This window comes from Streptomyces sp. TP-A0356 (assembly GCF_001417775.1).
Taxonomy (GTDB): Bacteria; Actinomycetota; Actinomycetes; order Streptomycetales; family Streptomycetaceae; genus Streptomyces.
Genome location: NZ_BBZJ01000021.1, coordinates 338,799 through 395,279, shown reverse-complemented (window position 1 = coordinate 395,279; position 56,481 = coordinate 338,799). Strand labels below are relative to the sequence as shown.

53 protein-coding genes (1 of these 53 cut by a window edge) are annotated in these 56,481 nt (G+C 71.1%); 22 read left to right on the top strand and 31 right to left on the bottom strand.

Translation table 11 applies throughout. The features are described from left to right. Positions 1–370 carry the 3' portion of a uridine kinase gene (locus tag ASC56_RS22700; protein ID WP_234377020.1) on the top strand. It extends 266 nt beyond the left edge of the window, so the window shows 370 of its 636 coding nt (coding positions 267–636); its start codon lies off the left edge, out of view; the stop codon is at positions 368–370. Positions 371–641: 271 nt separating this feature from the next. Here the strand turns inward: ASC56_RS22700 and ASC56_RS22695 are convergent, their stop codons facing one another. Next, positions 642–1,418: a SigE family RNA polymerase sigma factor gene (locus tag ASC56_RS22695; RefSeq protein WP_055493329.1), complete on the bottom strand. Its 777-nt coding sequence runs from the start codon at positions 1,416–1,418 to the stop codon at positions 642–644. Positions 1,419–1,682: 264 nt separating this feature from the next. On the opposite strand from ASC56_RS22695, the gene afsQ1 reads away from it, so the two are divergent. The 5 genes from afsQ1 to ASC56_RS22670 all read left to right on the top strand — a co-directional run bounded on the left by afsQ1 (position 1,683) and on the right by ASC56_RS22670 (position 5,633). Next, on the top strand, positions 1,683–2,360 hold the full coding sequence (gene afsQ1 / locus ASC56_RS22690) for a two-component system response regulator AfsQ1 (RefSeq protein WP_199836043.1): 678 nt from the start codon (positions 1,683–1,685) through the stop codon (positions 2,358–2,360). Next, complete coding sequence (locus ASC56_RS22685) at positions 2,357–3,922, top strand: HAMP domain-containing sensor histidine kinase (RefSeq protein ID WP_055493327.1); 1,566 nt, start codon at positions 2,357–2,359, stop codon at positions 3,920–3,922. The genes afsQ1 and ASC56_RS22685 overlap by 4 nt, the downstream gene beginning before the upstream one ends. Then, entirely contained in the window at positions 3,919–4,533 is a 615-nt protein-coding gene (locus ASC56_RS22680) for a hypothetical protein (RefSeq protein WP_055493326.1), read from the top strand. The genes ASC56_RS22685 and ASC56_RS22680 overlap by 4 nt, the downstream gene beginning before the upstream one ends. Before the next feature lie 119 nt (positions 4,534–4,652). Then, positions 4,653–5,204, top strand: a complete 552-nt coding sequence (locus ASC56_RS22675; protein WP_055493325.1) for a VanZ family protein — start codon at positions 4,653–4,655, stop codon at positions 5,202–5,204. Positions 5,205–5,426: 222 nt separating this feature from the next. Beyond that, entirely contained in the window at positions 5,427–5,633 is a 207-nt protein-coding gene (locus ASC56_RS22670) for a PspC domain-containing protein (protein WP_055493324.1), read from the top strand. A gap of 86 nt (positions 5,634–5,719) precedes the next feature. Here the strand turns inward: ASC56_RS22670 and ASC56_RS22665 are convergent, their stop codons facing one another. Together ASC56_RS22665 and ASC56_RS22660 are read right to left on the bottom strand one after the other, a co-directional pair. Beyond that, the gene (locus ASC56_RS22665) at positions 5,720–6,073 is read right to left on the bottom strand and encodes a hypothetical protein (RefSeq protein WP_055493323.1); all 354 of its coding nucleotides are present in this window, start codon (positions 6,071–6,073) and stop codon (positions 5,720–5,722) included. 129 nt (positions 6,074–6,202) lie between these two features. Further along, positions 6,203–7,357 carry an adenosine deaminase gene (locus ASC56_RS22660; protein ID WP_055493322.1) on the bottom strand — a complete coding sequence of 385 codons (1,155 nt, stop codon included), beginning with the start codon at positions 7,355–7,357 and terminating at the stop codon, positions 6,203–6,205. A gap of 113 nt (positions 7,358–7,470) precedes the next feature. On the opposite strand from ASC56_RS22660, the gene ASC56_RS22655 reads away from it, so the two are divergent. Beyond that, positions 7,471–8,250, top strand: coding sequence for a dienelactone hydrolase (locus ASC56_RS22655; RefSeq protein WP_055493321.1), 780 nt, complete (start codon positions 7,471–7,473; stop codon positions 8,248–8,250). Between the two features lie 42 nt (positions 8,251–8,292). Here ASC56_RS22655 and ASC56_RS22650 read toward each other — a convergent pair whose 3' ends face one another. Beyond that, positions 8,293–9,246 (bottom strand): LysR family transcriptional regulator, encoded by a 954-nt coding sequence (locus ASC56_RS22650; protein WP_055493320.1) that lies wholly within the window; start codon positions 9,244–9,246, stop codon positions 8,293–8,295. 63 nt (positions 9,247–9,309) lie between these two features. Here ASC56_RS22650 and ASC56_RS22645 point away from each other — a divergent pair, with 63 nt between their 5' ends. Together ASC56_RS22645 and ASC56_RS22640 are read left to right on the top strand one after the other, a co-directional pair. Beyond that, positions 9,310–10,581: an MFS transporter gene (locus ASC56_RS22645; RefSeq protein WP_055493319.1), complete on the top strand. Its 1,272-nt coding sequence runs from the start codon at positions 9,310–9,312 to the stop codon at positions 10,579–10,581. Positions 10,582–10,777: 196 nt separating this feature from the next. Beyond that, positions 10,778–11,785, top strand: coding sequence for a sigma-70 family RNA polymerase sigma factor (locus ASC56_RS22640; RefSeq protein ID WP_055493318.1), 1,008 nt, complete (start codon positions 10,778–10,780; stop codon positions 11,783–11,785). Here ASC56_RS22640 and ASC56_RS22635 read toward each other — a convergent pair. From ASC56_RS22635 to ASC56_RS22595, 9 genes are all read right to left on the bottom strand, one after another. Next, complete coding sequence (locus ASC56_RS22635) at positions 11,678–12,064, bottom strand: STAS domain-containing protein (RefSeq protein WP_079102661.1); 387 nt, start codon at positions 12,062–12,064, stop codon at positions 11,678–11,680. The genes ASC56_RS22640 and ASC56_RS22635 overlap by 108 nt on opposite strands. A 172-nt stretch (positions 12,065–12,236) precedes the next feature. Next, positions 12,237–13,514, bottom strand: a complete 1,278-nt coding sequence (locus ASC56_RS22630; RefSeq protein WP_199836042.1) for a thymidine phosphorylase — start codon at positions 13,512–13,514, stop codon at positions 12,237–12,239. Between the two features lie 90 nt (positions 13,515–13,604). Beyond that, the gene (locus tag ASC56_RS22625; RefSeq protein ID WP_055493315.1) at positions 13,605–14,006 is read right to left on the bottom strand and encodes a cytidine deaminase; all 402 of its coding nucleotides are present in this window, start codon (positions 14,004–14,006) and stop codon (positions 13,605–13,607) included. Continuing rightward, complete coding sequence (locus ASC56_RS22620) at positions 14,003–15,265, bottom strand: ABC transporter permease (protein WP_055493314.1); 1,263 nt, start codon at positions 15,263–15,265, stop codon at positions 14,003–14,005. Before ASC56_RS22620 ends, ASC56_RS22625 begins: the two co-directional genes overlap by 4 nt. Continuing rightward, a complete protein-coding gene (locus ASC56_RS22615; RefSeq protein WP_055493313.1) occupies positions 15,265–16,389 on the bottom strand; it encodes an ABC transporter permease in 1,125 nt (374 codons plus the stop codon). Before ASC56_RS22615 ends, ASC56_RS22620 begins: the two co-directional genes overlap by 1 nt. Beyond that, positions 16,389–18,068: an ABC transporter ATP-binding protein gene (locus tag ASC56_RS22610; protein ID WP_055493394.1), complete on the bottom strand. Its 1,680-nt coding sequence runs from the start codon at positions 18,066–18,068 to the stop codon at positions 16,389–16,391. Before ASC56_RS22610 ends, ASC56_RS22615 begins: the two co-directional genes overlap by 1 nt. A gap of 306 nt (positions 18,069–18,374) precedes the next feature. Continuing rightward, entirely contained in the window at positions 18,375–19,421 is a 1,047-nt protein-coding gene (locus ASC56_RS22605; protein WP_055493312.1) for a BMP family protein, read from the bottom strand. Positions 19,422–20,384: 963 nt separating this feature from the next. Next, positions 20,385–21,416 (bottom strand): BMP family protein, encoded by a 1,032-nt coding sequence (locus ASC56_RS22600; RefSeq protein WP_055493311.1) that lies wholly within the window; start codon positions 21,414–21,416, stop codon positions 20,385–20,387. 279 nt (positions 21,417–21,695) lie between these two features. Beyond that, a complete protein-coding gene (locus ASC56_RS22595) occupies positions 21,696–22,916 on the bottom strand; it encodes an amidohydrolase (RefSeq protein ID WP_055493310.1) in 1,221 nt (406 codons plus the stop codon). 442 nt (positions 22,917–23,358) lie between these two features. Here ASC56_RS22595 and ASC56_RS22590 point away from each other — a divergent pair, with 442 nt between their 5' ends. Beyond that, positions 23,359–24,024: a class I SAM-dependent methyltransferase gene (locus tag ASC56_RS22590; protein ID WP_055493309.1), complete on the top strand. Its 666-nt coding sequence runs from the start codon at positions 23,359–23,361 to the stop codon at positions 24,022–24,024. A 13-nt stretch (positions 24,025–24,037) separates the two neighbouring features. Here the strand turns inward: ASC56_RS22590 and pstB are convergent, their stop codons facing one another. The 6 genes from pstB to ASC56_RS22560 form a co-directional block, all read right to left on the bottom strand. After that, positions 24,038–24,862 carry a phosphate ABC transporter ATP-binding protein PstB gene (pstB, locus tag ASC56_RS22585; RefSeq protein WP_055493393.1) on the bottom strand — a complete coding sequence of 275 codons (825 nt, stop codon included), beginning with the start codon at positions 24,860–24,862 and terminating at the stop codon, positions 24,038–24,040. Positions 24,863–24,993: 131 nt separating this feature from the next. After that, on the bottom strand, positions 24,994–25,869 hold the full coding sequence (locus ASC56_RS42830) for a sortase (RefSeq protein WP_267887632.1): 876 nt from the start codon (positions 25,867–25,869) through the stop codon (positions 24,994–24,996). Positions 25,870–26,058: 189 nt separating this feature from the next. Continuing rightward, positions 26,059–27,240, bottom strand: coding sequence for a hypothetical protein (locus tag ASC56_RS22575; protein ID WP_055493307.1), 1,182 nt, complete (start codon positions 27,238–27,240; stop codon positions 26,059–26,061). Positions 27,241–27,266: 26 nt separating this feature from the next. After that, positions 27,267–28,205, bottom strand: coding sequence for an N-acetylneuraminate synthase family protein (locus tag ASC56_RS22570; protein WP_055493306.1), 939 nt, complete (start codon positions 28,203–28,205; stop codon positions 27,267–27,269). A 14-nt stretch (positions 28,206–28,219) separates the two neighbouring features. Continuing rightward, positions 28,220–29,521: an N-acylneuraminate cytidylyltransferase gene (locus ASC56_RS22565; RefSeq protein ID WP_055493305.1), complete on the bottom strand. Its 1,302-nt coding sequence runs from the start codon at positions 29,519–29,521 to the stop codon at positions 28,220–28,222. Between the two features lie 41 nt (positions 29,522–29,562). After that, complete coding sequence (locus ASC56_RS22560) at positions 29,563–30,906, bottom strand: DUF6716 putative glycosyltransferase (protein WP_055493304.1); 1,344 nt, start codon at positions 30,904–30,906, stop codon at positions 29,563–29,565. A gap of 198 nt (positions 30,907–31,104) precedes the next feature. Between ASC56_RS22560 and ASC56_RS22555 the strand changes: the two genes are divergently transcribed. The 4 genes from ASC56_RS22555 to ASC56_RS22540 all read left to right on the top strand — a co-directional run bounded on the left by ASC56_RS22555 (position 31,105) and on the right by ASC56_RS22540 (position 35,584). Continuing rightward, positions 31,105–32,082 (top strand): glycosyltransferase family 2 protein, encoded by a 978-nt coding sequence (locus tag ASC56_RS22555; RefSeq protein ID WP_055493303.1) that lies wholly within the window; start codon positions 31,105–31,107, stop codon positions 32,080–32,082. Next, on the top strand, positions 32,079–33,413 hold the full coding sequence (locus tag ASC56_RS22550; RefSeq protein WP_055493302.1) for an alpha-2,8-polysialyltransferase family protein: 1,335 nt from the start codon (positions 32,079–32,081) through the stop codon (positions 33,411–33,413). Before ASC56_RS22555 ends, ASC56_RS22550 begins: the two co-directional genes overlap by 4 nt. Beyond that, on the top strand, positions 33,410–34,555 hold the full coding sequence (locus tag ASC56_RS22545) for an acyltransferase (RefSeq protein WP_055493301.1): 1,146 nt from the start codon (positions 33,410–33,412) through the stop codon (positions 34,553–34,555). Before ASC56_RS22550 ends, ASC56_RS22545 begins: the two co-directional genes overlap by 4 nt. Before the next feature lie 105 nt (positions 34,556–34,660). After that, positions 34,661–35,584 (top strand): class I SAM-dependent methyltransferase, encoded by a 924-nt coding sequence (locus tag ASC56_RS22540; RefSeq protein WP_055493300.1) that lies wholly within the window; start codon positions 34,661–34,663, stop codon positions 35,582–35,584. A gap of 34 nt (positions 35,585–35,618) precedes the next feature. Here ASC56_RS22540 and leuE read toward each other — a convergent pair whose 3' ends face one another. After that, positions 35,619–36,272 (bottom strand): leucine efflux protein LeuE, encoded by a 654-nt coding sequence (gene leuE, locus ASC56_RS22535; protein ID WP_055493299.1) that lies wholly within the window; start codon positions 36,270–36,272, stop codon positions 35,619–35,621. A 102-nt stretch (positions 36,273–36,374) separates the two neighbouring features. Beyond that, the gene (locus ASC56_RS22530; RefSeq protein ID WP_055493298.1) at positions 36,375–37,955 is read right to left on the bottom strand and encodes a methylmalonyl-CoA mutase; all 1,581 of its coding nucleotides are present in this window, start codon (positions 37,953–37,955) and stop codon (positions 36,375–36,377) included. Positions 37,956–38,214: 259 nt separating this feature from the next. Between ASC56_RS22530 and ASC56_RS22525 the strand changes: the two genes are divergently transcribed. Next, positions 38,215–39,030: a murein L,D-transpeptidase gene (locus ASC56_RS22525; protein WP_055493297.1), complete on the top strand. Its 816-nt coding sequence runs from the start codon at positions 38,215–38,217 to the stop codon at positions 39,028–39,030. A gap of 294 nt (positions 39,031–39,324) precedes the next feature. On the opposite strand, the gene ASC56_RS42065 is transcribed toward ASC56_RS22525, so the two are convergent. The 8 genes from ASC56_RS42065 to ASC56_RS22485 all read right to left on the bottom strand — a co-directional run bounded on the left by ASC56_RS42065 (position 39,325) and on the right by ASC56_RS22485 (position 45,441). Further along, positions 39,325–39,726, bottom strand: coding sequence for a hypothetical protein (locus ASC56_RS42065; protein WP_159039682.1), 402 nt, complete (start codon positions 39,724–39,726; stop codon positions 39,325–39,327). 40 nt (positions 39,727–39,766) lie between these two features. Further along, entirely contained in the window at positions 39,767–40,258 is a 492-nt protein-coding gene (locus tag ASC56_RS42060; protein ID WP_055493295.1) for a hypothetical protein, read from the bottom strand. Then, positions 40,258–40,932, bottom strand: coding sequence for an RNA polymerase sigma factor (locus ASC56_RS22510; RefSeq protein ID WP_055493294.1), 675 nt, complete (start codon positions 40,930–40,932; stop codon positions 40,258–40,260). The genes ASC56_RS42060 and ASC56_RS22510 overlap by 1 nt, the downstream gene beginning before the upstream one ends. 444 nt (positions 40,933–41,376) lie before the next feature. Then, positions 41,377–41,667, bottom strand: coding sequence for a hypothetical protein (locus ASC56_RS22505; protein ID WP_159039681.1), 291 nt, complete (start codon positions 41,665–41,667; stop codon positions 41,377–41,379). 36 nt (positions 41,668–41,703) lie between these two features. After that, a complete protein-coding gene (locus ASC56_RS22500; RefSeq protein WP_055493292.1) occupies positions 41,704–42,321 on the bottom strand; it encodes an RNA polymerase sigma factor in 618 nt (205 codons plus the stop codon). A gap of 131 nt (positions 42,322–42,452) precedes the next feature. After that, entirely contained in the window at positions 42,453–42,770 is a 318-nt protein-coding gene (locus tag ASC56_RS22495; RefSeq protein WP_234377026.1) for a hypothetical protein, read from the bottom strand. Between the two features lie 224 nt (positions 42,771–42,994). Next, positions 42,995–43,561 carry a hypothetical protein gene (locus tag ASC56_RS22490; protein ID WP_055493290.1) on the bottom strand — a complete coding sequence of 189 codons (567 nt, stop codon included), beginning with the start codon at positions 43,559–43,561 and terminating at the stop codon, positions 42,995–42,997. A gap of 254 nt (positions 43,562–43,815) precedes the next feature. Next, on the bottom strand, positions 43,816–45,441 hold the full coding sequence (locus tag ASC56_RS22485) for a glycoside hydrolase family 20 protein (protein ID WP_079102643.1): 1,626 nt from the start codon (positions 45,439–45,441) through the stop codon (positions 43,816–43,818). A 420-nt stretch (positions 45,442–45,861) separates the two neighbouring features. Between ASC56_RS22485 and ASC56_RS22480 the strand changes: the two genes are divergently transcribed. The 5 genes from ASC56_RS22480 to ASC56_RS22460 all read left to right on the top strand — a co-directional run bounded on the left by ASC56_RS22480 (position 45,862) and on the right by ASC56_RS22460 (position 50,034). Continuing rightward, a complete protein-coding gene (locus ASC56_RS22480) occupies positions 45,862–46,464 on the top strand; it encodes a 2-oxo-4-hydroxy-4-carboxy-5-ureidoimidazoline decarboxylase (protein ID WP_234377025.1) in 603 nt (200 codons plus the stop codon). Positions 46,465–46,630: 166 nt separating this feature from the next. Beyond that, the gene (sdhC, locus tag ASC56_RS22475; RefSeq protein ID WP_079102642.1) at positions 46,631–47,011 is read left to right on the top strand and encodes a succinate dehydrogenase, cytochrome b556 subunit; all 381 of its coding nucleotides are present in this window, start codon (positions 46,631–46,633) and stop codon (positions 47,009–47,011) included. Between the two features lie 5 nt (positions 47,012–47,016). Continuing rightward, positions 47,017–47,499, top strand: coding sequence for a succinate dehydrogenase hydrophobic membrane anchor subunit (locus ASC56_RS22470; protein WP_055493287.1), 483 nt, complete (start codon positions 47,017–47,019; stop codon positions 47,497–47,499). 19 nt (positions 47,500–47,518) lie between these two features. Continuing rightward, positions 47,519–49,273 (top strand): succinate dehydrogenase flavoprotein subunit, encoded by a 1,755-nt coding sequence (gene sdhA, locus ASC56_RS22465; protein ID WP_055493286.1) that lies wholly within the window; start codon positions 47,519–47,521, stop codon positions 49,271–49,273. Then, on the top strand, positions 49,273–50,034 hold the full coding sequence (locus ASC56_RS22460) for a succinate dehydrogenase iron-sulfur subunit (RefSeq protein WP_055493285.1): 762 nt from the start codon (positions 49,273–49,275) through the stop codon (positions 50,032–50,034). The genes sdhA and ASC56_RS22460 overlap by 1 nt, the downstream gene beginning before the upstream one ends. A gap of 80 nt (positions 50,035–50,114) precedes the next feature. On the opposite strand, the gene ASC56_RS22455 is transcribed toward ASC56_RS22460, so the two are convergent. Beyond that, positions 50,115–52,538, bottom strand: a complete 2,424-nt coding sequence (locus ASC56_RS22455) for an MMPL family transporter (RefSeq protein WP_055493284.1) — start codon at positions 52,536–52,538, stop codon at positions 50,115–50,117. A 156-nt stretch (positions 52,539–52,694) separates the two neighbouring features. Here ASC56_RS22455 and ASC56_RS22450 point away from each other — a divergent pair, with 156 nt between their 5' ends. Continuing rightward, positions 52,695–53,399: a response regulator transcription factor gene (locus ASC56_RS22450; RefSeq protein WP_055493283.1), complete on the top strand. Its 705-nt coding sequence runs from the start codon at positions 52,695–52,697 to the stop codon at positions 53,397–53,399. Next, positions 53,396–54,874 (top strand): cell wall metabolism sensor histidine kinase WalK, encoded by a 1,479-nt coding sequence (locus ASC56_RS22445; RefSeq protein WP_055493282.1) that lies wholly within the window; start codon positions 53,396–53,398, stop codon positions 54,872–54,874. Before ASC56_RS22450 ends, ASC56_RS22445 begins: the two co-directional genes overlap by 4 nt. A gap of 31 nt (positions 54,875–54,905) precedes the next feature. On the opposite strand, the gene ASC56_RS22440 is transcribed toward ASC56_RS22445, so the two are convergent. Continuing rightward, positions 54,906–56,462: an ABC transporter substrate-binding protein gene (locus ASC56_RS22440; protein ID WP_055493281.1), complete on the bottom strand. Its 1,557-nt coding sequence runs from the start codon at positions 56,460–56,462 to the stop codon at positions 54,906–54,908. Positions 56,463–56,481 lie beyond the last annotated feature (19 nt).

Below are 56,481 nucleotides of genomic sequence, written 5' to 3'. Positions count from 1 at the left end.
CATCGCGCTCAGCGCGCGTACCGGCGAGGAGACACTGCACATCGACCGTACGCCGGTGTTCGTCGCGGAGGGCGTCTTCGCCGCCGAACTCGTGGGGCGCTGCCGTGAAGCGGGCCTCCTGGCCGACGCGCTGTGCCTGACCCGTGGGCCGCTGACCACGTTCCGCCGCCGTTTCGCGCGCGACCTCGAGGAGGGCCGCAAGTCGGTCCCGTTCCTGCTGCGCCGCGGCTGGCGGCTGATGCGCGCGGAGCGGTCGATCGTCGCCCGCCAGACGGGCCTTGGGGCGTACGCCTGCGACCGGGACGAAGCGTTGAGCCGGCTCGCGGCAGCCGCGGCGGGCCGGCGAGCGTCGGTGAGCATCGCGGCGTAGTCCCGCGAGCGGCGGGACGGCAGAACGAGAACGGGACGGCAGGACGGCAGGACGGCAGGACGGCAGGACGGCAGAAGAGAACAGGACGGCAGGACGGCAGAACGGGAAACGGGACTGGATGGACCCCCCGGCCCCCCAGTCCCGCTCTCCTGCGCACCGCCGTGCTTCCCCCGTGGCGGCACTTCCCCCGTGGTCCCCCGTGACCCCGTGATTCCCCCGTGTTCCTCCCCCGGTACCGCTCCCCCGTGTTCCCCCGTATCCCCCCGATCCCTCAGGCGACAAGCTCCCCGAAGGACTCCTCCTCGTCACGGCCGAAGCTGAGGACCTCGTCCTCGCGCAGCCGGCGGAGCGACCGCCAGATGCTGGACTTCACCGTGCCGACACTGATGTCGAGGATCTCCGCGATCTCCGGGTCCGTGCGGCCCTCGTAGTAGCGCAGGACCAGCATGGTGCGCTGGAGTTCCGGCAGCCGGGCGAGCGCCTGCCACAGGACGGCGCGCAGTTCGGTGCCGCGCATCGCATCCGTGTCGCCGGCGGTCTCCGGCAGCTCCTCGGTCGGGTACTCGTTCAGCTTGCGGCGGCGCCACGCGCTGATGTGCAGGTTGGTCATGGTCCGCCGCAGGTAGCCACCCAGCGCGGCCTTGTCAGTGATCCGGTCCCACGCCTTGTACGTCGAGAACAGGGCGCTCTGCAGCAGGTCCTCGGCCTCGAAGCGGTCACCGGTCAGGTGATAGGCGGTTGCGTACAGGGAGGCGCGGCGCTCCTCGACGTAGGCGGTGAACTCCGCCTCCGTCGCCGAGCGGCGCTCCCCCGAGGCCTCCCCGTACGCGGCTCCCCCGTGAGCTTCCCCCGTGTGAGCGTCAACCACCGTCATATAGCCGGTGTGCTGACGCCCGGTGCCGCGAGCGCACCCCCGCCCTCCCCCAAGCTCTCGGCTCCGCTCGAGCAGGGTGGTACCGCCACCGGTACCGGACTTCTCCGAACCCCGGGTCACGTCGTGCAGCCGCGTGACCACTGCGCTGGTGCTGGTGCCGTGCAGCGTGTTCATCTCGCGCCCCCCGTCGTGGAGTCCCGGTCTTCGACTTGCTTCCTTGCCTGTGCCGAAAACTCTGCCGGGGCGACTTCATGGCCGTGTCCGTCGACTGTCACAGACCTGTCACAGGGGTCGTCCGCAGCCACCTCACAGCATGGTGACGGAGAAGAGTCGTACGGCTACGCATCCGTGACGGTGATCGGGTCCGAGGACGGGCAACAGGCGTGGGAGCGCTCCAGCAGTCGAAAGACGGCCATGGCATGGGCCAGAATGGCCCCCGTGCCTTCCCTGTTGCTGATCGAGGACGACGACGCCATCCGGACGGCCCTGGAGCTCTCTTTGACGCGCCAGGGACACCGGGTGGCCACCGCTGCCACCGGCGAGGACGGTCTCAAGCTGTTGCGCGAGCAGCGGCCTGATCTGATCGTGCTGGACGTCATGCTGCCCGGCATCGACGGGTTCGAGGTGTGCCGCCGCATCCGGCGCACCGACCAGCTGCCGATCATCCTGCTGACCGCGCGCAGTGACGACATCGACGTCGTGGTCGGGCTGGAGTCCGGCGCCGACGACTACGTCGTCAAGCCGGTGCAGGGGCGGGTGCTCGACGCCCGGATCCGGGCCGTGCTGCGCCGCGGCGAGCGCGAGGCCAGCGACTCGGCGACCTTCGGCAGCCTGGTCATCGACCGGGCCGCGATGACGGTCACCAAGAACGGCGATGACCTGCAACTCACCCCGACGGAACTGCGGTTGCTGCTGGAGCTGAGCCGGCGGCCCGGACAGGCGCTGTCCCGGCAGCAGTTGCTGCGGCTGGTGTGGGAGCACGACTACCTGGGCGACTCACGGCTCGTCGACGCGTGCGTGCAGCGGCTGCGCGCCAAGGTCGAGGACGTACCGTCGTCCCCGACGCTGATCCGCACGGTCCGCGGCGTCGGCTACCGGCTGGACGCGCCTCAGTGACCGATCCGCAAGGGGGACTCCGCGGCTGGGCCGCGGCGCGCAAGGCCGTACTGTCGCGACTGCGCTTCACGAGCCTCAGACTGCGCCTTGTGGTGGTGTTCGGGCTCGTCGCGCTCACCGCCGCCGTGTCCGCGTCCGGCATCGCGTACTGGCTCAACCGCGAGGCCGTGCTCACCCGCACCCAGGACTCGGTGCTGCGCGACTTCCAGCAGGAGATGCAGAACCGGGCGAGTTCGCTGCCCGTGCATCCGACGCAGGACGAACTGCAGCACGCCGCCGGGCAGATGGCCAACAGCAGCCAGCACTTCAGCGTGCTGCTGGTCGCGCAGGACGAGCACGGCAGGACCGTGGCCGGCAACTCCGCCCTGGACACCTTCACGCTGGAGGACGTGCCGAAGTCCCTGCGCAAGGCGGTCGACAGGCAGCAGGCGGTGTCGTCGGCCAACAAGTCCCCCTACCACCTGTACTGGCAGCGCGTCGTCGAGGGCGACAAGCCGTACCTGGTGGGCGGGGCGAAGGTGATCGGCGGCGGCCCGGCCGGCTACATGCGCAAGTCCCTGGAGCCGGAGGCCAAGGACCTCGACTCGCTCGCCTGGTCCCTAGGTATCGCCACCGGTCTCGCACTGATCGGCTCGGCGCTGCTCGCCCAGGCCGCCGCCACGACCGTGCTGAAGCCGGTGCACCGCCTCGGCATCGCGGCCCGGCGCCTGGGCGAGGGCAAGCTGGACACCCGGCTGCGTGTGTCCGGCACCGATGAGCTGGCCGAGCTGTCCCGGACGTTCAACAGCGCCGCCGAGTCCCTGGAGAAGACCGTCGCGGACATGAGCGCCCGGGAGGAGGCCTCCCGCCGATTCGTGGCGGACATGTCGCACGAGCTGCGCACGCCCCTCACGGCGATCACGGCCGTCACCGAGGTCCTGGAGGAGGAGCTGGACGCGGAGACGGGTGGCATCGATCCGATGATCGAGCCCGCCGTACGGCTCGTGGTCAGCGAGACCCGGCGGCTCAACGACCTCGTCGAGAACCTGATGGAGGTCACCCGCTTCGACGCGGGCACGGCCCGGCTGGTCCTGGACGACGTGGACATCGCCGACCAGATCACCGCGTGCATCGACGCCCGCGCCTGGCTGGACGCCGTCGAGCTGGACGCCGAGCGCGGCATGATGGCCCGCCTCGACCCGCGTCGCCTCGATGTGATCCTGGCGAACCTGATCGGCAACGCGCTCAAGCACGGCGGTTCGCCGGTACGCGTCCGCGTGCGCGAGGAGGGCGAGGAGCTCCTCATCGAGGTGCAGGACCACGGCCCCGGCATCCCCGAGGACGTCCTGCCGCACGTCTTCGACCGCTTCTACAAGGCGAGCGCCTCGCGTCCGCGCTCCGAGGGCAGCGGCCTCGGCCTGTCCATCGCCATGGAGAACGCGAACATCCACGGCGGCGGGATCACGGCCGCCAACGCGCAGGGGGGCGGGGCGGTGTTCACGCTGCGCCTGCCGCGCGACGCGTCGCCGCTGATCGCGGAGGAGACGCGGAACGGGAACGGCACCGAGGAGAACGCCCGATGACCCTACGAGGCGGACGCTGCTTGCTCGCCGTCCCGCTGCTGGCCGCGCTGCTGGCCGGGTGTGGCATCCGGGCCACCCAGGTGCCCACGGACTTCGGCCCCGCCCCCTCCCGGATGCCCTGCGCGCTGCCGGGCGCCGACGTGTCCACGCAGGCCGGCCGTGGCATACCGGTCCAGGTCTTCATGCTGTGCGCCGCGCAGCTGGTGACGGTCGACCGTTTCGTGCGTATACCCGACGGCACGGCCGAGGCGCGGCGCCGTGTGCTGGTGGCACAGGGACTGCTCGACCAGCTCGCCGCCAAGCCGTCCGCCCCGCAGAAGCAGGCGGGCTACACGACGGACGTCACCGGCGGCATCAGGGTGAGCGGGCCGCGCGGCAAGGATCCGGAGAGCACGTTCCGGCTGAGCGTCCGTCCGCAGGACCTCACCTCGTTCGCCCTCGCGCAGATCGTCTGCACCTTCGCCGACTCGGAGGCGACCGCCACCGACGACGGGACCGTCGTGCTCGGCGGCCCGCAGGACCGGCCGCTGCGCCGCTACCGGTGCACGAGCGAGGTGCGTTCCCGCCCGGGCACCGTGACACCGCCCTCGACCGAGGCACTCGGCGCCTGAACCGGCGCGGTCCCGGCCGCCCGCCAGGCGCTCGGCGCTCGGCGCTCGGCCATGTGTCCCCCTCATGCGCCGCGCCGCGCGGCGGAACCGATCGTGCCGGGCCCCGCGTCTAGGGGGGCGTGCAGCGTCAAGGCTCAAACGGCGGCAGCGCCGTGATCCGCGTCCGTGTGGCAGGGGGTGTCCTCCTGGTCGCACACCTCGCGCTCGTCGCCTGGATCACGCTGCGCCCGCTGGACGTGCCCTGGGTGAGGCCCGCCAACCTCCATCCGTTCGCCGGTATCAGAGCCGATCTCGCGCTGGGCTGGCAGGAGGCCGCCCGCCGGATCGGGGAGCGGCTCGCGCTGCTCGCACCGCTCGGAGTGCTGCTGCCGATGGCCGGTGGGCGGCTGGTCGTCTCGCCGCTCGCCTCGCTGGCCCGTACGGTCACCGCGGGCAGCCTGATCTCGCTGGGTATCGAACTGCTGCAGACCGGGGTGCCGGGACAGGTGGTGGACATCGACGCCGTCCTGCTCAACACGACCGGGGTGGCGTTGGCCCATCTCCTGGTCGTACCCGCCGCCCGGCTCCGGCTCCGCCGCCGGGCCGCGTCGCGCAGCCGGACGGCCCTGCCGCGGGAGGAGCCGTCTCAGGGTCGGACCCCGACGATTCCCAGGGTCGGGATGGCTCCGTAGAGTGACGCTTCGCCCGCTTCGTCCCCGTAGCGTGGATCACGTCGAGAACGCCGAGAAACGAACGTCGACAACGAACGTCGAGAACGCCCGAGAACGCCGAGGACATCGACGGCAGCGACGACAGCGACATCGACATCGACAGCGTCGAGGACATCGGCGCCGACCGGGGTCCCGGCAGCCGCCGGGAGCCGATTCCCGCCCACGGTTCGCGAAGGAGCCACCATGACCGCCCTGGCCCGCCCCACTCATGGACGGATGATCGGCGGAGTGTGCGCAGCGCTGGCACGGCGCTTCGGCACCTCCGCGACCACGATGCGTGTGATCTTCCTGCTGTCGTGCCTGCTCCCCGGACCGCAGTTCCTGCTCTACATAGCGCTGTGGATCCTGTTCCCGTCGGAGGACAAGACGGACGCCCGCACGGCCTGGTGACCACGGGTGCGGCCGGCTGCCGCATCCACACGCCGATGGGCGCCCCGGTCCGGGGCGCCCATCGGCGTCGTACGGGCCGGGTCGTCTCAGACCAGCGGGGTTCCGTTCACCGGCAGGCCGTGCGCGGGCAGTCCCTTGACCGGCAGTCCGCCGAGCAGTCCGGCGGCGGGTGCGGCCGGGCCACCGGTGACGGCCCTCTCGGCGACGGGCCGGGTGGCGGCCACCGCCCCGCCGAGCGCGTTCTGTCCCTGGCCGAGCACATCACCCGTGCCGGGCGGCAGCACCTTGGTGACGTCGCCCGTCGGCAGCGCCTGGGTGACGGTGTCCAGCCCGGCGCCGTCCGGGACGGCCGGGGCCGCGCTCGCGACGCCCGCGCCCGCGGCGGCGAAGGCGGCACCGAGGGCGGCGACACCGAGGGTCTTGGCAGCAGACTGCTTCATGGTGGATGCGTCCTTGGATCCGATGACGGGGGGTGAGCAGTCCAGAACCGTAAACACGCGCGGCCGGGCTCCGCAAACACCCGAAAGCGGCCGGGACATCGTCTCCCGGCCGCTTCAAGAGCAATTCCGTCAGCGCTCGGATCCCGCAGAGCCGCTGGTGGAGGCGGTCTGCTGGAACAGCCATTCGGATTTCAACTCGGCATATCCGGGCTTGATGACGTCATTGATCATCGCGAGTCGTTCATCGAAAGGGATGAATGCTGACTTCATAGCATTGACCGAGAACCACTGCATGTCGTCGAGCGTGTATCCGAAAGCCTCGACCAGGTGGTGGAATTCCCGGCTCATGCTCGTCCCCGACATCAGACGGTTGTCCGTGTTCACCGTGGCACGGAAGTGCAGCCTCCGCAGGAGTCCGATCGGGTGTTCGGCATACGAGTCGGCGGCACCGGTCTGGAGGTTGGAGCTCGGGCACAGCTCCAGCGGGACGCGCTTGTCACGTACGTACGAGGCGAGGCGCCCGAGCTTGACCGAACCGTCCTCGAGGACCTGGATGTCGTCGATGATGCGCACCCCGTGCCCGAGCCGGTCGGCCCCGCACCACTGCAGGGCCTGCCAGATGGACGGCAGCCCGAAGGCCTCGCCGGCGTGGATGGTGAAGTGGTTGTTCTCGCGCTTGAGGTACTCGAAGGCGTCCAGGTGCCGGGTGGGCGGGTAACCGGCCTCGGCGCCGGCGATGTCGAAGCCCACCACCCCCAGGTCCCGGTACCGGTTGGCCAGTTCGGCGATCTCCAGTGCGCGGGCCGCGTGCCGCATGGCGGTGAGCAGGGCGCCGACACGGATGCGGTGGCCGTTCGCCTTCGCCCGCCGCTCGCCCTCCCGGAAGCCCTCGTTGACCGCCTCGACGACCTCCTCCAGGCTGAGCCCGGCCTCCAGATGCTGCTCGGGCGCGTACCGCACCTCCGCGTAGACGACGCCGTCCTCGGCGAGGTCCTCGGCGCACTCGGCGGCCACGCGCACGAGCGCCTCGCGGGTCTGCATCACGCCGACGGTGTGGGAGAAGGTCTCCAGGTAACGCTCCAGGGAGCCGGAGTCGGCGGCCTCGCGGAACCAGACGCCGAGCTTGTCCGGATCGGTCTCGGGGAGGTGTGCGTAGCCCGTCTCACGGGCGAGTTCGACGATCGTGCCGGGGCGCAGACCCCCATCGAGGTGGTCGTGCAGCAGGACCTTGGGCGCCCGGCGGATCTGATCCCAGCTCGGGGTGTTCTGGTGCTGGCTCGTCATTTCCGCACCATAGCCCCTACGCGCGTAGATATCGAAGTGCGGCGAGGCGTCGATACGCAACGGTGACCCGCAGAACGGGTTTCGTACACCGTCGCTTCTGACACTGTTCTGTTATGGCACACCAAGCGACGCCGGTTCGCAGGGCCCGGCTGGGGAGGGCGCTGGGCCCGGAGCCGACGGCGGCGGTGAGCGGCGCGGTGCTGCTGCTCCCCGACGGCGACGAGGTCTCCGCCCGAAGACCCTCCCCCCTGATGGCCACGGCCTCCGTCCGCGCACTCGGCCGCCGACTGGCGCGGGCGGGGCATGACGAGGGCCTGGTCGCGCACGTGGTGCACTACCGCTACCGGGGCTGGAACGGCAGCGAGGCGCATCTGGCCCAGGACGCCACCTGGGCCGCGGACGAGGTCGTACGACGCTACGGGGATGTGCCGGTCTGTCTCGCCGGCATGGGCATGGGCGGGCGGGCGGCGCTGCGCGCGGCCGGACACACGGCCGTCAACTCCGTGCTTTCGCTGGCCCCTTGGCTGCCCGAGGAGGACGTGGCGGCGTCGCCCGAACCGGTGAAGCAGCTCGTGGGACGGCGGGTGCTGATCGTGCACGGCACGAACGACGAGCGTACGGACCCGGAACTGTCGTTCCGGCTGGCCGCGCGCGCCAAGAAGGCGAACCGCGACATCTGCCGCTTCGAAGTGCACTCCGACGGGCACGCGTTGCACCAGTACCGGTCCGAAGTCCACGCGCTGTCCGAGGACTTCGTGATGGGCACGCTGTTCGGAAGGACCTTCTCCCGCCCGGTGGAGGACGCGCTGGCGGCTCCGCCGCCGCTGGGGTTGCGGATGCCGCTGGCGGCCGGGTTCGGGCAGTCCCTGCGAAGGCCGGGGGTGCCCCGGTAGGGGTGCGGGAAGGGCGCGAGCGGCCACGACGGGCCCGCACCCTCAGTCGGGCAGCAACCGCCCCCTCCGGGACAGCAGGAACTTCTTGAAGGCGGCGACCGGCGGAGTGTCGACGTGTCCCGCCAGCCATGCGACGCCGATCTCCCGCGCCGCCCGCGGCGCGGTGACCGTCAGCTCGGCGACCCCGGGGCGAGGCACCGCGGGCGGCGGCAGCAACGCCACGCCGAGCCCCGCGGCGACCAAGCCGCGCAGGGTCTCGGCCTCCTCGCCCTCGAAGGCGATGCGCGGCTTGAATCCGGCCTCACGGCACAGGTCGTCGGTGATGCGGCGCATGCCGTAGCCGGGTTCGAGGGTCACGAACGTCTCGTCGGCGGCCTCGACGAGACGGACGCGCCTGCGGCCCGCGAGCCGGTGGTCGGCGGGCACGACCAGCCGCAGCTTCTGCTCGTCCAGGCGGCGGGCGACCAGGTCGGGGGCGTCGGGCACCGGGGAGGTCAGACACAGGTCCAGTTCACCGGCCCGCAGCTTCTCCAGCATCGCCTCGCCGTAGTTCTGGACGAGGCTGAAGCGGACGCGTGGGTGGTCGGCGCGGAAGGCGTGGAGGAGACCGGGTACGGTCTCGGCGCCCATGGTGTGCAGGAAGCCGAAGGCGACCTTGCCGGTGGCCGGGTCGGCGTCCGCGCGGACCTCGTCGGCGGCCCGCTCGATCTCCGCGAGGGCACGCTCGACGGAGGCGAGGAACGTACGGCCGGCCGGGGTGAGGGAGACCGTGCGGCCGCGCCGGGCGAACAGCTCGACGCCCAGGTCCTGTTCGAGCCGGACCAGCGCGCGGGACAGGGTGGACTGCGGGACCTGCATCTCCTGCGCGGCCCGCGTGACGTGCTCGGTGCGGGCGACGCCCGCGAAGTACGCCAGGCGGGGCGCAAGCAGCGCGACGATGTCTTCTGTGTCACTGGATGGTGACAAGCTCCCGGCTGACCTCTGCTGATGCACCATGGGAACGATTATGGGGTTTCTGTGCATTGGACGGATGAACGGTGAGGTCCGTACGTTCGAAGCATGCCTGCCGCCGATACCGGGGCGTCCACCACCGTGGGCGCCGATGCCGCAACCGTCCCCGCCGCCGACTCCCGTATGACCCCGGGTGGCCCCGGCTACCGCCGGATGAGCCTCGCCCTGTTCCTCGCGGGCGTCGCCACCTTCGCCCTCCTCTACTCCACGCAGGCCCTGCTGCCGCTCGTCTCCCGGGACTTCGAGGTGTCGGCGAGCGCGGCGAGCTGGACGGTGTCGGGCGCCACCGGCGCACTGGCGCTGTTCGTCCTGCCCATGAGCGCGCTGTCCGAGCGGTTCGGACGGCGTACGTTGATGACGGCGTCGCTGGCGGTCGCGGTCTCGGTCGGCCTGCTGGTCCCCTTCGCCCCGTCCCTGGGCGTGCTGATCGCGCTGCGCGCGGTGCAGGGCGCGGCGCTGGCCGGACTGCCGGCGTCGGCGACCGCGTATCTGGCCGAGGAGGTCAGCCCCAAGGCGCTGATCACGGCGATCGGGCTGTTCGTGGCCGGCAACAGCGTCGGCGGGATGAGCGGCCGGGTCATCACCGGCTGGGTCGCGCAGGAGTGGGGCTGGCGGGTCTCCGTCGGCACGATCGGTGTGATCGCGGTCGCCTGTGCGGTGGCCTTCCGCCTTCTGCTCCCGGCACCGAAGCACTTCCGGCCGGGCTCGCTGCGGCCCCGCCTCCTGGCCCGCACGGTCGGCGACCACCTCGCCGACCCGCTGCTGCGCCGGCTGTACGCGATCGGCGCGCTGTTCATGATGGTGTTCGGCGGCGTCTACACGGTGATCGGCTACCGCCTGACGGAGGAGCCGTTCGGGCTGCCGCAGGGCATCATCGGCTCGATCTTCCTGGTGTACCTGGTGGGCACGGTGTCGGCGTCGACGGCGGGCAGGCTGGTGGGCCGTCTGGGCCGCCGCGGGGCTCTCTACCTGGCCGCCGGTACGACCACGGCGGGCCTGCTGCTGTCCCTGGCCTCCGCCCTGCCGCTGGTCCTGCTGGGCCTGGTCCTGATCACGGCCGGCTTCTTCGCGGGCCACGCGGTGGCGTCGTCGGCGGTCAGCCACACGGCGAAGCGGGGCCGCGCGCAGGCCTCCGCCCTCTACCAGTCCGCGTACTACGTCGGCTCCAGCACCGGCAGCACGCTCGGCGCGGTGGCCTTCCACTCGGGCGGCTGGGCCGGCACGGTGGGCATGGGCGTGCTGGCGGTGCTCGGCGTCGTGACGATCACGCTGTTCGGGTCCAGGGCGGCCCGCGTCGAACGACGCCTGGCGACGGCCTGAGCCGGAGCGGGTGCCGCCCGCCCGCGCGGTCCATGCGGTGACCATGGGGGGGACGGCACCCGCTCCCGCCCTCCCATCCCCCGTCGGACCTGCGCTTTCCCGCGCTCCGGGAGCCGTTGTCAGTGGCCTGCGGTAGCTTCCGAAGTGCTGGGGCGCAAAGGTGCGCGACAGGAACGGCCACAGGGGTGGGTGGACCATGAGTGACAGCACGGCGACGGCGGACGACCTCGACGTCCGGCTGGAGAAGCACCGGGTCGAGCTGACGGGCTACTGCTATCGCATGCTCGGTTCCTCCTTCGAGGCCGAGGACGCGGTGCAGGACACCCTGGTCCGCGCCTGGCGGAGCTACGAGAAGTTCGAGGGCCGCTCCTCCCTGCGCTCGTGGCTGTACCGGATCGCGACGAACGTCTGCCTGGACATGCTGAGCGCGGGCAACAGGCGCGCCCGCCCGGTGGACCTCACCGACTCCACCCCGCTCGCCCAGGCCGCCCTCTCCCCGCGCCCGGACAACACCTGGCTGGAGCCGATGCCGGACGCCCGGGTGCTACCGGCGGTGAGCGACCCTGCCGAGGCCGCCGTGGCGAAGGAGTCGGTGCGGCTCGCGTTCATGGCCGCCCTGCAGCAACTGCCGCCCAAGCAGCGGGCGGTGCTCATCCTACGGGAGGTGCTGGCCTGGAGGGCGAGCGAGGTCGCCGAGCTCCTGGACACCTCGGTCGCCTCGGTCAACAGTGCGCTGCAGCGGGCGCGCGCGACGCTGGCGGACAGGAGCGCGCAGGGCGCCGACGCCGCCGTCTCCGACCCGCTGGACGCGGAGCAGCAGAAGCTCCTGGAGCGCTATGTCGCGGCCTTCGAGGGGTACGACATGGCGGCGCTGACGGCCCTGCTGCACGAGGACGCGGTGATGACGATGCCGCCGTTCGACCTGTGGCTGCGCGGCACCCCTGACATCACCGGCTTCATGACGACGATCGGCTCCGCCTGCGAGGGTTCGCGGCTGGTGCCGGTCGCGGTCAACGGCCTGCCGGGCTTCGCCCAGTACAAGCCCGACCCCGACACGGGCGGCTTCACGGCCTGGGCGGTTCAGATCCTGGAGATCTCAGAGGGCCGGCTCACCGGGTTCCACTTCTTCCTCGACACCAAGCGCTGGTTCCCGCTGTTCGATCTTCCCCTCCACCTCGATGGGAAGGCCGACGAGGTCGAGTAGCGCGCGCAGGGCGGGGGCCGGATCACGCAGCCGGATACGGCCCCCGGCACGGCGGGCGGTCAGTTGGAGCCGGGCCAGTACGTCGAGCGTCGCGAGCTGTATGGGCCACAGCGCAGAGACGTCGCATACGACGACCTCGGCCCCACTGGCCTCCAGCAGCCCCCGCACGTCATTCCCGAGCCGCGCCACCTCGTCCGGGGTGACGAGGCCGGCCAGTACGAGTACGGGGGGTGTCTCGGCGTCCACGGTGGGTAGACCGAGCGGGGCCGCCGAAGTCATCGGGGCCGAGTGGTGCGGCGGCGTGAACGACTGGCCAGCCGGGAACTGGCCGGTGTCGACGGAGAGGTCGAAGGGCGTCGGCACCGTGTATCGGTGCGTCGCCGGTCCCGGCATACCGAACGGGACCGGTGGCGGTCCACCGGTCCCGTTCGCGCGAAGGAGAAGGCCCAGGTCAGGCGATTCGTTCCAGCACCACCGGCGATGCCGTGAAGGCCGTTCCGGTCGGCTCGACGTCGTAGGAACCCGTCACCGCCTCGAGGGCGTACTCGAAGCGCTCCGGCGTGTCCGTGTGCAGGGTCAGCAGCGGCTGGCCCTCCGTCACCGTGTCGCCCGGCTTGGCGTGCATCTCGATGCCCGCCGCCGCCTGCACCGGGTCCTCCTTGCGGGCGCGGCCCGCACCGAGGCGCCAGGCAGCGACGCCGATGTCGTAGGCGTCCAGGCGGGTCAGGACGCCCGAGGACGGCGCCTTGATCACGTGCTGTTCGCGGGAGGTGGGCAGCGGCGCGTCCGGGTCGCCGCCCTGGGCCGCGATCATGCGGCGCCAGACGTCCATCGCGGAGCCGTCGGCCAGGGCCTTCGCCGGGTCCGCGTCCTTCACGCCCGCCGCGTCGAGCATCTCGCGCGCCAGGGCCACGGTCAGATCGACGACGTCCGCCGGGCCCCCGCCCGCCAGGACCTCCACCGACTCGCGGACCTCCAGGGCGTTGCCCGCCGTGAGGCCCAGCGGGGTCGACATGTCCGTCAGGAGCGCCACCGTCTTCACACCGTGGTCCGTGCCGAGGCCGACCATGGTGGAGGCCAGTTCACGCGCGTCCTCGATCGTCTTCATGAAGGCGCCCGAGCCGACCTTCACGTCCAGGACCAGGGAGCCCGTGCCCTCCGCGATCTTCTTCGACATGATCGACGAAGCGATCAGCGGGATCGCCTCCACCGTGCCCGTCACATCGCGCAGCGCGTAGAGCTTCTTGTCCGCGGGTGCCAGGCCGTCGCCCGCCGCGCAGATCACCGCGCCCACGCCCTCCAGCACGGACAGCATCTCCTCGTTGGACAGCAGCGCGCGCCAGCCGGGGATCGACTCCAGCTTGTCCAGCGTGCCGCCGGTGTGGCCGAGGCCGCGGCCGGACAGCTGGGGAACGGCCGCGCCACAGGCGGCGACCAGCGGGGCCAGCGGAAGAGTGATCTTGTCGCCGACGCCGCCCGTCGAGTGCTTGTCGGCCGTCGGACGCGACAGCGACGAGAAGTCCATGCGCTCGCCCGAGGCGATCATCGCGGCGGTCCACCGGGCGATCTCACGGCGGTTCATGCCGTTGAGCAGGATGGCCATCGCGAGCGCGGACATCTGCTCGTCGGCCACCTCTCCCCGCGTGTACGCGTCGATGACCCAGTCGATCTGCTCGTCGCTCAGCTCACCGCGGTCCCGCTTGGTGCGGATGACGGAGATGGCGTCCATGGCCATGGCTTCCTTCCGAAGTTCCGAAGGTGTGCGGCCCCTCCGAGCCTCCGACGCCGCGGCGGGCGACTCGGAGGGGCCGCACGGGAGTTACTTGGTGAGATGGTCCGGCCCGAAGGCCTGCGGCAGCATCTCGGACATCGGCAGGATCCCGGCCGGTGTCTCCAGGAGCAGGCCGGGGCCGCCGAACTCGTACAGCAGCTGGCGGCAGCGACCGCACGGGACGAGGATGTCCCCGTTGCCGTCCACGCACGTGAAGTGCGTCAGCCGGCCGCCCCCGGTGTTCTGCAGCTGTGAGACGAGTCCGCACTCGGCGCACAGGCTGAGCCCGTACGAGGCGTTCTCGACGTTGCAGCCGGTGACGATCCGCCCGTCGTCCACCAGGGCCGCGACACCGACCGGGTAGCCCGAGTAGGGGGCGTACGCGCGGGCCATCGCCGCGCGCGCCTCCTGGCGCAGGGCCGCCCAGTCGACCGTGGCAGGCGGGGTCACTTGCCCTGTCCCTTCCGGTAGGGCAGACCGTCCGCCTTCGGCATCCGCAGGTGCTGTGCGGACAGCGAGAGCACCAGCAGGGTGACGATGTACGGGGTCGCGGTCACGAGCTGCTTGGGCACCTCGCTGGTGCTGACGTACCAGAGGAACATCAGGGCCGAGACCACGACCGTGATCAGGGCGGGGACGTACTTCTTCTTCCGGACGAGGTATCCCGCCCCGAACACCAGCAGGATCGCGAGCAGCAGGATCAGCGCATGGACGTTGGTGGTGCCGCCACGCAGGTTGAGGCTGTCGGTGTAACCGAACAGGGCCGCGCCGAGGGCGGTTCCGCCCGGCCGCCAGTTGCCGAAGATCATCGCGGCGAGACCGATGTAGCCGCGGCCGGCCGTCTGGCCGTCCAGGTACACGTTGGAGGCCACGAGCGACAGGAACGCACCACCGAGACCGGCGAAGGCGCCGGAGATGATCACGGCGATGTACTTGTACTTGTAGACGTTCACCCCCAGCGACTCCGCCGCCACCGGGTTCTCACCGCAGGAGCGCAGACGCAGACCGAAGGACGTGCGCCACAGCACCCACCAGGTCAGCGGGACGAGGGCCACCGCGATGACGGTGAGCGGCGACAGGTCGGTGACCAGACCGCCGATCAGGCCCGCGATGTCCGACACCAGGAACCAGTGCTTCTGGTTGAGCGTGTCGAGCGCGCTGGACAGGCCCGGGATGGAGAAGGTGCCCAGTGACTCGATCGGCGGGGACTGCTTGGCGGAGCCCTGCGGCGCATGCTCGAAGGTGAACTTCGACAGGTAGCGGGTGGTGCCGAGGGCCAGGATGTTGATCGCCACACCGGAGACGATGTGGTTCACGTTGAAGGTGACGGTGGCGATGGCGTGCAGGACTGCACCGAGCGCGCCACCGATGATGCCGAAGGCGACACCGGCCCACGGGCCCCACTGGTAGCCGGCCCAGGCGCCGAACCAGGTGCCGAGGATCATCATGCCCTCGAGGCCGATGTTGACGACACCCGAGCGCTCGGCCCACAGACCGCCCAGACCCGCGAGGCCGATCGGGACGGCCAGGCGCAGGGCCGTGGACATCTGTCCCGTCGAGTCGATGCCGTCGGCACCGGTGATCAGGCGGACGATCGAGGTCAGGATGAGTACGCCCGCGATGATCAGCAGGAGTACGGGGAGCGAGAGACGGCGGCTGCCCTTGCCGGGCTGCTGCGCCTGCGGCTTCGCCGCGGTCGCGGTGGTCATCAGGCAGCCACCTCCTTCTTGTGCGAGTTGTTGTTGGCCTCGGCGGCCAGCTCCGCGCCGACCCGCTTCTGCTGGCGGCGCAGACCCCACTGGCGTACGGCCTCGTAGGAGATGACGACCGCGAAGACGATCAGGCCCTGCATGATGGTGGCGATCTCCTTCTCGTACGCGACCGGGGTCGCGTAGTCGAGGGCGGGAGACGCCTTGTCGAGGAAGGCGATCAGGAGCGCGGCGAAGGCGATGCCGGCCGGGTTGTTGCGGCCGAGCAGCGCGATGGTGATACCGGTGAAGCCGAGGCCCGTCGGGAAGCTCAGGCTGTAGGTGTGGGCGTCACCGAGGAGCAGCGGCAGGCCCGAGAGGCCCGCGACCGCGCCGGAGATCAGCATCGCGGTGAGCACCATCTTCTTGGCGTCGACACCGGAGGCCGCGGCGGCGGTCTCGGAGGCGCCGGTGGCGCGCAGGTCGAAGCCGAAGCGGGTGCGGTTGAGGACCAGCCAGTACAGGACGCCCGCGAGGATCGCGAGGAAGACCAGGCCGTAGATCTCACCGACGTTCGGGCCCAGGTTGATGCCCGGGAACCAGCCGGACTTCTTCATGATGCCGGTCGTCATGTTGTTGCCGACCTGCACGCCCCAGACGTTGGACAGGGTGAGGTAGCCGATGACGCTGGTGGCGATCGCGTTGAGCATGATCGTCGCGACGACCTCGCTCACGCCCCGGGTGGTCTTCAGGAAGCCCGCGATACCGGCCCAGAAGGCGCCGGTGAACATGGCGACCAGCATGAGGAGCGGGATCTGCAGGAAGGACGGCAGCGCGATGTGCGCGCCGACCACCGCGGTCATCATCGCGGCGAGGCGGTACTGGCCGTCGACGCCGATGTTGAACAGGTTCATACGGAAGCCGATGGCCACCGCGAGCGCCGCCAGGTAGTACATCGACGCCTGGTTGAGGATCAGCACCTGGACGTCGGAGAACGACACCTGCTGCAGCATCAGCCGGTACGGCTCGAACGGGTTCTTGCCGGAGGCGATCAGCACCACCGAGGTGAGCAGGATGGCCGAGACGAGGGCGATGACCGGACCGGCCACCGCGAGGAGCACCCGCTCCTTGTCGAACTTCTTCATCAGGCCTCGTCCTCCGGGGCGGCGTCCGTTGCGTCTTCCGTGGATTCCTCCACATGTTCCAGGTGACCGGACGCGGCACCCGTCATGGCGGAGCCCAGCTCCTCCGGGGTGATGGTGGCCGGGTCGGCGTCGGCGACCAGCCTGCCGTTGTAGATCACCCGCAGGGTGTCGGACAGGCCGATCAGCTCGTCCAGGTCGGCGGAGATCAGCAGCACGGCCAGGCCCTCGCGGCGGGCCTCACGGATCTGGTCCCAGATCTGCGCCTGGGCGCCGACGTCCACACCGCGGGTGGGGTGGGCGGCGATCAGGAACTTCGGCTTGTGGCTCATCTCGCGGCCGACGATCAGCTTCTGCTGGTTGCCGCCGGAGAGGGAGGCGGCGGTGACGTCGATGCCGGGCGTGCGGACGTCGTACTCCTCGACGATCCGCCGCGTGTCCTCCTGGGCGCCCTTGATGTCGAGCCAGAAGCCCTTGGCGTTCGGGCGCTCGGTGACGTGGCCGAGGATGCGGTTCTCCCAGAGGGGGGACTCCAGGAGGAGGCCGTGGCGGTGACGGTCCTCGGGGATGTAGCCCACGCCCTGCTCACGGCGCTTGCGGGTGGGCCAGGCGGTGATCTCCTCGCCGAGGAAGGAGATGGACCCGGAGTCGGCGCGCTTGAGGCCGATCAGCGCGTCGATGAGCTCGGTCTGGCCGTTGCCCTCGACACCGGCGATGCCCATGACCTCGCCCGCGTGGATGGTGAAGGAGACGTCGTCGAGGACGCGCCGCACCTCGCCGGCGGTCTCGGCCGTCGCCTCGGTCAGCAGTCCGCCGGCCGCGGGCTCGGCGAGCTCGCCGAGGGAGGGGCCGCCGACCGCGTGGACGGTGAGGTCCTTGACCTCGATGACGGCCTTGTCCGTGACGGTGGACTCGGCGGTCTCCGGGGTGGGCAGCTCGCTGCCGACCATCAGCTCGGCGAGCTGGCGCGGGGTGGTCTCGGAGGGGATGGCGGTGCCGACCGTCGTACCCCGCCGGATGACGGTGATGTCGTCGGCGACCGACAGGACCTCGCCCAGCTTGTGGGAGATGAAGATGACGGACAGGCCCTCGGACTTCAGTTCGCGCAGGTTGTCGAAGAGCGCGTCGACCTCCTGCGGGACGAGCACGGCGGTCGGCTCGTCCAGGATCAGGGTCCGGGCACCGCGGAAGAGGACCTTGAGGATCTCCACGCGCTGGCGGTCGGCCACGCCGAGGCTCTCGACCAGGACGTCGGGGCGTACGCCCAGCCCGTACCGGTCCGAGATCTCCTTGATCTTCTTACGGGCACCGCCGCCGATGCCGTACAGCTTCTCGCTGCCGAGGACCACGTTCTCCAGGACCGTGAGGTTGTCGGCGAGCATGAAGTGCTGGTGGACCATGCCGATGCCGCGCACGATGGCGTCGGCGGGGCTGTGGAAGGTCACCTGCTCGCCGTCGACGGTGATGGTGCCCTCGTCCGGCTTCTGCATGCCGTAGAGGATCTTCATCAGCGTGGACTTGCCGGCGCCGTTCTCGCCGACGAGGGCGTGCACGGTGCCCTTGCGGACCGTGAGGTGGATGTCGTGGTTGGCGACGACACCCGGGAATCGCTTGGTGATCCCCGCCAGCTCGACCGCGGTTGTCGACTGTGCGGTGAGCGGAGGGCTGCTGGACGCGTCGATGGCGCACTCTCCTTGGAAAAGGGGCCGATCTACGCGCGTAGCGCCCCTGCTTTGAATAGTGCCCGGATCTGACTGGATCCGACCGGCTTCCAATCCGTTCCGAGCATTCTGCCGCGCGAACGGGGCGCGAGTTGGTCATCCTTCCCGCACCCCGTTCCGTGGCCGTAACGCTGCCATTACGGCGGCGCCTTGGCCATGGCCTGTCATGGCCTCTTGCCCCGCGCGTCCCGGCGCCGTGATGCCGGGGCCGGGGTACCCCGGGCCGCGGATCACGGCGTCAGGACGTCGGGACGTCGGACCGACGGGTCAGGACGTCTTGACCTTGATCGTGCCGTCCTTGATGCCCTGCTCGGCCTTCTTCAGCGCGGCCTGCAGGTCGGCGTTGTTCTTGAACACCGGGTTGGAGTCGGCGAGGCCGACACCACCGTTGGCGAGGGAGCCGCGGACCTCACCGGACAGCGGCTTCTTGTCCTGGAGGACCGACTTGGCGAGGTCGTACACCGCGCCCGAGACGTTCTTCAGGGCGGAGGTCAGGATGTACTGCTTGTACGCCGCCAGAGCGCTCTGCTGGTACTGGTCGGAGTCGACACCGATCGCCCACACCTTGTGCGCGGCGGCGGCCTTGATGACGCCCTGGCCGGACAGGCCGGCCGCGTGGTAGACGACGTCCGCACCGGCGTCGATCTGGCCGTTCGCGGCGTTCTCGCCCTTGTCGGGGCTGGAGAAGCCGCCCTCCTGGGCCGTCTGGGTCAGATACTGCGACTCGATCTTGATGCCCGGCTTGACCGACTTGGCGCCCTGGACGAAGCCCGCCTCGAACTTGTGGATGAGCGGGACGTCCACGCCGCCGATGAAGCCGATGTGGTTCTTCTTGGTGACCTTGGCGGCGGCGACACCGGCGAGGTAGGAGGACTCCTCCTCGTGGAAGACCAGGTCGGCGACGTTCTTCGCCTGGATGGTGTTGTCGTCGATGATGCCGAAGGTGACCTTCGGGTACTTGACGGCGGCCTCCTTGACGGCGGGCGCGTAGGCGAAGCCGACGCCGATGACCGGGTTGTAGCCGGACTTGGCCAGCGTCTCCAGGCGCTGCACCTTGTCGGCGTCGGACTCGTTGTCCTGCGGCTCGACGTCTCGACCGCCGACGCCGAAGTCCTTCTCGGCCTTCTGGAAGCCGGCGTACGCGGCGTCGTTGAAGGACTGGTCGCCCTTGCCGCCGACGTCGTACGCGAGGCCGACACCCTTGCTCTTGCCGCCGCCGGCCGACTCGGTGGACGAGCTGCCGCAGGCGGATACGGTGACAGCGAGGGCTGCGGTTGCAACGCCAGCAACGGCGATTCGGGACACCCGGCGCATGGAACGAGACTCCTTTGTGCGTGCGCCCATACCAGGCGCTGGTTCCGCGGCAGCGTAACGCGCGTAGACCAGACGGAAAACCCCTTCTGTCCGGTCCGTTATCGAGATGTGGCCGCGAATGTCGCACAGGTTACGGAGAGCGGTACGGCGCTTGCGGCAGGCAAGGGGAGGCGCTCTCGGGTGGGGGTGCGGGGCCCTGTGGGGGCTGTGGGGGGCTTGAGGTCTGCGGGGTTGGGGGGCGGGGGGAGGAGCTGAGGTCTGCGGGTTGAGGGGGCCGGGGGAGGGTGGTTTGCGAGGGTGACTGATGGGGTTCGGGGGACCTCATGACTGGGGAGGCGGGTGGGTGGCGGGGCGCGTGGCGGTGGGGCGCCGAGAGCTCGGGGGGCGCGAGGCCGGCGGGGCGCGAGAGCTCGGGGGGCGCGAGGCCGGCGGGTGGGGCGGACCGGTCTCGGCGGGCCCCTGGCGGGAGAGGCCGACGGCCGCGATGGGGGCCCGTGGCAGAAGCGGCCGGTAGGCCTCCGTGGGACGGGCCTCCGTGGGACGTCGGGACGGCCTCCGTGGGTATGGCGGGAGGCGGTCGGCGGGCCGCGGCGGAGCGGCACCGCGCGGAGAGGCCGACGGCCGCGACGAGGCACATCGCCGAAGACAGTCCCCAGGCACCGGGGGCGGCTCCGCACGGAGGGGCCGACGGCCGTGACGCGGACACCCGACCGGAGACAGTCCCCAGGCGCCAAGGAAGACACCGTGGAAGTCACCCACGGGCCGGAGGGCACGCCGCGCGGGCCGGCCGGCGGCCAGCCCATGGGCGCATCTGCGGGAGGCAGTCCCCCAGAACCGCACACTCCGCGGAGGCAGCCCGCGGCCCCGTCCGGGGCACCGTACGAACCGACCGGCAGACACCAAGGTGCCCCCGGCCGGTGCTTCGGTCGGGGGCGCCCCTTGGTCGTCGGGTGACCGACGGCGTCACTTCGTGTTGACGGTGATCTTGCCGTCGATGATGTCCTGCTTGGCCTTGTCGACCGCCGCGACCACGTCCTTCATCGCCTGGTACTTGGGGTTGGAGTCCGCGAAGCCGACGCCGCCCGACTTGAGGTCGCCACGCTGCTCACCGGTCAGCGGCTTGCCCTCGACGACCGACTTGGCCAGGTCGTACACCGCGCCGCCGACGTTCTTCAGGGCCGAGCCGAGGATGTAGTCCTTGTACTTGGCCAGGGCGCTCTGCTGGTACTGGTCCGAGTCGACACCGATCGCCCACACCTTGTGCTCGGCGGCGGACTGGATCACGCCCTGGCCGGACAGACCGGCCGCGTGGTAGATCACGTCGGCGCCCGCCGCGATCTGGCCGCTCGCCGCCTCCTTGCCCTTGTCGGGGCTGGAGAAGCCGCCCTCCTGGGCGGTCTGGGTCAGATACTGCGACTCGATCTTGATCTTCGGGTTGACCGACCGGGCGCCCTGGTCGAAGCCCGCCTCAAACTTGTGGATGAGCGGGATGTCCACACCGCCGATGAAGCCGATGTGGTTCTTCTTGGTCGTCTTCGCCGCGGCGACACCCGCCAGGTACGAGGACTGCTCCTCGTGGAAGACCAGGTCGGCGACGTTGCTCGTCTGGACGGTGTTGTCGTCGATGATGCCGAAGGTGACCTTCGGGTACTTGGCCGCGACCTCCTTGACGGCGGGCGCGTAGACGAAGCCGACGCCGACGATCGGGTTGTAGCCGGCCTTGGCGAGCTGCTCCAGACGCTGCACCTTGTCCGCGCTGGACTCGCCGTCCTGCGGCTCGATGTCCCGGCCGCTGATCTTGAAGTCCTTCTCGGCCTTCTGGAAACCGGCGAAGGCGGCGTCGTTGAAGGACTGGTCGCCCTTGCCGCCGATGTCGTAGGCCAGGCCTATGCCCTTGCCCGTGTAGCCGGACGAGTTCTTGTCCGAGCTGCCGGTGGAATCGGTGCTGGACTTGCCGCACCCGGCGGCCGCGAGGGCGACGACCGCGACGGCCACCGCAGCTTGGGAGAACCTAGTCCTCCGAGAGATCAGACGCACAGCAAGCACCCCTTCATCCCCACGGCACCGTCACCGGACCGCTTCCCCAGTACGCCGCCACCGCAGCGATTTCGGCGCACAGTAACGCGCGTAGAAGAGGAGGGGAACGGGGTTCCTCATGGCCGTTATCGATTCGTGCCGCCACCGGGTTACGTTTGCGCGCCGCCCGTTACGTCAAAGTGACGCAAGCGGACGAAGGGGTGCCAACCGGGGCACCCCTTCCGGCCATCCCGGGCCCTAGCGCTCCGCGTCCAGCAGCGCCGCCGCCGTGAACAGTTCCACGCCGACCGTGATGGCGTGCTCGTCCACGTCGAAGTCGCCCTGGTGGAGGTCGCGGACGGTCCGCTCGCCGGGCCTGCGGACGCCGAGACGGGCCATGGCGCCGGGCACGTGCTCCAGGTACCAGGAGAAGTCCTCGCCGCCGAGGCTCTGTTCGGTGTCCTCGACCGACGGGGCACCGCGGCGCGCGGTCATGGCGTCGCGCAGCAGTTCGGTGACGACCATGTCGTTGACGACGGGCGGCACTCCGCGGATGTAGTTGATCTCGGACTTCGCCCGGTACAGGTTCGCGATCTCGTCGATCGCCGCGTGCACCAGGTCGGGCGCCTGCCGCCAGGCGTCCAGGTCCAGGCAGCGTACGGTCCCGGAGAGTTCGGCGTGCTGCGGGATGACGTTCGGGGCGTGCCCGGACTCGATGCGTCCCCAGGTGACCCCGAGGCCGCTGCGGGCGTCGACGCGGCGCGCGACCAGCGACGGCACCTCGGTGGCGACGCGCGCGACCGCCGTGACGAGGTCGGTGGTGAGATGGGGCCGCGCGGTATGGCCGCCCGGGCCGTCGAGCGCGACCTCCAGCCGGTCACAGGCGGAGGTGATGGGGCCGTGCCGCAGCCCGATGCGCCCCGCGTCGACCCTGGGGTCGCAGTGCACGGCGATGATCCGTCCGACGCCGTCGAGGACACCGGACTCGATGGCGTCGGCGGCACCGCCCGGGAGGACCTCCTCGGCGGGCTGGAAGACCAGCCGCACCGGCTGCGGAAGCCGCCCCTGGCGGTGCAGCTCGGCGAGGACGAGCCCGGCGCCGAGGACGACCGTGGTGTGCACGTCGTGTCCGCAGGCATGGGCCCGGTCGGGCACGGTGGAACGGTAGGCGCAGTCGGCCTTGGTGTCCGGGATGGGGAGCGCGTCGATGTCGGCGCGCAGCGCGAGCATGGGGCGTACGCCGTCCCGGTCGCCGATGTCACAGAAGAGGCCGGTGCCGGTGTCGAGCACGCGCGGAGCGAGTCCCGCCTGCTCAAGGCGGCCCTTGATCGCGGCGGTCGTGCGGAACTCCTGGTTGCCGAGTTCCGGGTGCATGTGCAGGTCGCGGCGGAAGGCGACGAGTTCGGCGCGCAGCGCCTCGGGCAGCGCGCCGGGGAGCACCGCGTCCCCGGGGTGATCGGCCTCGGACTCTCGGGACATCAATTGGTTCACCCTTTGAAGGGTAGGGCGATCGGGCGGCCGATCTCCCCTCGATCAACAAAACTTCAGCCCGACAGAGGAGGAAAAGGTGGCCGCACGCCGCATGGCCGGCGGTGGGGGTGGGTAAACTCGCCCGTCTTCCGGGCGACGGGATCCTGAGGAGGCGGGTCCGCCGGGGTGACCGCGGATCCGTCCCGGCGTCCGTCGAGGCACCCGGTGATCCCTGCACGGGACCGCTCCCGTGTCGAGGGCCCGTCGGGGGAACGCCCGGTGGGCCCGAGGCATTCCCCTGCCTCACGGATACCACGCCGCGCCGCCGTGCCGCCGCCCCGGAAACGTCGCGGTTCGCCCCGGTGCCGTGGCCGACGCCCACATGGCGCGGGGATGAACCCTTCGGCAGCCGCCCCCGCCCCCTGCACCCAGCCGGGTAACGTGCACCACCGTGAACGCCGAGGACCCGGACTTCATACGGACCGCCCGGGCGTCGTACGACGCCATGGCCCCCGACTACGCCGCGCACGTCCCCGACGGCCTGGCGGCCCGCCCCGTGGACCGCGCCCTGGTCACCGCCTTCGGGGACCTGGTGCGGGCGCAGGGCACCGCGCCCGTCGCCGACCTGGGCTGCGGCCCCGGCCATGTCACGGCGAGACTGGACGCCCTCGGCGTGCCGGTGTTCGGCGTCGATCTGTCCCCGCGCATGGTGGCCCTGGCCCGGCGCACCCATCCCGGACTCCGCTTCCATGTGGGCACGATGACCGCCCTGGACCTGCCGCCGGAGACGCTGGGCGGCATCGCGGCGCTGTACTCGGTCACCCATGTGCCGCGGGAGCACCTGCCCGCGCTGTTCGCCGAGTTCCGCCGGGTCCTGGTGCCGGGCGGCCACGCTCTCGTGGCCTTCCGGACGGGCGACGACGACCACCAGCACCTGACGGAACGCTTCGGACACGAGTTGGCCCTGGACTGCTACTGGTACGGCGCTGCCACGATCAGCACGCTGCTGGCCGAGGCGGGCCTGCACCCGCGGGCCCGGACGCTGCTGGAGCCGGAGGGCGACGGGAAACGGCAGCGGGCGTTCCTGCTGGCCCGCAAGCCGCCGAGGGAGGGCTGAGGCCGCCGGAGGTTCAGCCGAAGCGGCCCGCCACGTAGTCCGCCGTGCGCGTGTCCTTCGGCGTGCCGAAGATGTCCTCCGTCGGGCCGTGTTCCACGATGCCGCCGGGGGTGCCCTGCTCGGCGAGGAAGAAGGCGCACCGGTGGGAGACGCGGGCCGCCTGCTGCATGTTGTGGGTGACGATCACGACCGTCACCTGGCCGACGAGTTCCTGGATCGTCTCCTCGACGCGGCGGGTGGAGGTGGGGTCGAGCGCCGAGCACGGCTCGTCCATGAGCAGCACCCGGGGACGTACGGCCAGGGCGCGGGCGATGCACAGACGTTGCTGCTGGCCGCCGGAGAGCGCGCCGCCGGGCTGGCGGAGACGGTCCCTGACCTCCTTCCACAGGCCCGCGCGGGTCAGGGACTCCTCGACCAGTTCGTCCTTGGTGCGACGGCTCACCCGCGTGCCCGTCAGACGCAGGCCCGCCACCACGTTGTCGTAGATGGACATGGCGGGGAAGGGGTTGGGCTTCTGGAAGACCATGCCGATACGGCGCCGGGCGTCCGTCAGGCGTCGCTCGGGGGCGTAGATGTCCTCGCCCTCGAAGAGCACCTCTCCCGCGAGCGCCGCCGCGGGGATGAGCTCGTGCATGCGGTTGAGGGTGCGCAGGAACGTCGACTTGCCGCAGCCGGAGGGGCCGATCAGGGCGGTGACCTGACCGGCGGGCATCGTCAGGGAGACCCGGCTGAGCACCTGGTGGCTGCCGAACCAGGCCGAGACCCCGCGGGCTTCGAGGGTGGCGGGAGCGGTCGTGGCCCCCGCCGGGACGGGCGGAGCGGCCGGGACGGCGGGCAAGGGGGCGGTGTCCGTCAGGAGAGCGGTGTCGGCCGCAGCGGCGGGGTGGGTCACAGGGGCGGTGTCGCCCAGGCGGGCGGTCGCGTCGGTCACGGCGGTTACCTCGGTTCGCGGCTGGTCTCGGAGGGCGGTCACAGCAGGTTGGGCAGCAGTTCGGTGGTGCGGGTGGCGACCTGGAGGCCCAGCACCGCGACGAGAGGGGCGAAGACGATCCATGTCTGGTGGCGGCCCCAGCGGTGCCGGCACCACACCGCGGCCACCGCGGCGGCCAGCAGCGCCTGAAGCCACATCACCAGCGGCCAGGGAACTCCGGAGGGGCGGGCCAGCGGCTGTTCGGACTCCGGCAGGGTGCCGGGGCGGATGACGGCCGCCGGCGTCTGGAAGGGCGCGGAGATCAGGTCGGCGTCGACGCGCAGGATGCCACCGGGCATGTAGCGCGGGCCGGTGGCCGTGACCAGCACCAGGCGGCCCTTGCCCGCGGCCACGGCGGCGGGCGCCGGGTCGCCGGCCCGTCGTACGCCGAGGATCCGGTACGTCGCCCGGCCCTGGCCGGTGGTCACCGTGACCGTGTCGCCCTGCGCGAGGCCCGCCAGCCCCCCGAACGGGCCGCCGTACGCGGCCGCGCGCCCCATCAGCACGCTGGTGCCGGCCTGCCCGGGCATCGGGGTGTCCCGGCGGTGGCCGGGACCGCCGGATCCGTCCCGGCCAGTTCCGCCGGAGCCGGATCTCTCCGCGTCAGGTCTGTCCGAATCCTGTCTGACCGAAGCGGATCCGTCCGAACCCGATCCGTCCGGGCGGGTCCTGTCCGAACCGGATCCGTCCGAGTCGGATCCGCCAGAGCCGGATCTCTCCGCGTCAGGTCTGTCCGAATCCTGTCCGTCCGAACCGGACCCGTCCGAACCGGACCCGTCCGAACCGGTCCCCTCCGAACCCGGTCTGTCCGAGCCAGATCTCTCCGCCTCAGATCTGTCCGGATCCCGTCTGCCGGACTCCTGTTGTGTGGCCACCACGTGTGGTCCCCCCACTGTGGAAATGAGTCTCCCCGCGCGGTTCCGATCGGCTCCGCGCGGGGAGATTCAATGGCCGGATCATGTCGGTCCGACGCGGGCCACATGGCCGATTTCTGAATGCCGCATGTCTGTTGCGTGCGTGGATTGTGAGACTCCCGAGTCCCGCGCGCCGGATGGTGCAGCGCGCTATCCCGGCGCCACCGACGACAACCGGTCCACGTCCCGGGCCGTGCCCGTCACCCCCGAGAGGAAGCCCTGTGCACGTGGTGAGGCGTGGTCCGTCAGCCAGGCGGGGTCGATGTCGCACACCGCGACGCGGACCTCCGTGCCGGCCAGCGCCAGGGGCAGGGTGTGGACGACCGTGGAGGGAAAGCTGAGGATCGTACGGCCGATCGGGCCGCGGCGAGCGATCAGTTCCAGAGGGAGGTCCGGGCGGACCACCTCCAGACCCGTCTCGGCCGCCAACCGGCGGAGCTTGTCGGGGCTTTCGCGCCGGTGGGCGAAGTAGCGACGCGCTCCGTGCGCCTTGGCGAGGCCCCGGACCGCATCCAGATAGCGCTCCCCGTCCACCACACCCGTCTCGACGAGCGACGTGCCCACCAGGTCCGCGCCCTTCGTCAGGCGCGGCGGGCCGAACCGGGAACGGGTCCACGCGAAGTCGTTCGCCGTGACCGTGACGCCCTCAGGGACCTCCTCGATCGGCATCGACGAGAAGACCTCCACCGTGTGCCGCTCGCTCGGCGCCAGCCGACGGCGCGCCCATGAGGCCACCGGGGCGAAGAGCAGGTCACGGGGGCCCGGACGGCCCCCCTTGCGATGCCAGCGCACCAGGCGTTCGCCACGGGCGAGTTGGGCGACGAACTCCATCGTCGCGGTGCCGTCGTCCACCACCACCAGCTCGCGGGCCCGGGTGATCGCCAGCAGCAGCTGTACGTAGCGGGAGAACGGGTCTCCCATCACCACCCGGTGGGCCCGGCGCAGCAGCGGGGCGAGGCCGCCGACCGTCTGGAAGGGCGCGGTCGTACCGCCCCGCGCCTCCTCCCAGCGGACCTCGTACCCCTCGTCGCGGGCCAGTTCCGCCATGCGGCGCAGCTGCCCGCGGGTCATCGGGTCGGTGGGCGACAGCACCACGAGGGTGATCCCCTCGCGCGCCGGGCGCCTGGGCGCCCCCGCACCGTCCACCGTCGTGCTCCCCGCCCCGGACCGCCGGCCACCCTGCGCGGGGATCGCCGCCACGCGCCCGGGCGCCGTGCCGCCCGGCGTGCGGTGGGCGTACGCGTGCGCCCACTCCAGCACGTTCAGGAGCTGTACCGGGCTCTCGACGAAGGCGAGGGTGGGGTGGCCGGCGGTTCCGGCGCGGGGGCTCATCGGCGTACGACCGTCCCGTAAGGCGCTCAGACCGACACCGGCTCACCGGCGGCCGCGGCGATCTCCGCCTCGGCGACCACACCGGCGACGCGGCGCAGCTTCTTCATCGGGCCGAGCTCGGAGTCGTAGACCTTCTTCACACCGTCGCCCAGGGACGCCTCGATGGTGCGGATGTCGCGGACGAGGCGCTGCAGGCCCTGCGGCTCCACGGAAGCGGCCTGGTCGGAGCCCCACATGGCGCGGTCGAGGGTGATGTGGCGCTCGACGAAGGTGGCGCCGAGGGCGACGGCGGCCAGCGTGGTCTGCAGACCGGTCTCGTGGCCGGAGTAACCGATCGGGACGTTCGGGTACTCCTTCTCCAGCGTGTTGATGACGCGGAGGTTCAGCTCCTCGGCCTTCGCCGGGTACGTCGACGTGGCGTGGCACAGCAGGATGTTGTCCGAGCCGAGGACCTCGACCGCGTGGCGGATCTGCTTCGCGGTCGACATACCCGTGGACAGGATGATCGTACGGCCGGTGGCGCGCAGGGCGCGCAGCAGCTCGTCGTCGGTCAGGGAGGCGGAGGCCACCTTGTGCGCCGGGACGTCGAACTTCTCGAGGAAGGCGACCGCCTCGGTGTCCCAGGGGGACGCGAACCAGGCGATGTCCTTCTCCCTGCAGTACTCGTCGATCTGACGGTACTCGTCCTCACCGAACTCCACGCGGTGGCGGTAGTCGATGTAGGTCATCCGGCCCCAGGGGGTGTCGCGCTCGATGTCCCACTGGTCGCGCGGGGTGCAGATCTCGGGGGTGCGCTTCTGGAACTTGACGGCGTCGCAGCCGGCCTCGGCGGCCACGTCGATCAGCTTGAAGGCGTTCTCCAGCTCACCGTTGTGGTTGATGCCGATCTCGCCGCAGATGTAGACGGGCTGACCGGGACCGGCGGTACGCGTACCGAACTGACGCAGACGGGAGTTGGTGCTCATGGGAGGGAGATTCCTTACTTGTCGAGGGAGTCGAGAGAGGGGCCGAGGATCCAGCTGGCGATCTCTCGGATCGCGCCGTCACCGCCGGGGACGGTGGTGACCGCGCGTGCGGCGCCGCGCACGACGTCGTGGGCGCTCGCGACCGCCACGGGCCAGCCGACGAGGCCGAAGCACGGGAGGTCGTTGACGTCGTTGCCGACGTAGAGCACGCGCTCAGGCGCGATGCCCTGCTCCTCGCACCACTGCTTCAGCGCGAGGTCCTTCCGGTCGATGCCGTGCAGGACCGGGATCTGCAGCTTCCGGGCTCTGGCGGCGACGACCGGGTTCTGCTCCGTGGACAGGATCAGCATCGTCAGGCCGCTCCTGCGCAGCGCGGCGATGCCGAGGCCGTCTCCGCGGTGCACGGAGACGAACTCCCGTCCGTCGGAGTCGATCAGCACCCTGTCGTCGGTCTGGGTGCCGTCGAAGTCGAGTACGACCGCGTCGATGTCGGCGCGGGTCGGGAGCGCTCCGGGCCTCGACGCGTCGAAGTGCGGTGCGAGGGCCCGGGCACGGGCCAGGTCGTGCGGGTCGTCGATCTCCAGCACGCGGGCCGGGTCGGTGCGCACGAGTTCGGTGCGGCCGAAGAAGCGGTGGCGGTGCTCGCGCAGCCCGGCCGCGTCCATGGCGTAGGCGGCGCCGGTCTCCAGCAGGTCCTGGGGGCGGTCCTGGCGGCGCGGACGGAACGACTTGTCGTGGTTGACGCCGTAGCCGCCGTCCGTGGCCGTCGAGTCGGCGAGGCGTGTGCCGCCTCCGACCTCGCCGCTGCGCTGCGACCCGATGACCGGAGCGGGCTCGTCCGCCGCGTCGCGCCAGATGAAGCCGTGGAAGGGGGCCACGGTCAGCGCCGTGTCCGCACGGTTCTCGACGACCGCCGCGGCCACGCCGTCGACGTCCTCGCGGACCAGGAACGGGCTGGTGCACTGGACCAGCAGCACCACGTCCACCGGGGAGCCGTGCAGCGCCTCGTGGACGTCCATGGCGTGCAGGACCGCGTCCTCGGAGGTGGCGGTGTCGCCGGCGATGGCGGCGGGCCGCAGCACGACCTCGGCGCCCGCCTCACGGGCGGCGGCGGCGATCGCCTGGTCGTCGGTGGAGACCACGACGTCGGTGACCAGCCGGGCGGCCCGGCACTCGCGCACCGCGCGGGCGACCAGCGGCACCCCGCCGACCGGGGCGAGGTTCTTCGCGGGCACGCCCTTGGAGCCGCCACGCGCGGGGATCACCGCGAGCACACGACGCACCGGCGCCGCCTGTCCCGCTTCCGGGTTGGACATGGGAGGTACTCCTTGGGGTCCTTGGCGTGGGATCCGCTCGCTCACAGCTCCCCCATCCGCCGGATCACGGGCGCCACGCGCTGCACTCCGTGGCGGTAGGCGCCGCGGGCCGCGCGGCGGACGATCTGGCGTACCGGGCCGGCCGCCTTGTCGGCGGCGGGTGCGCCGGGCAACGGGCTGCCGTCCGGGGCGAGGTGGTGACGGGCGAGGACGCCGGGCAGATAGCCGGGCGCGGTGACGGGGTTGTAGTAGGGGCTGAGCGGCGGGAGTTCACCGGCGGCGAGCAGTTCGGTGATGCGCCGGCGCGCCTCGTCGAAGGCGGTCGCGTACGAACCGTCGGGGGCGACGCCCTGCCGGGCCACCCACTCGGCGTCCGGTGTGGGCACGTGACCGGCGTCGAGCTGGTCCCAGGAGGTGAGGCAGCCGGAGCCCACGAAGTGGTGGTTGCCGAGGGCCTCGCGCACCCCGAGATCGGTCAGGACGACGGTGGGGACTCGGCGGTGCAGGGACTCCAGGGCGGCCGTCGAGCTGACGGTGACCAGCAGGTCGGCGTCGTCGAGGACCTCGCCCATGTTCCCGTACACGAGGCGGAAGTTGGCGGGCAGGTCCTGCCTCTGGGCCAGCTTCTGGTACGGCAGCTCCTCGATGTGCGTGGTGTGCTCGCCCGGCTTGGAGCGGAGCTTGAGCAGCACCTCGCGCTCGGGGCGCAGGCGCGCGTGCTGGATCAGCCGGTCCAGCAGGTAGGTACGGTCCTTGCGGCTCTCCGGCACGGAGGGCTGGGCGGCGAAGACGACCGTGTACGGGTCCTTCTTCTCGTAGGGGGCGCCGCCGAGGAAGGGCAGCGCGACCTCGGTCACCGACGAGGCGTCGGCGCCCACTCCCTCGTACACGGCCCGGAAGCGCTCGGCGTCCTGGCGGGAGTTGGCGAGGACGAGGTCCGCGCCGTGCCGCAGCAGCAGGCCGTCGGCGAGCTTCTCGTAGACGACGCCGACGTAGCCGGTGACGACCACGGGCCGGCGCGTGCGACCCTGCCAGGCGTGCGCGAGCCCGTGCAGCATCGCCTGGACGCCGCCGCCGACGAGGGCGAGGACAAGGACGTCGTACGTCTCCTTCGCCATCTCGCGCAGGAACTCGACGGCGGTGACCTCGCGCAGGGAGTCGGCGCGGATGCCGACCTCCGCGAGCTGGCGGGCGGTGGGGGTGGCGCGGCCCCGCAGAAGGAAGCCGTCGAGCCTTATGTCCGAATCAACCGTTTCAGGCGATTCGATGGGCTTCGTGAATTCCGTCGGCGAAATTCGGCTCGCGGTGAGCGCGCCCCACTTCCACCGGGTGTCGGAATCGGCTAGGACGGCGACCCGCAGGGACTTCGCGGTACTTGCTGGCACACCGAAGACGCTAGGAAGCGATTCCGATGCGCAGCCCAACCGGAATACAACAAAGGGTTAACAGCACCTCGCCGAATGGAGAATCGGGCCGCGAAATGCCTGTGAAACAGCTGGGTTCACTATTCCGCCACGCGTCGTTCACCCGGTATCAAGCCGACGGTCAAGACGAATGCCGGGCCGCCGCCTAACGTCAACGGCGTGGTCAAGCTCTCCGTCATCGTGCCGTTCTACAACGTGCAGCAATACGCGCCCGACACCCTGAAGAGTCTGCGTGCGAACGCGCGTGAGGACTTCGAATTCATTCTCGTCGACGACTGCTCGCGCGACGAGACCCCGGACATCCTCGCGCGCGCGGAGCGCGAGCTGCCAGGCGCGGTGTATGTCAGACACGAGAAGAACGGAGGGCTGGCTACCGCACGCAACACCGGAATCGACAAGGCACGCGGCGAGTACCTCACGTTCCTGGACGGGGACGACTGGCTCGCACCCGGCTATTATCCGCAACTCGTTGGTGCGATCGAGGAGTTGGGGTGCGACTTCGTGCGCACCGACCACGTCCAGTGCACGGCGCGGGCCCGCACCATCCACCGGGTGCCGCACGGCCGGCGCAGGGTGGTGATGAACCCGCGCGACGCGATCCTGCCCGCCGACCGCTCCACCTCGGTCGACTACGCCTATGCGTGGGCGGGCGTGTACCACCGTCGGCTGGTCGACCGCGGACTGCTGCACTTCACCGACGGACTGCGCACCGCCGAGGACCGGCCGTGGATCTGGAAGCTGCATCGACAGGCGGAGTCCTTCGCCACCGTGGGACTCATGGGAGTCTTCTACCGGCGCGGTGTCGCCTCCTCGCTCACCCAGATCGGTGATGTGCGACAGCTGGACTTCATTCGCGCGTTCGACCAGGTCGTTGCCGAAACCGCCGAGGACCGGGACGCCGAAGAGCTGCTTCCCAAGGCTGTGCGCACCTATTGCGCGATCATTTCTCACCATCTGGGATCCATCGAAAGGTTCGAGCCAGCGGTGGCACGGAAACTGAAGTCGATGAGTGCTGTCGCACTGCGGCGCATGCCGCAGGACGTGCTCGAAGATGCCCTCGAATCCATGGACATCGAGCGGGCCTCGCGCCTGCGTCGGCTGCGCCGTCGTCCCGCCTCCGCGGGGGTGGCCGCGTGACGACGCAGATCTTCCTGGCGTCGACGCTGTACGGCACGGCGACCCTGGCCGCGGCGCTGGACAGCGAGTGCTTCGCGCCCGCCGACCGGCGCATACTGCTGGTCTCCAACAACGCGGCGACGCCCGAGACCGCGCCCGCCCTGGACGAGATGCCCGGCTTCGCGCACCTGCGCGGCCGTTTCGACGACGTGATCTCCTGGAACGAGACCATCACCCCCTTCCACCCCGGCGGCTGGGCCCCGCGCCTGGACGACGTCCCGCTGTGGGAGCGGCACCTCAGGCTCGCCTGGAACCTCGGTGACGACGACATCGAACTGGCCGTCGAGTCGATCCAGGTCAACCCGGCGCTCGGCGTCTGCCAGATCTTCACCGGGGCGCCCGTCACGGTGTACGCGGACGGCCTGATGAGCTACGGCCCCACCCGCAACAAGATCGACCCGCTGGTCGGCACCCGGGTGGACCGCCTGCTCCATCTGGACCTGGTCCCGGGCCTCGAGCCGCTGCTGCTGACCGAGTTCGGCGTCGAACCGGAGATCGTGCCGACGGACGCCTTCGCCAAGGTCCTCACGGAACTGGAGGGCACCGGCGACGCGCTGCCCTCCGTCGAGGCCCCGGCGATGCTGCTCGGCCAGTACCTCTCGGCGCTCGACATCCTCACCGCCGAGGAGGAGGAGAACCTCCACGTACGGATGCTCAAGGGCGCGGTCGCGGTCGGGCACACCCGGGTGGTGTTCAAGCCGCACCCGACCGCACCGGCCCGCTGGTCGCGCATGCTGGAGAAGGAGGCGGAGAAGCTCGGCGCCGAACTGACGGTGCTGGACACGCCCGTCCTCGCCGAGGTCCTCTACCAGCGCATGCGTCCGGCGCTGGTCGTGGGCTGCTTCTCCACCGCCCTGCTCACCGCGTCCGCGCTCTACGGCCTCCCGGTCGCCCGCATCGGCACCGATACCCTGCTGAACCGCCTGACGCCGTACGAGAACAGCAACCGCGTCCCCGTCACGATCGTGGACGCGCTGCTGCCCGAGCTGAGCGCCCACGAGGCGGTCGCCGAACAGCGCCACGGCATGGACATCGAGAGCCTCAACGCACTGGTGCGCGCCGTGGGCTTCGCGATGCAGCCGAAGATCTACCCGAGTCTGCGCGGAGAGGCCGAGAGCTATCTGATGAACCATCTGAATCCGGACACCTGGCGGTACTTCAAACGACGGCGGCTCACCTCGCTGGCGCTGCCCGGCGGGATCCCCGTCCAGCTCGCGTTCATCCCGCGCAACGCGACCGTCCGCAGGGTCGTCCGCCGGGCCCGGTCCCTCAAGCGCGCCACACTCGGATGACCGCCGCCAGCACGGAGCTCCCGAAGCTCTCACCGGGAGTCGGCGCCCCCCGCACCCCTCCGGAGGCGCGGGGCAACCGCCCCGCGCCCCGGCTCCGCGCCCTCGACGGGCTGCGCCTGATCTGCGCCCTGATGGTCGCCGCCTACCACTACGGCGGCCGTGACGGAGAGGTCGCCCGCGCCTGGGGGGCCTCCCCCAGGGTCCAGTTCCCCACCGCGCACTCGTGGTTCGCGTTCGGCTGTCTGGGCGTACAGACGTTCTTCGTCATCAGCGGCTTCGTGATCTGCATGAGCGGCTGGGGCCGGCCCCTGAAGTCGTTCGTGGTCTCGCGTGCGGCCCGGCTGCTGCCCGCCTACTGGGCGGCGGTGATCCTGGTGGCGGCCGTGTTCGCGCTGCCATGGGTCCCGTACAAGGGGACCACCTTCAGCGACTTCCTGGTCAACCTGACGATGCTGCAGACCCCCCTCGGCGTGAACCGGGTGCTGGGCGTGTGCTGGACCCTGTGGGCGGAGGTCCGCTTCTACGCCCTCTTCGCGCTGTGCGTCGTCCTGCCGGGCGCCAACCGCCGGCGCATCCTGCTGTTCTGCGGGGGCTGGACACTCGCCGCGTCCATCTCGGCGACCGCGCACCAGCCGTTCCTGGACGCGGTGCTGATGCCGCAGTACGCATCCCTGTTCATCGGCGGCATCGGGCTCTATCTGCTGCACCGCAACCGCCGCGACGCGGCGGCGTGGCTCATCGTCGTCTTCAGCTGGCTGATCAGCCAGCACTACGCGGTCGCCGGCCTCTGGCACCCGGCGAACCCGCACTTCTTCTCCTACCGCCCGCAGTACGCGATCATCCTCGCCGTCACGTTCGGCTTCGTCGCCGTCGGAGCCGTCGCCCTCGGCGCGTTCGGCTGGGCGAACTGGCGCTGGCTCACCGTGGCCGGTGCCCTGACCTACCCGTTCTATCTGGTGCACGAGCACCTGGGCTGGGTCGTGCTCGGCGTCCTGCACCGCCGCCTGGGACTGCCGTCGTACGCCACCGTCGCCCTGACCGTCGCGGCGATGCTCCTGCTCGCCTGGGTCCTGTACCGCTTCGTCGAACAGCGCCTGGCACCGGTGCTGAAACGGTTGCTTACGGGCCCCAAGTCCCCCTGACCACCCCCACAGGACAGACCTCCCCACAGGACAGACCTCCCCACAGGACAGCCCCCCCCACAGGCCAGACCGTCCCCGCATCCGCAGATAGAGTGGCGCCCTCTCATGACTGCAGCGCACGACACCGTCCGGACCCCATACGAACTGGCTGACGTCCCCGGCTGGTTCCCCCACCTCGACCAGGTCCTCTTCGACTGGTTCCTCACCCACCAGGAGACCCATGCCGTGCGGGGTGACCTGCTGGAGGTCGGGGTGTACATGGGCAAGTCGGCCATCTTCCTCGGCCGCCACCTCCAGGAGGGCGAGGCCTACACGGTCTGCGACCTGTTCGAGGGCGAGGCCCCGGACGGCGCCAACCGGGCCGAGACGACGAAGTCCTACGCGGAGCTGACGCGGGAGGCCTTCGAGAGCAATTACCTGTCCTTCCACGACGAGTTGCCGCGGGTGCTCCAGGGCCCCAGCTCCATCGTCCCGGCCGAAGTGGCGCCCCGCTCCTGCCGGTTCGTGCATGTGGACGGCTCGCATCTGTACCAGCACGTACGCGACGACATTGGGGCGGCGCGGGAGGTGCTGCGGCCGGGCGGCATCGTCGCCCTCGACGACTTCCGCTCGGAGCACACGCCGGGCGTCTCCATAGCCGCCTGGGAGGCCGTGCTGAACCGGGGCCTGAACCCGGTCTGTCTCAGCGGCCAGAAGCTGTACGGCACCTGGGACGACCCGAAGGACCTCCAGGAGGACCTGCTGGAGATGGTGCGCGGGCGTGAGGACTGCTCGCTGAGCGTGCAGGACGCGGCGGGCCACCGGATCATACGGCTCAAGGGCAGGGGGATGGCGGCGCCCGCCTTCCCGCCCTCGCGGCACGTCAGGCCTTCGGCGCCCGAGCCACGGCCTCAGGCGCCGAAGGCGCGGCCGCAGGTGCCCGCCGCCGCCCGGCGCGGCGGACGGGCCCGCCGCATCGCCGTGGACCTGCTGCCGCCGGTGGTCACGCGCACCCTGCGCCGGGCGCGGAGCCGCCGGCGCACGAGCTGAGCGGGTCCGGTACGAACGCCCCCGGCGCCGGCGGCTACGCGCTGGCCAGCGACAGCTTCACCGCGAAGCCGAGGAAGAGGGCGCCGGCGGCCGAGGTGGCCCCCGCCGACAGCCGCTTGCGCCGCCGGAATGCCTCCGCCAGGCGGGTGCCGCTGAATATCAGCGCGCTCAGGTAGAGGAAGCTGGCGAGCTGGGCGAAGGCGCCGAGCACGACGAAGGAGAGGGCCGGGTAGGCGTATCCCGGGTCGACGAACTGCACGAAGAAGGCGACGAAGAAGAGGATCGCCTTCGGGTTGAACATGCTGATGACGAGGGCGCGGCGGTAGGGCCGCTCTTCGGTGACGGTGGCGGCGGCCGGTGCCTCCTCCACGGTCCTGTCCCGCCGCGTCCGCCACATGCCCCAGGCGGCCCGCAGCATGCCGATCGCCAGCCAGGTCAGATAGCCGGCCCCCGCGTACTTCACGATCCCGAACAGCAGGGCGTTCGCCTTGAGCAGGGAGGCGACTCCGGCCGCGGACAGCGTCATCAGCACGGTGTCCCCGCACCAGACACCGGCCGCGGCGGTGTACCCGGCCCGCACGCCGCGACGGGCGGCGACGGAGAGGACATAGAGGGAGTTGGGACCGGGCAGCAGGACGATCAGGACGAGTCCTGCCAGGTAGGTGGGGAGATCGATGACGCCGAACATGGAAAGGAGTGTCGCACGGGGGTACGACGCTCCGAGTCCGGGTTCCGGGCCGGGAGCGGGCGGATTCCGCCCCCGATCACCCGTTCGAAGGAGTTACCCAGGTCAGAAGACGTCCGACGGCACGTAGGTGCCCCAGACCTCGCGGAGTGCGTTGCACACCTCGCCCACCGTCGCGCGGGCCTTGAGGGCGTCCTTCATCGGATACAGAACGTTGTCCGTGCCCTCCGCCGCCTTCTTCAGGTCCGCCAGCGCCGCGTCCACCGCCGCCTGGTCCCGCTCCGCACGCAGCTTCGCCAGACGCTCGGCCTGCTGCGCCTCGATCGCCGGATCCACCCGCAGCGGCTCGTACGGCTCCTCCTCATCCAGCTGGAAACGGTTCACACCCACCACCACCCGCTCACCCGCGTCCGTCTCCTGCGCGATCCGGTACGCGTTCCGCTCGATCTCGCTCTTCTGGAACCCCCGCTCGATCGCCGCGACCGCACCCCCCAGATCCTCCACCTTCCCCATCAGCTCCAGCACCGCCGCCTCCACCTCGTCCGTCATCCTCTCGATGACATACGAGCCCGCGAACGGATCCACCGTCGCCGTCACATCCGTCTCAAACGCCAGCACCTGCTGCGTACGCAACGCCAGCCGCGCCGACTTGTCCGTAGGCAGCGCGATCGCCTCGTCGAAGGAATTCGTGTGCAGCGACTGCGTACCCCCCAGCACCGCAGCCAGCCCCTGCACCGCCACCCGCACCAGATTCACCTCCGGCTGCTGCGCCGTCAGCTGCACCCCCGCCGTCTGCGTGTGGAACCGCAACATCATCGACTTCGGATCCCTCGCCCCGAACTCCTCCCGCATCACCCGCGCCCAGATCCGACGGGCCGCACGGAACTTCGCGACCTCCTCCAAAAGCGTCGTACGCGCCACGAAGAAGAACGACAACCGCGGCGCGAAGTCGTCCACATCCATCCCCGCCGCCACCGCCGTACGCACATACTCGATCCCGTCCGCCAGCGTGAACGCGATCTCCTGCACCGGCGACGCCCCCGCCTCCGCCATGTGATACCCCGAAATCGAAATCGTGTTCCACTTCGGGACCTCGGCCCTGCAATACCGGAAGATGTCCGCGATCAACCGCAACGACGGCTTCGGCGGAAAGATGTACGTCCCCCGCGCGATGTACTCCTTCAGCACATCGTTCTGGATCGTGCCCGTCAGCTTCTCCGCGGCAACCCCCTGCTCCTCCGCCACCAGCTGATACAGAAGCAGCAACAACGCCGCCGGCGCGTTGATCGTCATCGACGTCGACACCCGGTCCAGCGGGATCCCCCCGAACAGCACCCGCATGTCATCCACCGAGTCGATCGCCACCCCCACCTTGCCCACCTCGCCATGCGCGATCGGCGCATCCGAGTCATGCCCCATCTGCGTCGGCAGATCGAACGCCACCGACAACCCCATCGTGCCGTTCGCGATCAACTGCTTGTACCGCGCGTTCGACTCCACCGCCGTACCAAAACCCGCATACTGACGCATCGTCCACGGACGCCCCGTGTACATCGACGGGTACACCCCACGCGTGAAGGGGTACGCCCCCGGCTCACCCAGCCTCTCGACCGGATCCCAGCCCTCGAGGACCTCCGGCCCGTACACCGGCTCGATGGGCAGTCCGGACTCCGACTCGCGCGCCATGGTGTGTGCCTCCGCGTTGCTTCGTTACTCGGCTTGGTGACCTGGCGTGGTGACCTGGCTTGGTTACTCGCCAGTACAGACGACCCTCGCGACGGACTGTAGCGGCGACCGTTCGCCCGGTGGAGGGTCGTCGGCTGGGACCTTGCTCACAACCATGCCCGCTGGTTCGCCCGCGGTCACGCGCGGGGAACATCTCTGGTGGCACTACCGGACATCGGGGGCCGGTGAGACGTCAGGGGTGGGAATGCGTACGACGGGGATGGGAAGATCGCTGGTCGCAGTCGCCGGGGCCGCCGTGCTCGCCGCCGTCACCGGCTGCACGGCACAGCCCGTGGACGCGAACGGCGGGGACGGCAAGCACCGTTCGCCGGTGCACATCGAGATCCCGCACGCGCCCTCCGGCAGCGGCACGCCGAGCACTGCGCCCCCTCCGGGGGCCTCCTCCGCCGTCCTGTGGGCACGCGGCGACTCGGGCCCCGGCGTACGGGAGCTGCAGGCCCGGCTGCGCCAGGTCGACTGGCTGTTCGACGGCCCGACGGGGGCGTACGACGATCTGACCGAGAACGCCGTCAAGGGCTTCCAGGGCAAGCGGGGCCTGCCGCGGACGGGGCGGGTCGACTCCGTCACCTGGCAGCGGCTGCTGAAGATGACGCACCGGCCCGGCACCTGGGAGCTGTATCTGATGGGCGGCCAGCCGGCCGCGGCTCCCGATCCACGCTGTATGACGGGCCGGGTGCTGTGCATCAGCAAGACGAGCCGGACGCTGCGCTGGATGATCGACGGCCGGACGGTCTCGACGATGGCGGTCCGGTTCGGCGCGCAGTACACACCCACCCGCGACGGTGTCTTCAGCGTCTACTGGAAGTCGCGCCACCACGTGTCCACGCTCTACCACTCGCCCATGCCCTACGCGATGTTCTTCAGCGGTGGCCAGGCGGTGCACTACTCGTACGACTTCGCGGCGCGCGGATATGCCGGAGGCTCGCACGGATGCGTGAACGTACGGGACGAGGAAGCGATCGCGGCGCTGTTCTCCCAGGTGAGGAACGGCGACAAGGTCGTCGTCGACTGGTGAGAGGGGCCGAAGGGCCGAGGGGCGGTGCGGGGCGCGGGCGGGACCGGGGGAACGTGTCCCGCCCGCGCCGATTTGCACCGAGCCGTGGGTACGGGGGGAACCCCGGCTCTGTGCGACGGCCGATGACCAGTCGGCTCACTCAGTACTGCGCCACGGCGGCCGAAAGTGTCACACCCGCCCCGAAGAAATTTCTGAGATATGCGAAACCGCACGTCAGAGGGGTGATCTTGCGGTGTGATCTGGAGGGGTGATCTTGCGGTGTGATCTTGGGAACCGCGAGCAGTCCCGCAGGGGTCAGTGCCCCTCGGACGTGCTCAGCGCGCTGTAGGTCGGGGCCGGTGCCGTGGCCCGCGGCAGGAGCGGCGTCAGGGCGTGGGGGGTGACCGACGGGAGGATGCCCACGCCGTTGCCGCCGGGCACTATGTGGCCCTCGCCGTCGCCGCCGCCGCCACCCTGGCCGTTGCCGTTTCCGTTGCCTTTGCCCTGGCCGTTGCCGTTGCCCTGGCCGTTGCCATTGCCGCTGCCGTCGCGGCCGGAGCCCTGGTCGCCGCCGCTGCCCGTACGATCCCAGCCGCCCAGGACGCCCTTGCAGAACGTCTTCACCCTGTTGCTGCCGCCGGCCGCGTCCTGCAGGTTGCGCAGCCGCTCGGCGCCGAGGTCCTTGCCGCCGGTCACGGCGCGGCAGGAGGAACGCACGGCGGCCCACCACTCCTGGGTCCGGCCCCCGGCGCTGTTGTCACCGGAGCCCGGCCGGCCGGTCGCGGTGGATCCGTCGCCCGCCTCGTCGTGCGAGGAACTGCCCCGCGGGGGCGCGCCGGACGTGCCGCCGGGCATCGGCGACGAGGAGCCGCCGGTCTCCGGTCCGCCGGGCGTCGGAGTGAGCATCGGCTGCTGCGGCGTCACGGCGGCCGACACGGACGCCGCGGGTCCGGGCTCCCCGCCGAACGGCGTCGGCGGACTGGACGGCGGGACGGGGGAAGGCGGTGCGGCCGAGTGTCGCCTCCGCGCCGTCGCGCGACGTGCGCGCGGCCCGGAAGGCGGCCAACGCGGCGGCCTCGCCCGGCAGTTCCGCGCTGGTCGGCGGGGGCGTGGCGGAGAGTGCGGCGAGGGCTTCGGCGAGCGCGGCGGCGCGGGCGCGCGTCTCGTCGTCGACGGCGTCCAGCGGCTCTCCACGCAGCAGACGCTCCGCCGCGTCACGGTCCAGCCACCTGTACTGCTCGTCGGCCATCACATGTCCTTCTGCGTCCGCGAACGCATATGCGTCACACCGGCGGACGACACCGCGCGTCTGCGTGCATCTCGCTGGGGAGGCATGGCGGCGAGCGCGCCGGCCGATTCCACATCCGTCTCCGCACCCGCGCCGAGCAGCTCGGCGAGCCGCTTCAGGCCACGGTGCGCCGCCGTGCGGACGGCTCCGGGGCGCTTGCCGAGCGTCTCGGCGGCGGTCTTGGCGTCGAGGCCCATCACCACCCGCAGCACCACGGCCTCCGCCTGGTCCTGCGGGAGCTGGGCGATGAGGGAGAGGGTATGACCGGTGGCCAGGGCCTCGATGGCCTCCCCCGCCGTGTCGGACTCGGCGGCCTTCCCGGTCAGTTCCGTCTCGTCCCCGCCGATCGCGGGCCGGCGCCCGCGCATCCGTATGTGGTCGAGCGCGCGGTTGCGGGCGATCCGGGCCGCCCAGCCGCGGAACCGGTCCGCGTCACCGCTGAACCGCTCCAGATCACGGGCTATCTGCAGCCATGCCTCGGAGGCGACGTCCTCCGCGTCCGGGTCGCCGACCAGCGTCCGCACATACCCGAGCAACCGCGGGTGCACCGCGCGGTACACGGTCCGGAACGCGGTCTCGTCCCCGTCCTGTGCCGCAAGCACCGCGGCCGTCAGCTCCGCGTCGTCCCCCAGCACCCCGAACTGCCCCTCTGTGCGCCTGAGCCGGCACCGCTCTCGCGGACCGGGTTTCACTGTCGTGATTCTCATCGTGGTAGCGGTCTGAGGCCGCTCGTGGTTTGCGGCGGTTGCATCACCCGTTTTGCTGATCGTCCGCGGTCGGCGCGAAAGGCACGTTACGGCTTGAAACCGTTCTGCGTCCATGTCCGTACAACGTGCAACCAACACGTGACGCGATGAGGTGTGACAGAAAACGCATCCACGGCGCTGTAGAGAGTACGGGCCGCCGCGCGGCCCGTGCCGCGCGACGGCCGGGGCCTCTCCTGTGGGGGGTGGCGGCCCCGGTCGTTGCCATCGGCGGGCACATCGGCCCGCGAACGGCGCGCGCTTTCACTACGTCTTCTTACTCCGAACGGCCTGCATGGCGGGCCTGCTGGGCGGCCCTGCCGGGCGAGATGCCCGCTATGTCCTTCCGTGTCCGTCCAGGAGCACGGCGAGCAGCGTGCGCAGCACACGCCCCGTGCGGTGCGGAACCCTCGGACGCCAGTCGTCGCGTCGCCGAAGGCGCAGGGACCGCACGCCCCGCCACCGCTTCCAGGAGTCCCGGAAGGCGGCGACGGCCCGCGCCTCCGCCTCCGCGTCCAGGTGCCGGGGCCGCAAGGCGGCGAGGACGGCGGCGGGCGTGCGCGACCCGCGGCCGAAGGGCGCCGGTGGGCGCGCCGTGCGGCCGCTGCCGTCGTGTCGTTCAGCCATGGCCGAGTCCTTCACCGGCCGGCACCGTGCTCGTGCTCATTGCGACTCCCCCAGCGTTCCGGCGCCGCCTTCCGTCACACCCGCGGCGCCCAGCTCCCGCGCGAGCCGCCGCAGGCCCCGGTGAGCGGCCGTACGAACCGCACCGGGACGCTTGCCGAGGACCCGGGCGGCCGCGGGCGCGTCCAGGCCGACGACCACACGCAGCAGCACCGCCTCCGCCTGGTCGCGCGGCAGCCGCGAGATCAGCTCCAGGGCGCGCGCGGTGGACAGGGCCTCCAGGGCCTGGTCATGGGTCTCATGTCGGTCCGGCAGTTCGAGGACGTCGTTGTCGAGGGCCGCGGAGCGGGGGCGGACGCGGCGGCGGCGCAGAAGGTCGAGCGCGCGGTGCCGGGCGATGGTCGCGGTCCAGCCGCGGAAGCCGGCCCCGTCGCCCCTGAACCGGCCCAGGTCACGGGCGATCTCCAGCCAGGCGTCGGACGCCACGTCCTCCGCGTCGTCGCCGACGAGCCCGCGCAGATAGCCGAGCAGCCCCGGCTGGACGATCCGGTACGCGACTGCGAACGCGGCCTCGTCCCCCTGCTGTGCCCGTGCGACGGCCGTGCCCAGCTCCCCGTCGTACGCCTGCGCGCGGCGGGGTTCCCGTCCCTGGCCCAACGCTGTCCTCGTTCGTCCGCGAGTGGCCTCGCGTCCCCACACGTGCGGCACGGTCGTGCCCACGCCCCCACGGTCATCAGCGTCCGCTCCCACGGAAATGTCACTGCCCGTCAAGCGCCAGGCGGCACCCCTCAGGCCCGGGTCCCGCTCACCGCGTCCCGGCACAGCAGGCGCAGGGAGCCGTCGTCGTGGTAGCAGCGGCGTGCCTCGTCGATCGGGTCCCACAGGTGGCCGTCGGGCGTGCGCACCCAGTGGTCACCGCCGGTCGTCCACCACTCGCCGCCGGTCAGCCGCACCACCACCTCGCCCGCGTACGCCCCGAACCCGCGCAGCACCGTCTCCACGGCGGCGTACGGCGCCTCCTGGCGGCGTATGTCCTCGATCATCCGGTCCACCCGCCACAGACTCTGGGCCGAGTAGTCGAGCCGCAGCCGGGCGCCCTCGCGCATGGCCGTGACGACATCGGCGGCCCAGCGCACGGGCTTGGTGGCGGCGTGGGGCCTGGTCACCTCAGTTGCGTTCACACCCGGAAAAGCGTGATCCGGTCGGGAAGCGTCACGCCGTCGGGAGAGGGTCCCCGACACCGGCGCAGGACCGCCCCACGGCACCACAGGACGGTCACAGGATTCTTTCACGCGGCCGGGTTTAGGGGTCCTTGCGCAGCTGGGAGCCGTTACGACCGGCCCCGTGCGCGGCGGGACACCACGGCCCGCAGCACCCGGCGGCCCTCGGTCGACACGTCGAGGGCCTGCCGCAGTCCGACCGCGCCATGACCCGTGACGAGCTCCAGGACGGCGATCTGACGGCGCAGTTCGGCGGCGACGAGCGGCGACATGCCCTCCGTACGGCCCTCCCGGTGGCCCTCGACCGAGGACTCGTCGTCGGCGGCATCGAGGAGCCGGTGGATCCGCAGCGCGGCGACCGAGCAGGCGTCGGCCCACCGGCGCAGGGCGTCGGCGGACGGCTCCTCGGGGACCGCCTCGAGCATGCGGCGGGCGAGCCGCGCGGCCTCGGCCTCGGAGGCGCACTCCCCGTCGTCCTCGATGTCCTCGGCCTCCAGCTCGGCCCGCGCCTTCTTGAGCCGCTGCTCCCAGTCCTGGCCCTCGACGAGGCTCGCCCACAGCGGCCGCAGGATGTCGTCGTCGCCTCCGAGGAGCGGGACACACCGATCCAAACAAGCCAGCCCGCTCGCCGCGAGTGCACGCTCGTCGGCCTGTGCGATCAGGGCCACCAGGCTCATCACGTCTCCTCGAAACGCCTCCACGGGGCGCCTCATCTCCACGGAGCCCGCACTTCCCCTTACTGCGTGCGCCGGACCGGGAGTGTCACAGGGGCACCCCACCCGGCCGAGCCCGGCGAGGAAGAAGTTTTCGGCCAACTGCGTCTCCGGCCCACGCCTTGTCGCCGCCCCGGGTGCCACCGTTCGAGTGTGACCGGCCGGACCGGCCGGGGCGCTGCCCCCGGCCGGTCCGTCCCGTCCGACGGGCTCAGCTCTCAGCCCAGCCGGTCGGCCAGTTGCCGGAACTGCGCCCAGGACAGCGCCGGGGTCCGCGCGTCCCACAGTTTCTGCGCCGTCGCCCGCAGCGGCATCCGGACCCCGGCCGCCACCTGGTCCTGTGTCTGCGCGCCCGCGCGGTCGCACCACACCGCGAACACGCCGCCGAGTATCTGCCCGTCGTACCCCGCGGGCACCGCTGCCGCGCCTCGCAGCACGCGCGGGGTCCACTGCTCGTAGATCCGCTGACCGGTGGGGTAGACGAAGGTCTGCGGCTGGCCGAGCACGTAGTAGAGGAACTCGTCGTTGTAGTTGATGACCTTGCGGCCCGCGCCCAGGTAGTCGGTCGGCTGCCGGGCGCCGATCTCCTTGCCGGTCCAGTAGGCGGCCTCCAGGTCCTTGGCCGGCTGCACCGCGCTCGCCCGGTAGAAGCCGTCGTTCCAGGCGCGCATCGTCCGGCCGTGCCCGCGCACGACGTCGGCGCGGTCGTTCATCCAGCCCGTCGCGAGGTCGGCGATGCCGGCCCTCGCCCCGTACTTCTGCCTGGCCGCGGCGGCCAGCTGCGGGTAGGAGGCGGCCGGGTCGGACACCGCGAGCGCCTGGTACTCATCGCCGCCGAGGTGCCAGTACGCACCGGGGAACACACCGGCGTACTCGTTGAGGAGGTCGTCCACGATCTTCGCTGCGGCGGGCTTGGAGATGTCGACCGCACCGCGTGTCGCGACGCCGGAGGCGTTGCGCAGCTGGAGGTCGGGGTGCGCGGCGATCACCGCGCCGAGGTGACCGGGCGAGTCGATCTCCGGGACGATCGTGATGTGCCGGCTCGCGGCCAGGTCGACGATCTTCTTGACGTCGGCCTTGCTGAGGTGCTGCTGGGACACGATCTCGGGGTGCGAGGAGGACTCGATGCGGAACCCCTGGTCGTCGGAGAAGTGCAGACCGAGTTCGTTGTACTTCAGGTCGCCGAGCTCCCGTATGCGGTCCTCTATCCAGCCGGCCGTGAAGTACTTGCGCGCTATGTCCAGCATGAACCCGCGCCGCGGCTTGGCCGGCGCGTCCCGGACGACGCCCTCGGGAGCCGTACCGCCGCCGTGCACCTCCTGCTTGAGGGTGCGCGTGCCGTAGAAGACACCGGCCTCGCCCGGGCCGGTGATCCGGACCCGTCCGCCCTGGACGGTCATCGTGTACGACTCCTGGTCACCGCTGCCGGCCAGGCCCAGTTCCACATCGCCGCCCCGGGCGGCGGTCCGGCCCGCGTACCCCATCCCGAGCTCGCCGGCCAGCAGCCTGCCCTCGTCGGCGAGCCGGTCGTCGCCGACGACCACGCGTGCGCCGGAGCCGGGCCGCCAGCCCGGGCCGCGGGCGGGGGTGTGCTCACGTACGGCGGGAATGGTGCGGGGCGCCTGCGACAGCGGGTAGCTGCGGGTGGGCTGCGGCGACGAGGTGGGGGATCCCGCGGCGGACGTGCCCACCGAGGACCCGGCCCCGGCCGGCGAACCGCCGCCGGTCGACCAGCACGCCGCCGTCGCGACCGCGCCCGCGGCCACGACCGCGGCGCCCAGCAGCAACCTGTTGCGCCTCCCGGGCGTCTTCTTCTCGGGAGCCCGGCGCCTCCGGCCGGTCACCGCGCCTCACTCCGCACCACACCCGCGTACGGCCACGCCAGGGCCGTACGCCTTCTCGCCACTCCACGCACCACACCGGTACGTGTCCGTCCCACCACGCCCGTGCGTATTCGTCCGATGTCACACCGCACGTCACTCACCTCCACGCGCTCGTCCCCCTTCCGAACCTACGGCCCCTCCCGCTTCCTTCGTCCACAAGACGCCTCGAAACTCTCCCATCCGGGTGAAAATCGGGCAGCAGCTGGACGGTCGCCCGACCGCCGTCGATAACGTGGCGGCACATTCCCCACACGCTCCCCTGCCGACCCGCACGTGACGTTCCCGTACGTCACGCCCGCCCGCCGAGGACCCACGCTGCCTGCGCACCGTCTCCCCCACCTCCCCGGCTCCACCGCCCTACCGGCGCAACACCGCAGCAAGATCCCCGCGGGCCTGGAGCGGTTCAACTCCACGTCCGCCGACGACGTCCGGCGCGCCCTGCTGACCTGCTGCCGCAGCCTGCGCTGGGCCGACCGGGTGACCGAGCACCGCCCCTACCCGGACATCGAGTCCCTGCTCGCGGCGGGCGACGAGGCGGCGTACGACCTCACGCCGGCCGACCTCGCCGAGGCACTGGCCGGCGAGTCGCTCACCCTGCTCCCGGACGGCACGTACTCCGCCGCCCACACCGCCCTGAGCGCCGCCCACGCCGCCTACGAGAGCCGATTCGGTCACGTGTTCGTCATCTGCCTGGACGACGTGGCACCGGAGGAGGAGCTCGACCAGGTCCTCGCGGCGATCCGATCACGATTGGCCAACGATCCGGAGGAGGAGCGTCCGCTCGCCGCCGAGGAACTGCGCCGCCTGGCCCGAGGAAGACTCACCCGTCTGGTACGGGACAGTCATGACCAACCCACGCCGGGGCGCGCCCTGGGTGCGCGAGGAACGGCGCGACCAGCCGCGATCAACCCGCACCCGGCAGACAGAAGACGGCCCCACCCCGGCAGCCGCCCCGCCGAACCCGGTGGCCGCCCGGTCGAGTAGCCCGTCCGTGCTCGTTTGATCGCCAGTTTGATCACATAGGCAGGGCCGCCGTAAGCCCTCCGACAACACGTCGCTACGATGCTGGGGGCCGGAGGACCGTACCCGGCCGGGCCCGACCGACACAGAGCCGGCGCGGCCCTAGTCCCCGCTCCCGGAGGGTTCTTCCGTGCCGGCTGGAACGCTGTACCGCGGCCGGGAAGGAATGTGGTCCTGGGTGGCTCATCGAGTCACCGGTGTCCTCATCTTCTTCTTCCTGTTCGTACATGTGCTGGACACCGCTCTCGTCCGCGTCTCCCCCGAGGCCTACGACAAGGTCGTGGCCACGTACAAGACGCCGATCGTCGCGTGCCTGGAGTACGGCCTCGTCGCCGCCATCCTCTTCCACGCGCTCAATGGCCTTCGCGTCATCGCCGTCGACTTCTGGTCGAAGGGCCCGCGCTACCAGAAGCAGATGCTCTGGACCGTCGTCGGCGTCTGGGTCGTGCTGATGGCCATGGCCATCCTGCCCGTCCTCGGCCACGCCGCTCGTGAAATGTTCGGGAGCTGACGCGCATGTCCACGACCGAAACTCCCGCCTCCGGCATCGGCCCCGTCGAGGGCGCCACGCTGTACGACGCCGACAACCCGGCACCGGTCATCGAGCCGCCGCGCAAGCGGACGCCGAAGACCCCGAAGTCGACCCGCGGCAACTTCGAGATGCACGGCTGGCTGTTCATGCGCCTGTCCGGCATCGTCCTGGTCGTCCTGGTCATCGGCCACCTGCTGATCCAGCTCGTCCTGGACGGCGGAGTCTCCAAGATCGGCTTCGCCTTCGTGGCCGGCCGCTGGGCCTCCCCGTGGTGGCAGGTCTGGGACCTCGCGATGCTGTGGCTCGCGATGCTGCACGGCGCCAACGGCCTGCGTACCGTCATCAACGACTACGCGGAGCGGGCGAACACGCGCCTGTGGCTGAAGGGCCTGCTGTACACCGCCACGGTGTTCACCATCCTGCTGGGCACGCTGGTGATCTTCACCTTCGACCCGAACATCCGCTAGGCACGGGGCTGCGAGAATCATGAAGATCCACAAGTACGACACCGTCATCGTCGGCGCAGGTGGTGCCGGCATGCGCGCCGCGATCGAGGCGACGAAGCGCAGCCGCACCGCCGTGCTGACGAAGCTCTACCCGACCCGCTCCCACACGGGCGCCGCGCAGGGCGGCATGGCCGCCGCGCTGGCCAACGTGGAGGAGGACAACTGGGAGTGGCACACCTTCGACACGGTCAAGGGTGGTGACTACCTGGTCGACCAGGACGCCGCCGAGATCCTGGCGAAGGAGGCCATCGACGCCGTCCTCGACCTGGAGAAGATGGGCCTGCCGTTCAACCGGACGCCGCAGGGCACCATCGACCAGCGCCGCTTCGGCGGTCACTCCCGCAACCACGGCGAGGCCCCGGTCCGCCGCTCCTGCTACGCGGCCGACCGCACCGGCCACATGATCCTCCAGACGCTGTACCAGAACTGCGTCAAGGAGGGCGTGGAGTTCTTCAACGAGTTCTACGTGCTCGACCAGCTGATCACCGAGGTCGACGGCGTCAAGAAGTCGGCCGGTGTCGTGGCGTACGAGCTGGCCACCGGCGAGCTGCACATCTTCCAGGCGAAGGCCGTGATCTACGCCTCCGGCGGCTGCGGCAAGTTCTTCAAGGTGACGTCGAACGCGCACACGCTGACCGGTGACGGCCAGGCGGCCGTCTGGCGCCGGGGGCTGCCGCTGGAGGACATGGAGTTCTTCCAGTTCCACCCGACCGGCATCTGGCGCATGGGCATCCTCTTGACCGAGGGTGCGCGCGGTGAGGGCGGCATCCTCCGCAACAAGGACGGCGAGCGCTTCATGGAGAAGTACGCGCCGGTGATGAAGGACCTGGCGTCGCGTGACGTCGTGTCCCGCTCCATCTACACGGAGATCCGCGAGGGCCGGGGCTGCGGTCCCGAGGGTGACCACGTCTACCTGGACCTCACCCACCTGCCGCCGGAGCAGCTGGACGCCAAGCTGCCGGACATCACCGAGTTCGCGCGCACCTACCTGGGCATCGAGCCGTACACGGACCCGATCCCGATCCAGCCGACCGCGCACTACGCGATGGGCGGCATCCCGACGAACGTCGAGGGCGAGGTCCTGGCCGACAACATCACCGTGGTCCCGGGCCTGTACGCGGCCGGCGAGGTCGCCTGCGTGTCGGTCCACGGCGCGAACCGTCTCGGCACCAACTCGCTCCTGGACATCAACGTCTTCGGACGACGCGCGGGTATCGCCGCGGCCGAGTACTCGGCCGTGGCGGACTACGTCGAGCTGCCGGAGAACCCGGAGCAGCTCGTGGTCGAGCAGATCGAGCGGCTGCGGTCCTCGACCGGCAACGAGCGCGTGGCGACCATCCGCCGCGAGCTGCAGGAGACCATGGACGCGAACGTCATGGTGTTCCGCACCGAGCAGACGATCAAGACGGCCGTCGAGAAGATCGCCGAGCTCAAGGAGCGCTACAAGAACGTGGCGGTCCAGGACAAGGGCAAGCGGTTCAACACGGACCTCCTCGAGGCCATCGAGCTGGGCAACCTGCTGGACCTCGCCGAGGTCATGGCGGTGTCCGCCCTGGCCCGCAAGGAGTCCCGCGGCGGTCACTACCGCGAGGACTACCCGAACCGCGACGACGTCAACTTCATGCGCCACACCATGGCGTACCGCGAGGTGGGCGCCGACGGCACCGAGTCCATCCGTCTCGACTACAAGCCGGTCGTCCAGACCCGCTACCAGCCGATGGAGCGTAAGTACTGATGGCTACCCCTGTTCTGGACAAGGTCGAGGCGGAGTCCACGGCCTCCCCGTACATCACCGTCACCTTCCGGATCCGCCGCTTCAACCCGGAGGTCTCGGCGGAGACGACCTGGGAAGACTTCCAGCTGGAGATCGACCCGAAGGAGCGCGTCCTCGACGGGCTGCACAAGATCAAGTGGGACCTGGACGGCACGCTGACGTTCCGCCGCTCCTGCGCGCACGGCATCTGCGGCTCGGACGCCATGCGGATCAACGGCAAGAACCGTCTTGCCTGCAAGACGCTGATCAAGGACATCAACCCCGAGAAGCCGATCACGGTCGAGGCCATCAAGGGCCTCACGGTCCTGAAGGACCTGGTCGTGGACATGGAGCCGTTCTTCCAGGCGTACCGGGACGTGATGCCCTTCCTGATCTCGTACGACAAGAACGAGCCGACGCGCGAGCGTCTGCAGTCGCCACAGGACCGGGAGCGCTTCGACGACACGACCAAGTGCATCCTGTGCGCCGCGTGCACGTCCTCGTGCCCGGTGTTCTGGAACGACGGCCAGTACTTCGGCCCGGCGGCGATCGTGAACGCCCACCGCTTCATCTTCGACAGCCGTGACGACGCGGGCGAGCAGCGCCTGGAGATCCTGAACGACAAGGACGGCGTGTGGCGTTGCCGTACGACGTTCAACTGCACGGACGCCTGCCCGCGTGGCATCGAGGTCACGAAGGCGATCCAGGAGGTGAAGCGAGCGCTGATCACGCGCCGCTTCTGACCTCCGCGGTCCGCACCTGAAGTGGGCCCCGCTCCGGTCTCGAACCGGAGCGGGGCCCACTCGCGTTCTCGACGCGATCCTCAAGGCCGGTCGGCCGCAGGCTGATTGACCGCGTCCACCTCGCCCGCCACCAACTCGACGTCGTACACCAGCGGCCCGTCCTCGACGACCACATGCCCCGCGCGGGAGCCGTACGAGGGTGCCGTCGCCGCCACGAGGTAGGTGCCCGGTGCCGGAACCGGGAGGATGTAGGAGCCGTCGGCCAGGGACAGGACCCGCTCCAGTTGGCGCCCGCCCTTCGACAGCAGCGTGACGGCCGCGCCCTGGACGGGGTCGCCCTCAGTGTCCCGTACGAAACCGTGCACCGCACTCGCGCCCGGCCGCGGGGCCTGTTGGGGTTGCTCCTCGCGCGGCTCCACCGCCAGATGCGGCAGACGGCGCTCCAGCCGGGCCGGCAGCCACCAGTTGGCCCGGCCGAGCAGATGCATCACCGCGGGCACCAGCGCCGTCCGCAGGACGAACGCGTCCAGCGCGACCGCCGCCGCGAGACCGACGCCCGCCATCGCCGCGCCCGAGTTGCCGCTCAGCACGAAGGCGAGGAAGACGCAGACCATGATCAGGGCCGCGGAGTTGATGACCCGGCTGGTCTCCGCGAGGCCCACCCGGACCGCGCGGGCGTTGTCCCCGGTGTGCACCCACTCCTCGTGCATCCGGCTCACCAGGAACACCTGGTAGTCCATCGACAGCCCGAAGAGGAGGGAGAGCATGATGATCGGCAGGAAGGCCTGGATCGGCCCCGCCTTGCCGAGGCCCAGCAGGTCCAGGCCCCAGCCCCACTGGTAGACCGCGACGAGGACACCGAAGGACGAGGCGGCGGCGATCAGGTTCATCACGGCGGCCGTCAGCGGCACGACGAGCGAGCGGAAGGCGATCAGCAGGAGCAGGAAGCCGAGACCGACGATGGTCGCGATGAAGTACGGCAGGCGCTCGCCCGTGACGGACGCGAAGTCCTTCGAGACCGCCGTGACACCGCCGACGTGGGCGGTCGCGCCCGCCTTCGGGATCACCCTGTCGCGCAGGGTGTCGATGAGCCGGTCCGTCTCCTCGGACTGCGGCGAGGTGGTGGGGACGACCTGGATGACGGTGACGCCGTGCGCGGGCGGCAGCGCCGCGACCCGGGCGACCCCGTGGGTGCCCTGGAGGTCCTTGACCAGCGTGGGCATGTCCCCGGCGACGGCGACCACCTGCAGCGGCCCGTTGAAGCCGGGGCCGAAGCCCTCGGCGAGCAGGTCGTACGCCTTCCGGGTCGTCGTCGACGCGTCGTCGTTGCCCTGGTCGGTGGCGCCCAGCCGCAGCGACAGCACGGGCAGCGCGAGCGCGGCCATGACCACCACGGCGAGCGCGGCGATCGACCGCGGACGCTTCTGCACCGTGCCGGACCACCGCGCGGCCAGACTGCTCGCCGTCTCGTCCTCGGGTCCGCGCTCGGCGAGCCGCCGCCGCTGCCGGCGGCTGAGCACCCGGGGACCGAGGAGTCCGAGCAGCGCCGGCAGCAGGGTGACGGCCGCGAGCACGCTCAGCACGACGGTGAGCGAGGTGCCGATGACCACGCCGTCCAGGAAGCGCAGGTTCGTCACGAGCATCCCGGCGAGCGCGATGCACACCGTGCCGCCCGCGAACAGCACCGCCCGGCCGGAGGTGTTGAGCGCGGCGACCGCCGACTCCTCCGGGTCCAGACCGCGCAGGATGCCGCGCCGGTGCCGGGTGACGATGAACAGGGCGTAGTCGATGCCGACGCCGAGTCCGATCAGCGAGGCGAGCAGCGGGGCGATGTCGGGCACGTCCGTGACATGGCTGATCAGCTGGGTGGAGAACAGCCCGATGCCGACGCCGAAGACCGCGACGGCGATCGGGAGCAGCATCGCGAAGAGCGAGCCGAAGGCGAGGAACAGGACGACGGCCGCCGCCGCGACGCCGACCGTCTCGGACAGTCCGGCGGGCGGCTGCTGGATCCGGGTGATCGCCTGGCCGCCCAACTCGACGGTGAGGCCGGGTCGTTCCGCGCCCCGCGCGGTGTCCACGACGTGCTGCACCAGCTGCTTGGGCACGGCGTTGGCCCGCTCGGTGAAGGTGAGCTGCGCGTACGCGATGCTTCCGTCCCGGCTGATCTGCGCCGCTCCCCGGGGGCCCGAGTACGGGCCGCTGACCGCGCCGACCCCCGTCATCCCCGCGATCTCGGCCAGCGCGGGCTCGATCCGCGACCGTACCGACGCGTCCCGCACCGACCCGTGGTCGACCTTCCAGACCACCGTGTCGGTGTCGCCCGCGGCCTTCGGGAAGGCCTGCTCCATCAGGTCGTACGCCGTCTTGGAGTCGGTGTCGGGGAGGGAGAAGACGTTCGCGTAGTTCGTCCCTCCGGCGGACGCCGCCGCGCCCACGCCCACCAGTGCCCCCAACCACAGCAACAGGACCGGTAGCCGGTGTCGGTAGCACCACCGCGCCAATGTCGTCACGCTCTACGCTCCTTCGTCGGGTCCCCCGGGTCCTGACCACCAGGATCGGCAGTGGCGGGCGCGGCTGGACACGGCCCGCCCCGACTCTCAAGGAACTCCAAAGCGCGCGCCCGCCCGCGGGCGCGGGCGGGTACGGATACTGGGCACATGACCACCAACGAGGCAGCGCACGAGGAGGCCACCGTCCTCGTCGTCGAGGACGAGGAGAGCATCGCCGACGTCCTCGCGATCGCCCTGCGCTACCACCGCTTCGAGGTGATGACCGCGGGCACCGCGCGCGAGGCGCTCGCGCTCGCCGACCGCACCCGGCCCGACGCGGCCCTCCTGGACGTGATGCTGCCGGACGGCGACGGCCGCGCGCTGGGCCGCGAACTGCGCGCCGGGCGGCCGGATCTGGCGCTGGTCTTCGTCACCGCCCGCGACGCGCCCGCCGAGGTCGTCGGCGCGCTCGGCTTCGGCGACGACTACATCACCAAGCCGTTCAACATCGACGAGGTGATCGCCCGCGTACGGGCCGTTCTGCGCCGCACGCGCCCCGCCGACGTCCTGCCGCAGCGCCCGCCGCTGCGCTACGGCGACCTGGAGCTGGACGAGACGACGTACTCGGTGCACCGTGCGGGCCGCACGGTCGAGCTCACCCCCACCGAGTACGCGCTGCTGCGCTTCCTGGTGCGCAACGGCGGACGGATCGTGCCCAAGGAACAACTGCTGCGCCATGTGTGGCAGTACGAGCACGCACCGCCCGAGTCGACGGTCGTCGAGACGTACATCAGCTATCTGCGCCGCAAGCTGGACACGCTCGGACCGCCGGTGATCACCACGCGGCGGGGTGTGGGATACGGGCTGGCATGACGTTCCTCAGGCCTGCCCGGCCGCGACGGCCGCGCGGCACCCGGTCGCTGCGGGCCAAGCTGACGCTGGCGAACGTGGGGCTGCTGGCGCTCGGCATCGTCGCGGCGACGGCCATCAGCCTGATGGGCATGCGGCACTACGTGCTCGGGCAGGTGGACGCGGAGCTCACCAAGTCCCGTCGAGCGCTGGAGACTTCGCATCTGACGATGCAACAGCTCGATACCCTGGCCGCGTCGACGGTCGTCCGGGACCGGCTGCTGCCGCACAGCGACGACTCGCCGAACCCGGACACCGTCTTCGCCGCCGTCGACGGACACGGCACGGTGCTCACCATCGCCGGTCTGCGGCCGACCGCCGCCCAGCAGGCGCTCGCCTCCGCCGTCGGCGACGCGGCCGCACTCGTGGCGGACCGGCAGCCGCGCGACATCCAGCTGCGCGACGACCCCTACCGGGTGACCGGGGTACGGCTCGCCGACGGCACGTGCGTACTGCTCGCCCGCTCCACCGGCGTACTGCACAAGGGCGTGGCCCAGGCGCTCAGACTCGACCTCACCATCGGGACCCTGCTGCTGGCGCTGCTCGGCGTGCTGACGATGATCAGCGTGAGCCGGCGGATGCGGCCGCTGGAGGACATGGTGGAGACGTCGTCGGCGATCGCGGAGGGCGATCTGACCCGGCGCGTGCCCTCCAGCAAGGAGACCTCCCTGGAGGTCGAGCAGCTGCGCACCGCCCTCAACTCCATGCTCCACCAGGTCGAGTCGGCGTACCGGACGCGCGAGCACAGCGCCGCCCAGCTGCGCCGCTTCGTCGCGGACGCCTCGCACGAGCTGCGCACCCCGCTGTCGGCGATACGCGGCTATCTCCAGCTGTACGACAAGGGGATGCTGACCGATCCGGACGAGCGCAAGCGGTCCTGGGAGCGGATGATGGCGGAAGCCGACCGGATGGGCCGTCTGGTCGACGAGCTGCTCACCCTCGCCCGCCTCGACCAGCAGCCCGAACTCCGCCTCAGGAACGTCGATCTGAGCCGTCTGGTGCGGGACGCCGCTGCGGACCTGCGGGCCCAGCAGCCGGACCGTCCGGTGACGGTGTCCGCGGACGGTGCGCTGCTCGTCCGGGCCGACGAGTCCGGGCTTCGACAGGTACTGGGCAACCTCGTGGCGAACGTCCGCGTCCACACACCCGCCGACGTCCCGGTACGGCTCGGTCTGGAGCGCGCGGACGGGGTGGTGCGGGTGTGCGTCGCGGACGAGGGGCCGGGGCTCGCGCAGGAGGACGCGGCGCGTGTCTTCGACCGCTTCTTCCGCGCGGGCGGGGGTGCGGGCAGCGGGCTCGGGCTGGCGATCGTGCAGGGCGTGGTGAGGGCCCACGGCGGCGAGGTGGGGGTGCGTACGGCGCCGGGCGAGGGGCTGGCGGTGACCGTCACGCTGCCGGCGGGGGCACGACCGGGACCGCCGGTGAGCGTACGGCCGTGAGGATGCTCGGGTGCGGCGCCGTGGCCGTACGTCAGATCCAGCCGAGCCGCCAGAGGCGGAAGACGCCGGTGCCGTCCGACAGGTACTGTCCGCCGCCGACGTCCGCGCTGCTGACCACGTACTCCTTGCGCTGCCACAGCGGAATCAGCGGGACGTCCCGCGCCACGATCCCCTGCATCTGCTGGAAGTCCGCGGCGGCCCGGCTGCGGTCCGAGTACCGCTGGCTGTCCAGGATCAGCCCGTCGACGCCCTTGTCGCCGTAGCCGTTCTTCATGCTGTTGCCGGTGCCGACGAGCGGGGCGCTGAAGGTGTCGGGGTCGGGGAAGTCGGCGACCCAGCCGACGGCGTACGCGGCGAACTCTCCGCTCGCGTAACGCTTCTGGAAGTCGGTCCACTCGTAGCCCTTGACGTCCACGGCGAACAGCCCGCTCGCCTCCAGCTGCCGCTTCAGCTCCGCGGCCTCCTCGGCGGCGGCGCCGCGGCCCTTGGCGTAGCCGTAGGTGAAGTGGACGGGCGTGTGGACGCCCGCCGCGGTGAGCAGGGCACGGGCCTTGGCGGCGTCGGGCTTGGGATAGGCGTCGAAGAAGGAGGTGGTGTGCCCGGTGATGGCCGCCGGGATGAGCGAGTAGAGCGGTTCGGTGGTGCCCTCGTAGACCCTGCTGACCAGTTCCTCGCGGTTGATCAGCGCGGCGACGGCCTGCCGGACGCGGCGGTCGTGCAGCGGCGATGCGGCGGCGGTGTCGAGGACCAGGTTGCGGATCTCGGCGCTGTCGGTCGCGCTGACGCGCTGGTTGGGGTCGCTCGGCGAGAGACCGGCGAGCACCGCCGGCGGCAGCTGGCGCGTGGCGACGTCGACCTCCTTGGCCTTCCACGCCTTCTCCAGGGCGGCGGGATCGCCGTAGTAGCGCAGCACGACCGGCCGCCCCGCGTCCTTGACGTCGCCCTGGTAGCGCGTGTTGCGCGCGAGGACGGCCTCCTTGTCCTTCGTGTACGCCGTCAGGGCGTACGGCCCGGTGCCGTCGGCCCCGTTGTCGGTGCGCAGCGCGCTGCGCGGGTACGTGGTGCGGTCGACGATCGAGCCGGCGCCGGTGGCCACCTTGAACGGGAAGGTCGCGTCGGGCGAGGACAGATGGAAGGTGACGGTGAGCCCCTGGGCGTCGACCGAGGCGAGGGTGGAGAGCAGGCTCGCGGGGCCGACGTCGGAGTTGATGCGCTTGACCCGGTCGAAGGAGTACTTGACGTCCTCGGCCGTCATGGTGCGCCCACTGGGGAACGTGAGGCCCTTGCGGAGGGTGCAGCGATACGTCCGCAGGTCCGTCCCCACGAAGGCACAGCTCTCCGCGGCGTCCGGCACGGGCACCACGCCGTCGGGTTCGAAGGTGAGCAGCGACTGGAAGACATTGCTGAACAGCGCCCAGGATCCGGCGTCGTAGGCCCCCGCCGGATCGAGCGACGTGACGGCGTCCGTCGTGCCGACCGTGATGGTCCTGTTGGTGTTCTCCTTGGCCGGAAGCAACTGCCACCCGCCCACTGCCACGCCCGCCAGTACCAGCACAGTCGCGAGAATCCGCATGCGAACCGATCGCATCGGCGCCCCTCCCCAGGCC

Excerpts from the sequence above, each read along its gene's own strand:
- ASC56_RS22695 (WP_055493329.1), bottom strand. The coding sequence starts at position 1,418 with ATGAACACGCTGCACGGCACCAGCACCAGCGCAGTGGTCACGCGGCTG.
- ASC56_RS22680 (WP_055493326.1), top strand. The coding sequence starts at position 3,919 with ATGACCCTACGAGGCGGACGCTGCTTGCTCGCCGTCCCGCTGCTGGCC.
- ASC56_RS22670 (WP_055493324.1), top strand. The coding sequence starts at position 5,427 with ATGACCGCCCTGGCCCGCCCCACTCATGGACGGATGATCGGCGGAGTG.
- ASC56_RS22665 (WP_055493323.1), bottom strand. The coding sequence starts at position 6,073 with ATGAAGCAGTCTGCTGCCAAGACCCTCGGTGTCGCCGCCCTCGGTGCC.
- ASC56_RS22660 (WP_055493322.1), bottom strand. The coding sequence starts at position 7,357 with ATGACGAGCCAGCACCAGAACACCCCGAGCTGGGATCAGATCCGCCGG.
- ASC56_RS22655 (WP_055493321.1), top strand. The coding sequence starts at position 7,471 with ATGGCACACCAAGCGACGCCGGTTCGCAGGGCCCGGCTGGGGAGGGCG.
- ASC56_RS22650 (WP_055493320.1), bottom strand. The coding sequence starts at position 9,246 with ATGGTGCATCAGCAGAGGTCAGCCGGGAGCTTGTCACCATCCAGTGAC.
- ASC56_RS22645 (WP_055493319.1), top strand. The coding sequence starts at position 9,310 with ATGCCTGCCGCCGATACCGGGGCGTCCACCACCGTGGGCGCCGATGCC.
- ASC56_RS22640 (WP_055493318.1), top strand. The coding sequence starts at position 10,778 with ATGAGTGACAGCACGGCGACGGCGGACGACCTCGACGTCCGGCTGGAG.
- ASC56_RS22635 (WP_079102661.1), bottom strand. The coding sequence starts at position 12,064 with ATGACTTCGGCGGCCCCGCTCGGTCTACCCACCGTGGACGCCGAGACA.
- ASC56_RS22630 (WP_199836042.1), bottom strand. The coding sequence starts at position 13,514 with ATGGACGCCATCTCCGTCATCCGCACCAAGCGGGACCGCGGTGAGCTG.
- ASC56_RS22620 (WP_055493314.1), bottom strand. The coding sequence starts at position 15,265 with ATGACCACCGCGACCGCGGCGAAGCCGCAGGCGCAGCAGCCCGGCAAG.
- ASC56_RS22615 (WP_055493313.1), bottom strand. The coding sequence starts at position 16,389 with ATGAAGAAGTTCGACAAGGAGCGGGTGCTCCTCGCGGTGGCCGGTCCG.
- ASC56_RS22605 (WP_055493312.1), bottom strand. The coding sequence starts at position 19,421 with ATGCGCCGGGTGTCCCGAATCGCCGTTGCTGGCGTTGCAACCGCAGCC.
- ASC56_RS22595 (WP_055493310.1), bottom strand. The coding sequence starts at position 22,916 with ATGTCCCGAGAGTCCGAGGCCGATCACCCCGGGGACGCGGTGCTCCCC.
- ASC56_RS22575 (WP_055493307.1), bottom strand. The coding sequence starts at position 27,240 with ATGAGCCCCCGCGCCGGAACCGCCGGCCACCCCACCCTCGCCTTCGTC.
- ASC56_RS22570 (WP_055493306.1), bottom strand. The coding sequence starts at position 28,205 with ATGAGCACCAACTCCCGTCTGCGTCAGTTCGGTACGCGTACCGCCGGT.
- ASC56_RS22565 (WP_055493305.1), bottom strand. The coding sequence starts at position 29,521 with ATGTCCAACCCGGAAGCGGGACAGGCGGCGCCGGTGCGTCGTGTGCTC.
- ASC56_RS22545 (WP_055493301.1), top strand. The coding sequence starts at position 33,410 with ATGACCGCCGCCAGCACGGAGCTCCCGAAGCTCTCACCGGGAGTCGGC.
- ASC56_RS22540 (WP_055493300.1), top strand. The coding sequence starts at position 34,661 with ATGACTGCAGCGCACGACACCGTCCGGACCCCATACGAACTGGCTGAC.
- leuE (WP_055493299.1), bottom strand. The coding sequence starts at position 36,272 with ATGTTCGGCGTCATCGATCTCCCCACCTACCTGGCAGGACTCGTCCTG.
- ASC56_RS22530 (WP_055493298.1), bottom strand. The coding sequence starts at position 37,955 with ATGGCGCGCGAGTCGGAGTCCGGACTGCCCATCGAGCCGGTGTACGGG.
- ASC56_RS22525 (WP_055493297.1), top strand. The coding sequence starts at position 38,215 with ATGGGAAGATCGCTGGTCGCAGTCGCCGGGGCCGCCGTGCTCGCCGCC.
- ASC56_RS42060 (WP_055493295.1), bottom strand. The coding sequence starts at position 40,258 with ATGGCCGACGAGCAGTACAGGTGGCTGGACCGTGACGCGGCGGAGCGT.
- ASC56_RS22505 (WP_159039681.1), bottom strand. The coding sequence starts at position 41,667 with ATGGCTGAACGACACGACGGCAGCGGCCGCACGGCGCGCCCACCGGCG.
- ASC56_RS22495 (WP_234377026.1), bottom strand. The coding sequence starts at position 42,770 with ATGCGCGAGGGCGCCCGGCTGCGGCTCGACTACTCGGCCCAGAGTCTG.
- ASC56_RS22490 (WP_055493290.1), bottom strand. The coding sequence starts at position 43,561 with ATGAGCCTGGTGGCCCTGATCGCACAGGCCGACGAGCGTGCACTCGCG.
- ASC56_RS22470 (WP_055493287.1), top strand. The coding sequence starts at position 47,017 with ATGTCCACGACCGAAACTCCCGCCTCCGGCATCGGCCCCGTCGAGGGC.
- sdhA (WP_055493286.1), top strand. The coding sequence starts at position 47,519 with ATGAAGATCCACAAGTACGACACCGTCATCGTCGGCGCAGGTGGTGCC.
- ASC56_RS22460 (WP_055493285.1), top strand. The coding sequence starts at position 49,273 with ATGGCTACCCCTGTTCTGGACAAGGTCGAGGCGGAGTCCACGGCCTCC.
- ASC56_RS22450 (WP_055493283.1), top strand. The coding sequence starts at position 52,695 with ATGACCACCAACGAGGCAGCGCACGAGGAGGCCACCGTCCTCGTCGTC.
- ASC56_RS22445 (WP_055493282.1), top strand. The coding sequence starts at position 53,396 with ATGACGTTCCTCAGGCCTGCCCGGCCGCGACGGCCGCGCGGCACCCGG.
- ASC56_RS22440 (WP_055493281.1), bottom strand. The coding sequence starts at position 56,462 with ATGCGATCGGTTCGCATGCGGATTCTCGCGACTGTGCTGGTACTGGCG.